We start from the raw sequence: 57,210 nt of genomic DNA, 5'->3' as shown, positions 1-57,210 counted from the left end.
GGGCGCCGCGTATCAGTTCGGTGGCGTTCGAAAACTTCTGTATTGATGGTTTGCACTTTGTTGATGATGGGCTGGGAAACAACGACCCGGAAAATACCTATACGAACGGCAAAACCGGCATTTATATCGCCAGCGCGCAGGACGCTTTCCGCATTACCGGGATGGGATTTATCTATCTGGAGCATGGCCTCACCACGTACAATAGCGATGCAATGGCGATCCATAATAACTTTATCGCCGAATGCGGTAACTGTATCGAGCTGCGTGGCGCCGGGCAGGCTTCAAAAATAACCGATAACCTGATTGGCGCGGGCTATAAAGGCTATTCTATTTACGCGCAAAACTTCGGGGGGTTATTGATTTCTACCAACAATATTTTTCCCCGTGGTGCGAGCAGCGTGCACTTATCGGGCGTGGTCCGCTCTAGCATCACCAGCAATCGATTCCATTCATTTTATCCGGGAATGCTCGTTCTCGAGAACAACTGCGCGGAGAATCTGATCTCGGCAAACCATTTCTTGCGCGATCGTGAACCCTGGCCGCCGATGCAGGCCTATGACAACGGCCTGGATGACGCCTATGGCTTGCTGCATATAAACGGCAGTAATAATTCGGTTATTGCCAATCATATTTCCGAAACGATTGATGTCCAGTATCTCAAGCCGCTGGGAATAAAACCGGTCATCATCCGCCTTGTTTCCGGCAAAGGGAATTATATTGTGAATAACCATATCGTGGCGACCACGGAGACGTCAGCGGCGCAGGCGCAGCCCTCTGAAGAGGATGCCTGCTTTGCGGCGCAGGTCAGCGCTTTGCTGACGACGGCGAGGTTAAAAGAACTCGATGCGGTCGCCGTACAGGTAGAAAAAGAATCCGCGCAAAACACGATACTTGATAGCGGCAGTGACGCACAGGTGGTCATAGACAGAGCGCGTAATGCCTTCAGGGCGACACCGGTTGCTGGAAATTAATATTCACTCTGTTTGTTAATCCGTATAGCGAATGACGTTATTTAAGGAGGCAGATTACACGTTATTTCATTCATTCTTCTGCTAAATAAAAATCAAAATATAAAAGGTGAATATTTTTATTCACCTTATCCCACCTTTTACCTCTGGGAAAATAAAAATGAATAAAACAACATTATCAATAGCGCTAGGCTTGTGTTTAATGACGGGATCGGCGGTCGGAAAAAATAATCAACTGACGCTGGAACAACGAATGGAACAGCTTGAAGCGCGGCTAGCCGCCGCGGAAAGCCGGGCGACGGTAGCGGAAGGCCAGGTGCGGGATTTGCAGGCGAAGCAGAATGCCGCGATTCAGGCGGCGCAAACTCGTGTGCCGGTAAACAGCGCGGCAGCAACCGCGGAGAGTAAAAAGAATCTTAGCGTCCCGGAGCTGAAATTATCCGGCTATGGCGATCTGAAAATCTACGGCGACGTGGAGTTCAACATGGACGCGGAAAGCAAACACGGTCTGCTGGCGATGACCAACGCCGATGTCGGCAGCGATCCCACCTACGATAAGTGGGATTTAAACGGCCGTATCCTGCTCGGCTTCGACGGTATCCGCAAAACGGATAACGGCTATTTTGCCGGTTTCTCTGTCCAGCCGCTGGCGGATATGACCGGCTCGATGAACCTCGACGACGCGGTTTTCTTCTTTGGTCAGGAGAACGACTGGAAGGTGAAAGTGGGGCGCTTTGAAGCGTACGATATGTTCCCGCTGAACCAGGACACCTTCGTCGAGCACTCCGGTAATACCGCCAACGACCTCTACAGCGACGGCCATGGCTATATCTATATGATGAAAGAGGGGCGCGGCCGCTCTGACGCAGGCGGCAACTTTCTGCTGAGCAAGCAGCTTGATAACTGGTATTTTGAGCTCAACACCCTGCTGGAAGACGGTACGTCGCTGTACGACAACGATGGCTACCATGGTCGAGATATGGAGCAGAAAAAGAACGTCGCCTATTTGCGTCCGGTGGTGTCATGGGCGAAAGACGAATTTTCCGTTGCCGCGGCCATGGAAGCGAACGTGGTGCAGAACGCCTACGGCTATAAAGATGCCCAGGGCAACTTTATCGATCAGTCGGGGCGCACCGGCTATGGCCTGACCATGACCTGGAACGGCCTGAAGCGCGACCCGGAGGACGGGGTGGTGGTGAATCTGAACACCGCTTATATGGACGCCAGCAACGAACAGGATTTGACCGCCGGGGTGAACGCGCTGTGGCGGCGCTTCGAGCTGGGATATATCTACGCGCATAACAAAATCAGCGATTATGCCGGGGTGATTTGCGATAACGATTGCTGGATTAAGGATGAAGGCACCTACAATATTCATACCTTCCACGCGTCGTATCAAATTCCGAACGTGATGAATATGCAGAACTTTAATATCTATCTCGGCGCCTATTACTCCATTCTGGATAGCGACAATAAGCTGAGCCAGAGCGATGACGACGATCGCTACGGCGCGCGAGTGCGTTTTAAGTACTTCTTCTAAGAGCTTGAAACAGCTGCCCCGCTCAGCACAGCGGGGCAACCGTGGGTTCACGCCAGATAAAACACTTCTTTGAGCTCCGCGCTCAGCGGGCTGTTGTCCGGGTTGCTGGGCATCACCTCGCGCATGTATTTCCACCAGCGCTGGCACACTTCCGTGCTGGCGACCGCCTCCCAGCGGGCTTCAGACTCAATCTCCACCGTGGCGAACAGCAGGTGGCGTTCTTTATCGAGATAGATGGCGTAGTGGTGCGCGCCGTGCGCTTTCAGCGTAGCCTCCAGCTCCGGCCAGATGGGGTTATGACGACGCTGGTACTCCTCGTGCGCGTCCGGGTTCACCTGCATGACAAAGGCTTTACGGATCATAATGCCTCCAGATAGAGCTCGCGGACCTCATCGCGGCTGGCGGGGCGCGGGTTACATGGCGCGCACGGGTCGGCCAGCGCTTTGTCCAGCCAGCCTTCAATATCGGCTTTGCTGACGCCAAGCTGGCTGAAGCCCTGGGGGATCCCCACGCGTTTGCTCAGCGCGCGAATGGCGTTGATGGCCTCCATGCTGGCGGCTTCATCGCTCATGCCGCGGGTATCGACACCCATCGCCTGCGCCACGCGGGCGAAGCGCGCCACGGCGTTCGGGCGGTTAAAGTTTTCGATGATCGGCAGCAGGATGGCGTTGCACACCCCGTGCGGCAGGTTGTGGGTGGCGCCAGGCTGATGGGCCAGGGCGTGTACCAGCCCGAGGCCGGCGCTGTTGAACGCCATGCCCGCCAGGTACTGGCCAAACGCCATCTGCTCGCGGGCCTGCAGATCGTGTCCATCGTCTACCGCTTTCGGCAGCCACAGGTTGATCAGGCGGATGGCCTCGAGGGCGTTGGCGTCGGTCAGGGGATGGGCGCCAACGGAGACAAAGGCCTCGATGGCGTGGGTCAGGGCGTCCATGCCGGTGGCGGCGGTAACGGTTGGCGGGATGTCGAGCATCACGCTGGCGTCGTCGACGGCGATATCCGGGATCAGGTTCGGGTCGATAATCACCTCTTTTACCTGACGCTCGCTATCGATAATCACTGCGTTGCTGGTCATCTCCGCCGCCGTGCCGGCAGTGGTGTTGATGGCCACCAGCGGCACGCCAGCGTTTTTCACTTTGCCGACGCCGGAATAGGCTGTGGAGGGGCCAGGGTTGGCGGTGAGGATTTTTATCGCCTTGGCGGTATCAATCGGGCTGCCGCCGCCGAAGGCGATCAGGTAATCGCAGCGGGCCGCCTGGTACGCCGCATAGCCTTGCTGCACCAACGCTTCGGTAGGGTTGGGGAACACGTCGTCAAACAGCTGATATGCCATCTGCTGTTCATCCAGCGCGGAAAACAGACTGTCCAGCAGGCCCAGCTTCACCAGCTGCCCGTCGGTGACGATCAGCGCCTTGCCCCACTGTTTACCCGCTACCAGCTTGACCATATCGCCGATAGCGCCTGCGCCGTGGAGGCTGATTTTAGGTAGTGCCAACATAAAACTCATGATAATTCTCCTTAATGTTGATTTTGGGAAATCCGTTTCCCTTCACCCACTCCCGGGTCGCGGCTGGCGCCTTACCCGGGCTACAGGTTCACTGGCGTCTGCAGGCCGGTAGCCAGGACAGGTGCGTAGCACCGCCTCCGGGATTTAGGGTGAAGGGGAAATTAACATCGTCTTCGCTGCAGCATCCGCCGGGTCATAATCGGCAGGGAGATAACCACGATCAGCATCGCGCCGATAATCACCGACATCACGATGCCGGGGACGTTGAGCAGGCTCAGGCCGAAGGTAACCAGCCCCATCAGAAAGGCGGCGATGATCACCCCGGGCATGCTGCCGGAGCCGCCGAGAATATTGACGCCGCCGAGCACCGCCATGGTGACAACCGCCAGCTCCCAGCCCATCGCCAGGGTAGGGCGGGTACTGCCGAGCCGTGAGGTCAGCAGGACCGCCGCCAGTCCGGCCATCAGCCCGACCAGCGCGAACAGCGCCAGGTTATGGCGCTTCACGTTGATCCCGGAGTACCAGGCGCCGGTCGGATTATTGCCGATGGCGTAGGTCCGGCGACCAAAGTTGGTTTTATGCAGCAGGAAGGTGAAGGCGGCCGCGAGGAGGATAAACAGCGCAAACTCAAAAGAGAGCGCGCCCCACACGTACCCCTGGCCGAACCAGGCAAAGCTCTCCGGGTAGTGGTTGAGCGCCTGATCGCCCAGCAGGATATAGGTGATGCCGCGATACAGGCTCATGGTGCCGATGGTGATCACGATCGACGACAGGTTAAAACGCGTCACCAGGATACCGTTGAACAGGCCGCACAGCAGACCCACCCCCAGCCCGACCAATACCAGCAGCGGCGTATCCATCCCCGCCGCCGCGCAGAAGCCCATCACCGTTGAGCTGAGCGCCATCGTCGAGGCTACCGACAGATCGATTTCCCGGGCGATAATCAGCATCGCCATCGGCAGGACGACGATCGCTTTCTCGGTAAAGGTGAAGGTGGCGTCCGACAGGTTCCAGATATTAAGGAAATAAGGGGAAGCCAGGGCGTTGCCGATAAATACCGCCAGGGTGACCGCCAGTAAAAACCCTTCCCAGCACAGCAGGCGGCGCAGCGGCGACGGCGCGGCCGGGGCGTTTTTCATCTCTTCAGATACCATCATCTTGCTCATGATTTCACCCCCTGTTTCTGCCGGGCTAGCGCCGCGTTACGCAGGATTAACCGCCCATGACCGCGATTGCCGCGCTCGTTAAGCAGCACCGCCATGACGATCACCGCCCCGGAAATCGCCATTTGCCAGAACGGCGAGATGCCGATCACCGGCAGGGCATTATTGATGACGCCGAGGAACAGCGCGCCGCACAGGCAGCCCAGCACCCGTCCGCTTCCGCCCATGGTGCTGATACCGCCGATCACGCAGGCGGCGACCACCTGCAGTTCAAAGCCGTTCGCCACGTCGACATAGGCGACGGCGAAGCGCGAGATCCACAGATAGCCGCAGAAGCCGGCCAGCGCGCCGGAGAGGCAGAAGCTGACGAACTGCATTTTCCCGGCGTTAATACCGGTGTAGTACGCCGCCGTCGCGTTGCCGCCTGCGGTGTATAAGGCCCGGCCGGTGCGGCTGTAGCGCAGGAAATAACCCACCAGCAGCAGCGCGGCGATGGCGCACCAGCTCAGCAGCGGCAATCCCAGGAGGGCGCTGCGCGGCAGACTGAGGAAATCAGCGCTCATCTGATGTGAGTTAACCCAGCCGCCGTCGGTCAGCAGAAAGATAATGCCGCGATAAATGCTCATGGTGCCCAGGGTCACCACGATGGCGGGAATGCCGAGGCGCCAGACCAGCAGGCCGTTAATCATCCCCATCAGCAGGCCCAGCAGGGTTGCCAGCGCCAGCAGCGCCACCACCGGAATACCCGGATAGTGGGCGTTAAGCAGGGCGACGATCATCCCGGTCAGCGCCAGGTTGGCGGCCATCGACAGATCGATGCCTTTGGTGAGCAGCACCATCATCTGCCCGAGGGCGAGGATGATAAGGATGGCGGTATCGTTAAACATCTCCACCAGATTGCCCGGTGAAACGAACGATGGCGCCCGGCTGCCAATGGCGCCGATCATCAAAATGATGACCACCGCCAGCAGCGCTTCGCGATACTTCAGCCATGCGTGTCCCATCATGCTGCCTCCTGGCCAATGCCGCTGGCGGCGCTAACGATGGTTTCCGCCGTCGCTTCCCCGGCCCGGTACTCGGCGACCATCAGCCCTTCGTGCATCACGATAATCCGGTCGGCCATGCCCATCACTTCCGGCAACTCTGACGAGACCATAATCACCGCCAGCCCCTGGCTGACCAGCTCGGACATAAACTGATGCACGGCGGCTTTAGAGCCGATATCGATGCCTTTGGTCGGCTCGTCGAGGATAATCACCTCGGGATGGGTCGCCAGCCATTTGCCGATCACCACTTTCTGCTGGTTGCCGCCGGAGAGGGTCTCCACCGGCTGCCGCCAGCTGAAGGCTTTAACCTGCAGGCGCGAGGCGTACTCGTCCGCCAGCCGCCATTCCCGGGCGTCGTTCAGGACGCCGTTAGGGTTGAGCTTACTGAGCTGCGGCAGACTGATGTTTTGGGCGATGGGCAGGGCGATGATCGCCCCCTGTTTCTGCCGCTCTTCCGGTACGCAGACGATGCCCGCGCGGATGGCGTCGGCGGGCTGGCGAAAGCGCATGGGGCTGCCGTTCAGCCGGATCTCGCCGGAGGAGGGATGCGTTACGCCGGAGAGCGCCTGCATCAGCTCGGTGCGTCCGGCGCCCACCAGGCCGTAAAAGCCGAGAATTTCTCCCTTGCGCAGGCTGAAGCTGATATGGGCAAACTCGGTGGGGTGACAGAGGTCTTGCACCTCCAGCACCGTTTCCCCTGGGGTACAGTCAACTTTCGGGTAGGTTTGGGTAATCGCGCGGCCCACCATCATCGCCACCATCCGCTCTTCGGTGATGTCGTTTATCGCTCCGGAGCTGACGTACACGCCGTCGCGCAGAATGGTGTAGTAGTCCGCCAGCTCGAAAATCTCATCAAACTTATGCGAGATAAACAGGATCGCTTTGCCGTCCTGCTTCAGACGCTCAACGATCTGATAAAACTCCAGAATTTCATGTTGCGAGAGCGCGGCGGTCGGCTCATCCAGGATCACCACCTGGGCGTCGAAAGCCAGCGCCCGGGCAATCGCCACCATGTGCCGTTGGGCGATGCTGAGCGTTTTCAGCGTGGCGCGCGGGTCGATCAGAACTTCAAGCCGGGCGAGGATCTCGCCAGCCCGGCGATGCATCGCGGGCCAGTCGAGCGTTTTGAACAGCCCCTTATACAGATACTGGCCGACGAAAATGTTTTCGCTGACCGAGAGTTCGTCAAACAGCACGGTTTCCTGGTGAATGGCGGTGATCCCCGCCTTGTGCGCCGATTCCGGCGTCGGCAGATGAATGGGGATCGCTTTATAGAGGATCTCCCCCTCTTCGGGCTGATAAATACCGGTCATGACTTTGACCAGCGTGGATTTCCCCGCGCCGTTTTCGCCGATGAGGGCGGTCACTTTGCCGGGCCAGAGATCAAGCTGTACGTTCTCAAGGGCACGCACACCGGGAAAAATCTTGGTGATCCCCTTCAGCGACAGCAGTGGCGTTGATGCTGACATGATAGTTCTCCGTAAAATCGCCCCTCACCCTAACTCTCTCCCCAAAGGGGAGAGGGAACGGTCCGGCGCCCGCTGGCCGCATCGCGCAGAGGGCCGGGGTGAGGGAACAAGGGTTAGAAAATCTTCGAGAACTTATCGATGTTGCTTGCATCGTAGACAAACGGCTCGGCCATCGCGCCGTTCCCCTCGGCATCCAGCTTCACTTTGCCCAGCTTGCCCATACTGGCTTCGGTTTTGGTCGCGGTGCCTTTGACTAAATCGTCGGCCAGATAGGTGGCGGCGTAGCCCAGGTCAATCGGGTTCCAGATGGCGAAACTTTTGCTGGCGCCAGACTTGATCGCGCCGGCCATTTCCGACGGCAGCCCCAGCCCGGTGACATACACTTTGCCGATTTTGCCCTGGTCCTTCACCGCCTGCGCGGCGGCAACAATCCCCACCGATGACGGCGAAACAATGACTTTCAGGTCCGGATATGATTTCAGCAGGCCCACCGCTTCGCGGTAGCTTTTATCCGACAGATCGTCACCGTAGGCGACCGTGACAAGGTGCACGGACGGATACTGCGGCAGCACCTTTTTCATCTCCTCAATCCAGATATTCTGGTTAGTGGAGGTCGGAGTGGCGCTTAACACTGCCACATCCCCCTTCTCCACGTTCAGCGCCTTCAGCGCATCGGCGGCGAGCTTGACGTTGGTCTCGCCAATTAAGGCGTTATTGGAGGGATTAAGATGGATTTGGCGGCCTGCCGGCGCCACGCCGGAGTCCCACGAGACCACCTTGATGCCGCGCTGCATCGCTTTTTTCAGCACCGGCACCACCGCGTCCGGATCGTTAGCGGAAATGGCGATCGCATCCACCCCCTGGGCGATCAACCCGTTCAGCACGTCGATCTGCGCTTCGGCGGTAGTGGTGGTCGGGCCGGTGTAGATCACTTTGACATCACCTAACTCTTTGGCGGCCTGTTGGGCGCCAACGTTGGCGGCTTCGAAGAAGCCATTTCCCAGCGATTTCGCCACGAGGGCGATTTTGACTTCTGCTAAGGCGGAACCGGACAACGCCAGGGCGGCAACGGTGAGGATCAAGCTTGTCTTTGTTTTCATTGCTTTTACTCCACATGAGTCAGTTTTGTAGGGTTTGCAGGTGAGGCTTCGCCCCGTCTCGGTGAGCGGGGCGCGATGTTGTTATGGATAAAGATCTAACGCGGACTGCAGCGGCTGCACGTTGAAGCGTTTGCCAAGGGCGATAAGCTCTTCGCGAGTGATGGTCTGCTTCATACCGCCCATGGACAAGACTTTCACCAGCACTTCGGCGGACTTCTCGGCGGTGTCGATCAGGCCGAAGGTCTCATCCAGGGTTGGGCCGCTGCCGAAGACGCCGTGGAACGGCCACAGCACCAGCGAGTGTTTTTGCATGGTTTCCGCAGTCGCCTGGCCGATTTCATCGGTGCCTGGCACCATCCACGGCAGAATGCCGACGCCGTCCGGGAAGACCACCAGACATTCGGTGCTGCCTTCCCACAGCTTGCGAGTGAACAGATCGCTGTGGTTCTCCAGGACGTAGGTCAGGGCGATCAGGTTGGTGGCATGACAGTGCATGATCACCCGGTCCTTGCCGTCGGTCAGTTTGATGCGCTCGCTGTGCGACAGGAAGTGTGCCGGCAGCTCGGAGGTCGGCACCGCATCCTCCGTCAGACCCCACAGGATATGGTATCCCGCGCCGTCGCTGTCGACTTTCACCACGCCAAGGTTAGCGGCCGGGTCCAGCTGGACATTACGGAAGAATTTGCCGGAGCCGGTGACGATAAACGGCTGGTTAGCCAGGGTTGGCATCGGCTGGCTGAGGGCGATATAGCGCGGTTTAGCGTGGAAATCCGCCGCGTAAGGTTCGATATCCGCCTCATCCAGACGCAGCGTCAGGTTGCCGCCGTTGCGCTCGTCCCAGCCCTTCAGCCAGGCGTCGGAGGTGGCTTTGATCATGCCCTGGACGAACCAGGCGTCGATAATGTTCTGCATAGTCTTGTCTTTCCTGTTGATTCGGTGAGGGGTTGACCCCCTCACCCTAAATATGTGCGTGCCCCCGGATTGCGCCGTAAACGGCTTATCCGGGCTACCGGTTCGTAGCCCGGGTAAGGCGTCAGCCGCGACCCGGGGAAGCCCGTGCATTACCCGCGCTGGCTCAGAACCGCATTCTCATAAGCCCGCACGTTGTCCAGCCACTGGCTGCCCGCCGGCGTGTCGTGACGCTGGCAGTACATCTCCCAGATGGCCTGCCACGGCAGGGATTTTTGCTCTTCGAGCAGCGCCAGGCGGGCGGTGTAATCGCCGTCGTTCTCCAGCTGGCGCAGCTGATCGGTCGGTTCCAGCAGGGCGCGCAGCAGCGCTTTTTTCATATTGCGGGTACCAATCACCCAGGCCGCGATGCGGTTGATGGAGGCATCGAAGAAGTCGAGGCCGATGTGCACGCGGTCAAACAGGTTATGGCGAATGATTTCGCTGGCGATGGCCTGGGTCTCATCATCCAGCAGCACCACGTGGTCGCTGTCCCAGCGCACCGGGCGGCTGACGTGCAGCAGCAGACGCGGGATGTAGAGCATGGCGGCGGAGATCTTGTCGGAGATGACCTCCGTCGGGTGGAAGTGGCCGGCATCCAGGCACAGCGCCGTCTGGCGGCTGGTGGCGTAGCCCATATAGAACTCGTTGGAGCCGACGGTGTAGCTTTCGGCGCCGATACCGAACAGCTTGCTCTCCACAGCGTCAATGTGATGCGCCGGGTCGAATTTTTCGCTGATGACTTCATCCAGCGCGTTCAGCAGCCGCTGGCGCGGCGCGAAGCGGTCAACGGTAATGTCCTTCATGCCGTCCGGCACCCAGATATTCATCACCGACGGGGTGCCCAGCTGTTCGCCAAAATAAGCGGATACGCGGCGGCTGGCTTTGCAGTGGTCGATCCAGAACTGGCGGATCTCATCGTTGGCATGCGATAGGGTAAAGCCGTCGGCGCTCAGCGGATGCGAGAAGCAGGAGGGGTTGAAATCCAGCCCCAGTTTGTTGGCTTTCGCCCACTCAACCCAGTTTTTAAAGTGCTCCGGCTTAATCTCATTGCGCGCCACCGGCGCGTCGGATTCCAGATAAATAGCGTGCAGGTTGAGACGCTTTGGCCCCGGGATCAGGCTCAGCGCCTGCTCAAGGTCGGCGCGCAGCTCCTGAGCATTGCGCGCTTTGCCCGGGTAGTTGCCGGTGGCCTGGATGCCGCCGGTCAGGCTTCCCGCCGGATTTTCGAACCCGGCGACGTCGTCACCCTGCCAGCAGTGCATGGATACGGGCAGACGGTCCAGCTGGCGCAGGGCCTCCTCGACATCCACGCCGACGGCGGCGTAGCGCTGCTTAGCAATTTCCCAGGCTTGTTCAAGTTGAGTGGTCATGCGCAAAGCTCCTTGGTCTGTTGTGGCTGAAACTGCGCCACGAAACGGGCAATTTCACTATCAGGATTGGGGGTAAAGGTGGTGAGGGACGCGTTGCCGCGCACCACCTGACGAAACTCATCGACGCTGGCCAGCTCGTCGAGGGTCATTAGCTGGATGCCGATATTGCCGAGGGTGGAGGCCTCTGTCGGGCCGGCCACGACGGTGATCCCGCAGGCGTCGGCGCACAGCTGGTTGAGCAGTTCGTTCTGGCAGCCGCCGCCGACGATATGCAGCTGGCTGAAGGGCTGGCCGCGCAGCGCCGCCAGCTCGTTAAGCACCCGGGCGTAGAGCAGCGCCAGGCTGTCGAAAATGCAGCGCGCCAGTTCGGCGTCGCTGTCAGGCACCGGCTGACCGGATCCGCGGCAGGCGGCCTGGATCTCGGCGCTCATACTGGCCGGGTTGATAAAGCGGTCGTCATTGCAGTCAATGATGAAGCGGCACGCCGGCAGCGCGGCGGTGCGGGCGATTAGCCCCTGCAGGTCGCTGACGTTTTGCTCTTTCAGCACCCGCTGCAGCAGCCACAGGCCCATAATATTTTTCAGCACCCGATAGCGGCCTTCGGCCCCGCCTTCGTTGGTGATATTGGCCTGCAGCGCCGCGTCGCAGGTGTACGGGGTCAGGCTTTCAAACCCCATCAGCGACCAGGTCCCGGAGGAGAGATAGGCGGCGTGGCGGTCGGCCAGCGGGGAGGCGATCACCGCGCTGGCGGTGTCGTGGCTGGCGACGGCGACCACCGGGATGTTATTGCCCTGCGGACAAATCCAGTGGCCGATAACGTTGCCGGGATGCGTCGGCGCACCGAACCATTCGCGCGGCGCGCCGGTCCAGTTCAGCAGCGTCTCATCCCAGCTATCGCTGTGGATGTTGACCAATTGGGTAGTGGTGGCGTTGGTATATTCCCAGTTCAGATTGCCGGTCAGGCGGAAGCTGAAATAGTCGGGGATCAGCAGGGCATGGGCGGCCTGACTGACCAGCTCCGGCTGCTGCTCCACCAGGGCGCGCAGCTGATAGAGGGTGTTAAACGGCAGAAACTGAATGCCGCTGCGGCGATAGATCTCCGCCCGGCCCAGCTGTTCTTCAGCGTGACGTAGCAGGCCCTGGGTGCGGTCGTCACGATAGGAGACCGGCAGCCCGACGCGCTGACCCTGCTTATCCAGCAGGACATAATCCACGCCCCAGGTATCGATGCCGATGCTGTCGATCAGGATGCCCTGCTCACACACTTTCTCCAGCCCGCGGCGGATCTCGCCTTCGAGGCTATCGAGATCCCAGCAGTCGAAGCCATCCACCTTCTGCAGGCTGTTGGTGAAGCGATGAATTTCACGCAGCGTCAGGGCGCGCGGCCCGGACTGATAGCTGGCGAGCATGACCCGCCCGCTGGAGGCGCCTAAATCGACGGCGACACAATGACGAATACTCATGGAACGACCCTTCTTAAAATCATTGTCCGCAGTCTAAAAAAGGGCGCTGACTAACACCTTCTCGCTACGGACAGCCGAAACTGGCCGCTGGCAAGAAAGCAAAGGTGACCGTGAGGAAAATCACAAATTGCGGTTTTGGGCGGTGGTGAGGAGGATGTGATGGGGTCCGCAGTTCCGCATCTTTCCGGCTGATTCTTGAAAAAGCGGCAGGATTTACGAATTTCGCGGTCAAAAATTGAAGGCCGGATAGCCAACCCTTCATTACTATCAGCCGGTGACTGATAATTTTTCTCATTACGAGGGTGGCATCATGACCATATTGCACAGTACGGATTTCTTTAAGGCCGGGATCTCGACGGTGGCTATTGAACCCCGCCTCCCTCAGTCGGCCTTTCCGGAGCATCACCATGATTTCCATGAAATTGTCATCGTGGAGCAGGGCACGGGCATTCACGTCTTCAATGGCCAGCCTTATACCATCGGCGGCGGCTCGGTCTGCTTTATTCGCGATCACGACCGGCATCTTTACGAGCACACGGACAATCTGTGTCTGACCAACGTGCTCTATCGCGCGCCGGATGCGTTTCGTTTTCTCGCCGGGGTCAGCCAGCTGCTGCCCCAGGAGCAGGAGGGCAACTACCCATCGCACTGGCGGGTGAACCAGACGGTCCTGCAGCAGGTGCGGCATATCGTGGCGCAGATGGAGGCCATGGGGAGCGAAACGGATACCCATGCCGTCGCCAGCCGTGAGATCCTGTTTATGCAGCTGCTGGTGCTGCTGCGGAAAAGCAGCCTTGCGGAAGAGGCCACCAACAACGATGCGCGGCTGAATCAGCTGCTGGCCTGGCTGGAAGACCATTTTGCGCAGGAGATCTGCTGGGAGGAGGTGGCGGCGCAGTTTTCGCTGTCGCTGCGTACTCTACACCGCCAGCTGAAGCAGCAGACCGGCCTGACGCCGCAGCGCTATCTCAACCGGGTGCGCCTGATGAAAGCCCGCCACCTGCTGCGCCACAGCGATGAAAGCGTGACTGATATCGCCTATCGCTGCGGATTCGGCGACAGTAACCACTTTTCGACGCTTTTTCGCCGCGAGTTTTCCTGGTCGCCGCGCGATATCCGCCAGGGGCGCGACGCTATTCTTCAGTAACGCGAGAGGAGTCAACGTATTGCGGACCAAAAACGCGAATAATGCGCCGTTATCCGCGTTGGGAGTGTGAGCCGTGGCCGGTCTGATTCTACGTAAAGAGGAGTTTTTCCCTTCCGCCACGCAGGCGGTGGCGGTGGCCGACCGCTACCCGCAAAACGTCTTCGCTGAACACACTCATGAGTTCTGCGAGCTGGTGCTGGTGTGGCGGGGCAACGGGCTGCACGTTCTCAACGACCGTCCCTGGCGCATTACCCGTGGCGATCTGTTCTATATTCGCGCCGAAGATAAACACTCCTATGCTTCCGTTAACGATCTGGTTCTGCAGAACATCATCTATTGCCCGGAGCGGCTGCAGCTCAATTTCGACTGGGCGGGGGCGATCCCTGGCCTCTTCGGCACCCCTTGGAAGCCCCACTGGCGCATGGGCAGCACCGGTATGGCGCAGGCGCGCCAGGTAATTAGCCAGCTTGAGCATGAGTGTTCCCGGCACGATGCGCAGGGGAATGCGATGGCCGAGCTGCTGTTTGCTCAGCTGGCGCTGACCCTCCAGCGCCATCGCTACGCAACGGATAATCTGGCGGCAACGCAGCGCGAAGCGCTGTTGGACAAACTGCTGGCCGCGCTGGCGGCCAGCCTGAGCCGACCCTTTGTCCTGGAGCGTTTCTGCGAGCAGGAGGGCGGCAGCGAGCGGGCGCTACGGCAGCAATTTCGCCAGCAAACCGGCATGACCATCAATCACTATTTACGTCAGCTACGGATCTGCCATGCGCAGTATCTGTTGCAGCATACCGAGCGCTTAATCGGCGATATCGCCATGCAGTGCGGCTTTGAGGACAGTAACTACTTTTCGGTGGTGTTCAGCCGGGAAATCGGCATGTCGCCGGGGCAGTGGCGGCAGCGCAGTCGCGCCGCCGCCTGAAGAGCGTCTTTGTCAGGCAGATGATCCGGTGCTTAACTGGCCATTCCCAGACCGACGATGTTGGCGGCGATGATGATCACCACGCAGCCGAGGCTCAGGACGCTCACCGGACGACGACCGGCGTTGTTCCACTCTTTCAGCACCAGACCCACCAGACCGCCGCACAGTACGTAGAAACTCATGTGCAGCATCCAGCTCATATAGTCATACTGCGCCGGAATGCTGGCGTGGCCCCAGGCATAGAAGAAGAACTGGAGATACCACATCAGGCCGCCGAGGGCGGAAAGCAGCAGGTTGCTGATGATGAGCGGTTTGGCCAGTGAGAAATCGGCTTTGACTGACAGAGTCTTCACTTTCGCCAGACGAATAAAGCAGAAGCCAAGGTTGACCAGCGCCCCGCCGCCCATAATCACCACGTAGCTTGGCAGCGCCGCATATAACGGGTCGACGCCGAGCGCCGCGGCGGCATCATGCATCGGTTTGGCGGCGTTCATCGCGAACGACATCCCTGCCGAGAAGATACCGCACATCACCGCCAGCAGAAGCCCTTTCTTCAGATTGAACTCTTCGGCTTTGATGCCCATTTTGCGCTCTTTCAGCTGGCCCGCACGGGTGACGATGCCAACGCCAACCACCGCCACCAGCACGCCGAGCAGCGTCATTTGACCGCCCTGGGTGTGCATCAGCACCGAAAACTGACCGTTAATAATCGGCGTCATCAGCGTACCGACAATCAGCGTGATGCCAATGGCGATGCCAATCCCCATCGACATGCCGAGATAGCGCATGGTCAGGCCATAGTTGATATTACCGATGCCCCACATGGCGCCGAACAGAAAGACCGGCAGCAGCGTGGAGGCGTTAAAGGAGCGGTAGTAGGCCCAGAAATCGGGTAACAGGGTGGCGCTGATGGCCCAGGGCAGGATCAGCCAGGAGACGATCCCCCCGACCGACCACATGGTTTCCCACGACCAGTGTTTTACTTTCTTGAACGGGGCATAGAAACAGGCGGCACTGGCGGCCCCTATCAAATGCCAAAAAATACCCATCGTAATCGCGTGGTTCATTGATTTTATCCTCATCTTTTTTTATCGGAGACGGCGGCTTCCGATGCGATGAGTGTAAAAATTAGCCGCTTTGGCCGCCTTCAGGACGTTGCCACAGGATGGCGAACTCTGGCAACCATGGGCTTAATTAGTTGTTCTACATCACAAAACGACGGGTATTTCTTCTGGTTATATCCATATGAAAAATACGGCATTGATAAGCATTTTCAATACCATTTAATTAACTATAATGGACAAACTGCTTACGCGGCGTTAACACTTGAGCCGCTCGACAATAATGGAGATGATTATGAGCTATACCCTGCCATCCCTGCCGTACGCTTACGATGCTCTGGAACCGCACTTCGACAAGCAGACGATGGAGATCCATCACACCAAACACCACCAGACCTACGTGAACAATGCCAACGCCGCGCTGGAAAGCCTACCGGAGTTCGCTAACCTGTCCGCTGAAGAGCTGATCACCAAGCTGGATCAGCTGCCGGCTGACAAAAAAACCGTACTGCGTAACAACGCCGGCGGCCACGCGAACCACAGCCTGTTCTGGAAAGGCCTGAAAACCGGTACCACCCTGCAGGGCGACCTGAAAGCGGCTATCGAGCGCGATTTCGGCTCTGTGGACAACTTCAAAGCGGAATTCGAAAAAGCCGCTGCGACCCGTTTCGGTTCCGGCTGGGCGTGGCTGGTCCTGAAAGGTGACAAACTGGCCGTTGTCTCCACCGCAAACCAGGATTCCCCGCTGATGGGCGAAGCCATTTCCGGCGCTTCCGGCTTCCCAATCCTGGGTCTGGACGTGTGGGAACACGCTTACTACCTGAAATTCCAGAACCGTCGCCCGGACTACATCAAAGCCTTCTGGGACGTGGTGAACTGGGACGAAGCTGCAGCGCGTTTTGCCGCCAAAAAATAAGGTTGCAATGTGCTAAGAGAGAAGCGAGTCTGATGGCTCGCTTTTTTTATATCGGTAGCAAGGAGAGCAGACATGCATTATCCGGTGAATGTCTTTGTCGGCAAAATCAGGGACTACACGGGCAGTCGTCCCAGCGCGATCGGCAAAATCCAGGTTGACGGCGAGTTGCAGCTCGGCGATCTCGGTCTCGAAGGGGATGAGCAGGCGGAGAAGAAAATACACGGCGGGCCGGACCGCGCGCTGTGTCACTATCCGCGCGAACACTATGCCGACTGGATCCGTGAATTCCCCCAGCAGGCCGATCGGTTCTGCGCCCCGGCGTTCGGTGAAAACCTCTCCACCACCGGCCTCACCGAACAAAACGTCTACATTGGCGATATCTTTCGCTGGGGCGAGGCGCTGATCCAGGTCACCCAGCCGCGCTCTCCGTGCTTCAAGCTCAACTTTCATTTTGCGATCGGTGATATGGCGCAGCTGATGCAAAACAGCGGGAAGACCGGCTGGTTGTACCGGGTGATCGCCGGGGGGCAAGTCTCCAGCGATGCGCCGCTCGAACTGGTCTCTCGCCTGAGCGATGTCAGCGTCCATGAGGCCGGGGCGATTGCCTGGCATATGCCGTTTGATGACGATCAGTACCACCGCTTATTGTCGGCAGCGGGCCTGTCGGTGAGCTGGAGCCGAACCATGCAGAAGCGGCGTTTAAGCGGCAAGATCGAGGATAATTCACGGCGATTGTGGGGGAAATAATTCCCCCATATTGGCGCTTTCCGCAGCGTCTCCCGGGCAGTGGCGCAAGCGCCTTACCCGGGCGACCTGACCGTTCCTGGCGGTAACCCGGCGCAGCGCAGGCCGGGTCAGCGTCAGGTCCGCTTATACAGCGGTAGCCAGAGGGTTAAGCGCAGACCGCCCAGCGGGCTGTCGTCGGCCTTCACCCAGCCACGGTGCTGCTGAATAGCGGTTTCGACAATCGCCAGCCCCAGGCCGGTGCCGCCGGACTCGCGGTCGCGCGCCTCGTCGGTCCGGTAGAATGGCCGGAAAATCTGCTCGCGATCCTCCGGGCTGACTCCCGGGCCGTCGTCATCGACGTTAACCGTAATCCCGTCTTTATCCACTGAGAAGCTGACGGAAATCTTGGTGTGCGAGTAGCGCAGGGCGTTGCGGACGATATTCTCCAGCGCGCTTTCCAGCGCATTGGGGTTACCGTACAGCGGCCACGGACCCGGCGGATACTCAACGGTGAACGATTTACCCATCTGCTCGGCTTCAAACGCCGCGTTGTCCAGCACTTCGCCCCACAGCTGATTGGCTTTGACCGTCTCGCTCACCAGGGCGTTTTTCGCCTGATTGCGCGACATCACCAGCAGGTCGTTGATCATGCTGTCCAGTCGGTGCGCTTCAGTTTCGATACGCTCCAGCTCTTTGCTCTCACCGCTGCGGCGGCGCAGCAGGGCGGTACCCAGCTGCAGGCGCGTGAGCGGCGTGCGCAGCTCGTGCGAGATATCGGACAGCAGCCGTTGCTGGCTGGTCATCATCCGCTCCAGGGCCGTCACCATCTGGTTAAAGCTGGCGCCGGCGGCTAAAAACTCCTGCGGTCCGGCTTCCAGCTCCGGATGCTGCCGCAGGTTGCCCTGGGCGACCTCGTCAGCGGCATTTTTCAGCTTACGCGCCGGTTTCGCCAGGCTCCACGCCAGCCACAGCAGCAGCGGGGCGCTAACCAGCATTGTGACGATCAGCAGCAGCAGCGGCCGGTCAAACAGCAGGTTGATAAAGTCGGATTGTGAGGTGCTGGCGGGACGGATCAGATACAGCTGATAGTTATCCTCCCCATCCCTGACGGAGAACGGGCCCACCATTTCCAGGCGGCCATAGCGTTTTTTCTGCGGATGATCGGCGTTATCGGCCTGGCCGATAAAGTTGCGAATGATCTGCATCTCGTTGCGTTCTGCGCCGATCACGCGGCCTTCGCTGGTCACCAGCAGCAGGCGCTGACCCGGAGGCGCCCATTTATCGATGGCGCGAAACAGACGACGCCACCACATCAGGTCGTTTGGCGGATCGTTGGCCAGCTCGGCCTCGACGTGCTGTTCGATCATGATGCCTTGACGCTGCTCGCTTTCCAGCAGCTCGGTCATCTGCCGGGAGTCCAGTTTGGGCAGCATCAGCACCAGCATCAACACCAGCGCCAGCGTGAGCCAGAAGATGGCGAAGATGCGTGCGGTCAAACTTCCAATCATGAAGCGGAAACCATCAGATACCCGCGGCCACGCAGCGTTTTAAACCACGGATGGCCATCTTTGCGCTCCGGCAGCTTACGCCGCAGGTTGGAAATATGCATATCGATGGCGCGGTCGAACGGCGTCAGGCGCTTGCCTAACACTTCCTGGCTTAAATGTTCGCGTGACACCACCTGGCCGAGATGCTGCGCTAACAGATAGAGCAGGGTGAACTCGGTGCCGGTGAGCTCCAGCGTCTGGCCATCGAAATTGGCTTCCTGACGGCCCGGATTGAGGCTTAAGGCATCCACTTCCAGGGTCGGCGAGCCGGCTTCGGTCGTCTGCTGCTGTTCGCTCCAGTGGGAACGGCGCAGAATCGCGCGTATACGCGCCACCAGTTCGCGATCGTTGAACGGCTTAGGCAAATAGTCATCTGCGCCCAGCTCGAGGCCGAGAACGCGATCCAGCTCGCTCCCGCGCGCTGTTAGCATGATAACCGGAGTCTGGTGTGTCTGACGCAGCTCTTTAAGCGTATCGATACCGTTTTTCTTCGGCATCATTACGTCGAGCAGCAATAAATCAATGCTGTCGTCCAGAAGGGCCAGCGCCTGTTCCCCATCATGGGCCACCAGCACGTTAAAACCTTCCATATCGAGCAGCTCTTTTAACAGGGAGGTGAGCTCCCGGTCATCATCAACTAACAGGATTTTATTCATTGTTTAAATACCTCCGAGGCAGAAATTACGTCATCAAGGCCCGCTAATCCATGACTTTACGTTGTTTTACACCCCCTGACGCATGTTTGCAGCCTGAATCGTAGACTGTCTCTCGTTGAATCGCGACACAAACGTTTTGGGAGTATGTGATGCGCAATGTTATCGCTGCCGTCATGGCCTCAACGCTGGCGCTAAGTGCATATAGCCAGGCCGCTGAAGTCGTTACCAGCGTTAACTGGCTCCCCGGAGACGAAGGGGGACAGCGCGGTAGCCAGAGCCATATGTTTGACGGCATAAGTTTAACCGAGCAGCAACGTCAGCAGTTACGGGATCTTATGCAACGGGCACGCCACGACAGGCTCCCCGTTAATGTTAGCGAAATGGAGACAATGCATCGCCTTGTCACCGCAGAAAATTTTGATGAAAACGCTGTGCGCGCTCAGGCAGAAAAGATGGCGCAGGAACAGGTTGCCCGCCAGGTCGAGATGGCTAAGGTCCGCAACCAGATGTACCACCTGCTTACGCCAGAGCAGCAAGCGGTTTTAAATGCTAAGCACCAGCAACGTATGGATCAGTTGCGTGAGGTTGCAAGGACGCAGAAAGGCTCAGCGATGATGCTTTCGAGTAGTAGCAACACCCTGCAACCCCAGTAACAAACCCTGTTTTCCTTGCCATAGACACCATCCCTGTCTTCCCCCACATGATGTGGGGGTTTTTTTTGTCCTTTTTTCGGCAAATCAACTTCTTCGCCTATCCCGTGAGCGTCACCAGTTCAGGTTATACTAAGCGCAGTACAGGAGAAGGAGCCTATATGAATCAATCTTATGGCCGGTTGGTCAGCCGCGCCGCTATCGCTGCGACGGCGATGGCCTCCGCGTTACTTTTGATCAAAATTTTTGCGTGGTGGTATACCGGTTCAGTCAGTATTCTGGCCGCGCTGGTGGATTCGCTGGTGGATATTGCCGCCTCGCTGACCAACCTGCTGGTGGTGCGCTATTCGCTGCAGCCTGCTGATGAAGAACATACCTTTGGCCACGGCAAAGCGGAGTCGCTGGCGGCGCTGGCGCAAAGCATGTTTATCTCCGGCTCGGCGCTGTTTCTGTTTCTTACCGGTATTCAGCACCTGGTGCGTCCGGAGCCGCTACAGGCCGCCGGCGTCGGGGTTGTCGTCACGTTGATTGCCCTGTTCAGCACGCTGGCGCTGGTGACCTTCCAGCGCTGGGTGGTGCGAAAAACCCAAAGCCAGGCGGTGCGGGCGGATATGCTTCATTATCAGTCTGATGTTATGATGAACGGCGCCATTCTGGTGGCGCTGGGCCTCTCCTGGTACGGCTGGCATCGCGCCGATGCGTTGTTTGCCTTAGGAATTGGCATCTATATTTTATATAGCGCGCTGCGGATGGGCTATGAGGCGGTTCAGTCGTTACTCGACCGCGCTTTGCCTGACGAGGAGCGTCAGGACATTATCACCATCGTGACCGCATGGCCCGGCATCCGCGGGGCGCACGATCTACGAACGCGGCAGTCAGGGCCGACCCGCTTTATTCAGATTCATTTGGAAATGGAAGATAACCTCCCGCTGGTGCAAGCCCACGTGATTGCAGACCAGGTGGAGCAGGCGATTCTGCGCCGTTTCCCGGGTTCCGATGTCATTATCCATCAGGATCCCAGTTCTGTGGTGCCGGCGGCGCAGCAGGGCTTTTTTGAGCGTTAGGTTATAGTCTGTAAACTCGATGTAAAAATGTGGGTCAGCTCGGCATTTTTTGTATAAATTACCGCCGTTTGGTCTGACCTGAATCAATTCAGCTTGAGGCGTTTGATATACTATTGTCATTAGCGTCGTGCACTCCTGGTGAGGGAGCGCTTCAGGCAACAGAATTATTTTTTGCTTCCTAAGTTCAGAGGTAGTCATGATTAAGAAAATCGGTGTGTTGACAAGTGGCGGTGATGCGCCGGGCATGAACGCAGCAATTCGTGGCGTTGTGCGCGCGGCATTAACGGAAGGTCTGGAAGTTTTTGGAATCTATGACGGTTACCTCGGCTTGTACGAAGACCGTATGGTTCAGCTCGACCGTTACAGCGTTTCCGACATGATCAACCGCGGCGGCACCTTCCTGGGCTCCGCTCGCTTCCCGGAATTCCGCGAAGAACACATCCGCGCAGTGGCTATCGAAAACATGAAGAAGCGTGGCCTGGACGCGCTGGTAGTTATCGGTGGTGACGGGTCCTATATGGGGGCGATGCGCCTGACCGAGATGGGCTTCCCGTGCATCGGCCTGCCGGGCACCATCGACAACGATATCAAAGGCACTGACTACACCATCGGCTTCTTCACCGCTCTGAGCACCGTGGTGGAAGCGATTGACCGTCTGCGCGACACCTCCTCTTCGCACCAGCGTATCTCCGTGGTGGAAGTGATGGGCCGTTACTGTGGCGACCTGACTCTGGCGGCGGCGATTGCCGGCGGCTGTGAGTTCATCATGGTGCCGGAAGTAGAATATACCCGTGACGATCTGGTAGCGGAAATCAAAGCCGGCATCGCGAAAGGGAAGAAACACGCTATCGTGGCGATCACCGAGCACATGTGCGACGTTGACGAGCTGGCAAGCTACATCGAGAAAGAGACCGGCCGTGAAACCCGCGCTACCGTCCTCGGCCACATTCAGCGCGGCGGTTCCCCGGTTCCTTACGACCGTATCCTGGCTTCCCGCATGGGCGCCTATGCGATTGAGCTGCTGCTGCAGGGCCATGGCGGCCGTTGCGTCGGCATCCAGAACGAGAAGCTGGTGCACCACGACATCATCGATGCCATCGAGAACATGAAGCGTCCGTTCAAGAACGACTGGCTGGATTGCGCGAAGAAACTGTACTAAGTTACGCGCCGGATAAACAAAAGGCCTTCTCATGGAGAAGGCCTTTTTTATGGCGCAAGGTTTATTCGATATCCAGCGGGTCTTCCGACAGAATCATCCCGGTGTTATCGGCATACAGATGGTCGCCGCTGAAGAAGGTCACGCCGCCGAAATTGACGCGCACGTCGCTTTCGCCGATGCCTTCGCCAGCCGCGCCGACCGGAATGGCCGCCAGCGCCTGGATGCCGATATCCAGTTCCTCAAGGTCGTCAACCTGGCGCACCGCGCCATAGACCACCAACCCTTCCCATTCATTCTGTACGGCCAGACGCGCCAGGTCAGCGTCAATTAACGCGCGTCGTACTGAGCCGCCGCCGTCGATCAGGAGAATATGACCACGGCCATTCTGCTCGAGCAGATCGTAGAGCAACCCGTTATCCTCGAAACATTTTACCGTAATGATCTGTCCACCAAACGACGACCGTCCTCCAAAGTTAGAGAACAGCGGTTCCACGACGTTGACATCTTCCTGGTAGATGTCACAAAGCTCGGAAGTATCGTATTTCATAGGCTTAACGTTCAGTTGCTGCGAGAGTTTTTAGTATATCCCGCGAATCGCATTGTTGGCAAAATCATCAATTGTTAATTGATATTTGTCAGTTAAGCCGCCAGCTTACTGGCAATAATCCCGATAACAAACAGCAGGTTGGTCAGTAAAGCCCCTTTGACCGTCTTTTCGAGCATCGGCCGCATCGCCAGCGGATCGGATTCGCGCAGGACGTAACGCGCCTGTTTGACCAGCAGCGGCGTGGCGAGAATAAACAGCCAGCCCCAGGCAGAATGCAGCGCCAGCAGGTTAAACAGCGCCAGACACAGCAGGGCGCCGAGCAGCAGGCAGGCATGATAGCGGCGGGCATTGACCGGCCCCAGGCGCACGGCGAGGGTGTTCTTCCCGTTCTGCCGGTCGCTGTCGATATCACGCAGGTTATTGATGTTCAGTACGGCGGTCGCCAGCAGACCGCAGGCCGTTGCCGGCAGAAAAATGGCCGCTTCCACATTGTGGGCTTGCAGATACCAGCTGCCGAGGACGCTCAGCCAGCCGAAGAAAACGAGTACCGAAATATCACCGAGGCCAATATAACCATACGGGCGGGTGCCCACTGTGTAGGTGATGGCGGCCACGATCGACAGGCCACCCAGCGCGAGGAAACCGATGAAATCGCCGACGCTCTGCCAGGCGACGCACAGTAGCGCCAGACCAAACAGACAGATCAGCGCGACGGTGACAATCAAGGCGCGCTTCATCTGCTGGGGGGTAATCACCCCTTTCTGCATCCCGCGCAGCGGCCCGATGCGGTCCGGTTTATCGCTCCCCTTGACCGCGTCGCCGTAGTCATTGGCGAGGTTGGAAAGAATTTGCAGCAAGCCGGCGGTGATCAGCGCCAGCAGGGCGACCCAGGGATCAAAATGCCCCTGCTCCCAGGCAAGGACGGTGCCAACAATAATCGCGGCAAACGCCAGCGGTAACGTTTTAGGACGCAGGCTTTCCAGCCACGCCTGAGAACGGCTGATATCAGTCATAGTTATTTTAGCCAATAAAAATGGGGGCGATAGCCCCCATCAACAGTGATGAAAATGCATTGCACCGGATTATAGGATAAAACGGCTTAGATCTTCATCTGCCACCAGAACATCCAGGTGCTTACTCACATATTCGGCATCGATAGTGACGGTCTGGCCGTTCATCTCGCTGGCATCATAGGAGATATCTTCCACCAGGCGCTCCAGCACGGTGTGCAGACGGCGCGCGCCGATGTTCTCGGTGGTTTCGTTTACCTGCCATGCGGCCTGAGCGATACGCTTGATACCGTCTTCGGTGAATTCGATATTCACCCCTTCGGTCGCCATCAGCGCCTTGTACTGCACGGTGATGGAGGCGTTCGGTTCGGTCAGGATGCGCTCGAAGTCATGGGTGGTCAGCGCCTTCAGCTCAACGCGGATCGGCAGACGCCCCTGCAGTTCCGGGATCAGATCGGACGGGCTGGCCACCTGGAACGCGCCGGAGGCGATAAACAGGATGTGGTCGGTCTTGACCATCCCGTGCTTGGTGGAGACGGTGCAGCCTTCCACCAGCGGCAGCAGGTCGCGCTGTACGCCTTCACGGGAGACGTCCGGGCCGGAGGTGTTGCCGCCGCGCTTACAGATTTTGTCGATTTCGTCGATAAAGACGATACCGTGCTGCTCAACAGCGTCGATGGCTTCCTGCTTCAGCTCTTCCGGATTGACCAGTTTGGCCGCTTCTTCTTCAATCAGCAGCTTCATCGCGTCTTTGATTTTCAGCTTACGCGGTTTCTGCTTCTGGCCGCCGAGGTTCTGGAACATGGACTGCAGCTGGCTGGTCATCTCTTCCATGCCCGGAGGGGACATGATTTCAACGCCCATCGGCGCCGCAGCGAGATCGATTTCAATCTCTTTATCGTCCAGCTGGCCTTCGCGCAGTTTCTTACGGAACGCCTGGCGCGCCGCAGACGGTTCCTGCGACGGCTCAGTCTGGCCCCAGTTGTTCTTCGCCGGTGGGATCAGCACGTCAAGCACGCGCTCTTCCGCCAGCTCTTCCGCGCGGTAACGGTTCTTATCGATGGACTGCATACGAACCATTTTGATCGCCGCATCGGTCAGATCGCGGATGATAGAGTCCACTTCTTTACCGACATAGCCCACTTCGGTGAACTTCGTCGCTTCAACTTTAATAAACGGCGCGTTGGCCAGTTTCGCCAGACGACGAGCGATTTCGGTTTTACCGACGCCGGTTGGGCCGATCATCAGAATGTTTTTCGGCGTGACTTCATGACGCAGCTCTTCGTTAAGCTGCATCCGGCGCCAGCGGTTACGCAGGGCGATAGCAACAGAACGCTTGGCGGCGTCCTGGCCGATAATGTGTTTGTCCAGTTCGCTGACAATTTCGCGTGGGGTCATTTCAGACATGGGAGATCCTTACGCTTTAGAAGGTAATTCTTCGATGGTGTGGAAATGGTTGGTATAGATGCAGATATCACCTGCAATATCCAACGCTTTCTCGGCGATATCGCGCGCGCCCATATCGGTGTTTTCCAGCAGCGCGCGGGCCGCGGCCTGGGCGTAAGGACCGCCGGAGCCGATAGCAATCAAATCGTTTTCCGGCTGTACCACGTCACCGTTACCGGTGATGATAAGCGACGCGTTTTCGTCCGCGACGGCCAGCAGCGCTTCCAGCTTGCGCAACATCCGATCGGTTCGCCAGTCTTTAGCCAGCTCAACGGCGGCCTTCACCAGATGGCCCTGGTGCATTTCCAGTTTGCGTTCAAACAGTTCGAACAGCGTGAAGGCGTCGGCGGTGCCGCCAGCGAAACCGGCAATCACTTTGTCGTTGTACAGACGACGCACTTTTTTCACGTTGCCCTTCATTACGGTGTTGCCCAGCGTGGCCTGGCCATCACCGGCAATAACAACATGGCCGTTACGGCGAACACTTACAATTGTAGTCACGAGCAGACCCCTTGGTTGCAAAAGCGGAACAGGGGCCCCGCGCTGTCCGCGGGGCCGAATGCAATTATAGATGGGGGGGATTTTGAGGGTTTCAACCCCTGGCGGCGAGACGAATGCAGTTCGCGTGTCCAGCCATCTTCAGGCGGGTGATCATCTCGTTGGCGCTTTCTTTGCCTTTCAGCGGGCCAATGACCACGCGGTTCCAGCCGTTGTTGGTGGTGATGTGCGAGGCAAACCCTTCGAAAGCCAGCTGAGCGCGGACGGTTTCGGCCTGCTCGGCGCCTTTAAAGGAGCCGCACTGGATCATCCAGCTACGATCGTCTTTTTTCTCGGCGGTCGTTTTCGGCGCTTCCTCCACTCGAGTCACCGGCGCGGCGGCCTGCGCGCGCGGCTGCGTAGTCGTAGTGTGCGCCGGCGTCTGCAGCAGATCCTGGTACGGCTGCTGGTTTGACGCGGTCTGCTTCGGCTGTTGCTGCTGGACCGGCTTCGGCTGCTGAACGCGCGGCGGCTGCTGCACGGTCTGCTGCTGAGTTTGCGCCCACTGTTGCTGTTGCGCCTGCTGCTGTTGCTGCGCTAAACGCTGACGCTGCAGCGTCTGCTGGCGCTGGGCCGGCGTTTGTTCGTTCCACGGCACTTCGGTCAGCTGAGTCGGCTGTTGACGCATATCGGCCTGCATCTGGGCCAGCAGCTGACGCTGTTCGTCGGTCAGTTGCTCCGGTTTCATCACTTCGCCGCCGGCGGTCGGTTCGGTCGGCGCGCGAACGCCCGGCTGGCGGCTTTCCAGCTCTTTAATATAGCGCCAGCGCTCTTCCGGTTTTGGCGGCAAGCCGTTGCCGGCGGCCTGGCGATTTTGCATCGCTTCCGCTTCTTCTTTCTTATGGTGCGTAATGAAATAGAGTCCACCGATAAAGGCCACCAGCACAGCCGCCGCGATCGCCACCATAGCCGGTGAAATTGCCGGGAGGCTGCTTTGCTTATTCCTTGAGCTTCGGGTAGTGCTCTTTTTGCGCCGCGAAGAAGCCGGTTGGCTGCGGCGTACATAATCTCGTTGTGCCACTATCGTTTCGCTGTCTTATATTCGTTCGTCAGCCCGCCATGTTACTTAAGCGGCGGGCCTTTGACCAGAAGAGCAGGCCCGAAAGCCTGATGGTTATCGTCTGATTTTTTGCGTACTGCCGCGAACAATCAGTTCGCAATCGAGCAGGCGCGAGCCGCTGTTCACGTTATGACCCTGCATTTGCTCAAGTAATAGCAGCATTCCTTCACGGCCGATATCAAAACGCGGCTGTGACACGGTGGTCAATGGCGGATCGCAAAATTCAGACAACGCGATGTTATCGAAGCCGACAATCGACAGGTCGTCCGGCACTTTCAGACCGCGGCGTTTCGCCAGCGATAAGGCGCCCAGCGCCATCACATCGCTATGGCAAAAGACCGCGGTGGGCGGTACCGGCTGCGACAGCAGCTGCTCCAGCGCATTGGCGCCAGCTTCGAAGGTAAAGTTGCCGCGAGCGATATAGTGCGGATCAACGGTGATACCGCTGCGGCGCAGCGCCTGCACGTAACCCTGCAGGCGATAATGGCACAGCGGCATATCTTCCGGGCCGGCGATGCAGGCGATACGCTGGTGTCCCAGCTCGTGAAGATAGTTTACCGCGTTAAAAGCCGCCGTCAGGTTATCGATGTGGACGGTGGGCAGCTCCAGCTCCGGCGCGAACTCGTTCGACATGACCATCGGCGGCAAATTGCGCTGCTCTTCCACGCTGGCGTCAAACGGCAGGCGCGAGCTGAGCAGCACCATGCCGTCAATCTGCTTGGTGATGATAAGGTCGATAAAGGTTTTTTCTTTCTGATTCTGGTGGGCGCAATCGCCGATTAACACCAGATATCCGTGCTCGGCGGCAGTGACTTCAATACCGCGGATCACTTCGCTAAAAAAGGGATCGCAGATATCCGGGACGATCACGAGGATCGTCCGCGATTCGTTGCGCTTCATATTGCGTCCGAGCGACTGCGGTAAATAGCCGACTTCCAGCGCCGCCTGCTCGACCCGGTTACGGGTGGCTTGCGACACCTTATCAGGGTTCATCAACGCTCGGGACACGGTTGCCGTGGAAACGTTTGCCTTTAAGGCGACGTCTTTCATGGTGGCGGCAACCACTTGTTTTTTGGGCTTCACCTGGTTTCTCCTCGCTGAATGGCGCTGGCATTTCCCTTGCGCGCTAACTGCTGCATCATTTTTATCAGATAGTCGCGGCAGTGAGTTACAGAATTTTCATGAAAAACGTGATGCTTGTTAAATTTTTCGATCCGGCTCGCAAGAGAAGGCTTACCCTTCAATAGGATCGACATCCAGCACCCACTTCACTTTTTTCGCCTCCGGCAGCGTATTGATCAGCGCCAGCGTACCGCTGACGATATGCTGCAGGCGTACCCGCGAAGGATGCTGCAGCAATATCTGCCACCGCCAGCGGCCGCCGCGCTTCGGCGCCAGCGCCGGAACCGGACCGAGCACCCATAGCTTGTCGTCGGCCAGCGGACTGGCCTGCAGCAGATTGCGCAGCTGTTGTAAAAACAGCGGCGCCTGCTGGTTGTTATGGTCTTCCGCACGAATCAGCACATGGCTGGTCCACGGCGGTAGCTGCATTGTCTGCCGCTCTGCCAGCGCCTGTTCGGCGAAGGCGTCGTAGCCTTTATACAGCAGGGTCTGCAGCAGAGGGTGTTCAGGATGGTGGGTTTGCAGGATCACTTCGCCCTGTTTACCTGCCCGTCCCGCTCGCCCGGAGACCTGGGTATAGAGCTGAGCGAAACGCTCGGCGGAGCGGAAATCCGCGGAAAACAGCGCCCCGTCGACGTCCAGCAGGGAGACGAGGGTGACGTCCGGGAAGTGGTGGCCTTTGGCCAGCATCTGGGTGCCAATTAAAATACGCGCCCCGCCGCGATGGACGGCGGCGAGATGCTCCTCCAGCGCCCCTTTACGGCTGGTGGTATCGCGGTCGATACGCGAGATAGGCACGTCAGGGAACAGCGGCGCCAGGGCCTGCTCCAGCTGTTCGGTGCCGATACCCACCGGCACCAGGTGCGTGGAGCCGCAGGAGGGACATTGGCGCGGGATAGGGCGCTGACTGTCGCAATGGTGGCAGCGCAGATGGTGCTGCGCCTGGTGCAACGTGTAGTAGCTGTCGCAGCGCGGACATTCCGCTATCCAGCCGCAGTCGTGGCACAGCAGCGCTGGCGCAAAGCCGCGGCGGTTAAGAAACAGGATCACCTGGTTATCCGCCTGCAGATGCTGGCGCATACGGTTAATCAGCGCGGGAGACAGACCCGCCTGCAGCGGTTGCCCTTTGAGATCGAGCACGTGCTGCTGGGCAGGGCGCGCATTGCCCGCACGTTTGCTTAAGGTTAACTGGCGGTATTTGCCCTGGCGGACGTTATGCAGGGTCTCCAGCGCCGGCGTCGCCGAGCCGAGAATAATCGGGATCTGTTCGCTGTGGGCGCGCCATACCGCCAGGTCGCGGGCATGGTAGCGCCAGCCCTCCTGCTGCTTGTAGGAGCTGTCATGCTCTTCGTCGATAACGATGACGCCGAGGTCTTTAAACGGGGTAAACAGCGAGGAGCGGGTGCCGATCACAATGGCCGCTTCGCCGTTTTTCGCCTTCAGCCAGGCCGAAAGACGTTCGCTGTCATTGAGTCCGGAGTGCAGCACTTCCACCGGCGCGTTAAAGCGCTGGCGGAAGCGGGCGATGGTCTGCGGCGTCAGACCGATCTCCGGCACCATCACCAGCGCCTGGCGCCCCTGCGCCAGCACGTTCTCCAGCACGCTCAAATAGACTTCCGTTTTCCCTGAGCCGGTAATACCCGCCAGCAGCCAGGCGGAGAAGCGATCGGCGGCGCTGTGGATCGCCCCGACGGCGGTGGCTTGCTCGGTATTAAGACGCAGGCGTTCGCCGGCAACCGAATACGCGCTGCGCCAGTCGATGAGGGCGGGCGCTTCGCAGGCCAGCTCCGCCAGCCCTTTGCCGCGCAGCGCCTGCAGCGCCGCTTCATTAAATTCCAGTTCACCAACCTGATGACGCCAGATTTTTCCCTGGCGCAGCGCCGCCAGCGCCTGCTGCTGCTTCGGCGAGCGTTTCAGACCGTTAAGGTCGACGGCCTGCCCCTGCTCGGTGGCGAACCAGTACCACAGCGGCGTCGCGCTGGCGGGTTTGCCCTGGCGCAGCAGAATGGGCAGCGCATGGAACAGCACATCGCCAATCGGATGATGGTAATACTCAGCCGCCCACATCAGCAGCCGCCAGACGGTACCGGAGAAGACCGGTTCGTCGTCCAGCGCTTCCGCGACCGGTTTTAGCTCGTCCAGCGGCAGCTCGCTGCGTTCGCTGACCGCCGCGACAATACCGATCCGCTCCTGTTTGCCGAACGGCACCCGCACCCGACAGCCCGCTTTGACCGCCATGCCTTCAGGCAGCAGATAGTCAAAAGTGCGCGGTAGCGGAACGGGTAGGGCAACGTGGGCGACGGGCATGTCATCTTCCTGACTTGAAATCTGGCGGGATAGTATACACATTACGATAAGGCGGCGCGGATCAGTTTGCATATGCTGGTCAAATTCTGTATGATTCGCCGCCTTTGATGCGCTTTATATCGCATTGAAGATTGACCATTACCGCGTGCTTCACGCTGTCAACAGCGTAGAGGGCGACGGGAAATTACTAATATCGCGTGGTGTCTGGCGTTAGGGCTGGAAGAGCGACGCGGCCTTAACTGAGGTTCTCCCATGAAAAAAGGTATTCACCCAAATTACGACGAAATTACTGCTACCTGTTCTTGCGGTAATGTCATGAAAATCCGCTCCACCGTAGGTCACGACCTGAACCTCGACGTGTGCGGCAAATGCCACCCGTTCTTCACCGGCAAACAGCGTGATGTTGCTACCGGTGGCCGTGTTGACCGCTTCAACAAGCGCTTCAGCATCCCGGGCAGCAAGTAAGTTGCCAGAAGAAGCCGCCTCAGGGCGGCTTTTTTGTGTCTCTCGCCTGCCTGGGCGGGAAAGAAAAAGGGCGGAAGCGTGCTTCCGCCCTTTTTATCGTCTCAGTATTCCCACGTATCCGGGTCGATACCCAGTTCACGCATAATCGCTTTCGCCGCTTCCGGGATCTCATCGCTGCGCTCTTTACGCAGGTCTTCATCGTTAGGCAACGGTTGTCCGGTAAAGGCATGCAGGAACGCTTCGCACAGCAGTTCGCTGTTGGTCGCGTGACGCAGGTTATTCACCTGACGACGCGTGCGTTCATCGGTGAGGATTTTTAACACCTTCAGAGGAATGGAAACCGTAATTTTCTTTACTTGCTCACTCTTCTTACCGTGCTCAGCGTATGGGCTGATATATTCGCCGCTCCATTCAGCCATGAGATACCTTAATCCTCTGTTTATTAGTGAAGGGCCAGAATATTCCGCCCGGGCTATAATCGCGCGTAGTTTACCGTATGCGCGGGCTTTCTGACATGAGATAAGCCGCCGCCGACGTGCGCTAATGCATATAATTTTAACGGCTATTTGCACTTTGCTCAATCTATACGCAAAGAAGTTTAGATGTCCAGATGTATTGACGTCTATTGTGACAATGTTTACTCTGGAGCCTGACTTTTCACCGATTCAGCCCAGGAACTTCCCAACATGACGCGTAAACAGGCCACCATCGCAGTGCGTAGCGGTTTAAATGACGACGAGCAGTACGGTTGCGTTGTCCCGCCGATCCACCTCTCCAGTACCTATAACTTCACCGACTTTAATGAACCTCGCGCTCACGACTATTCCCGCCGCGGCAACCCGACGCGTGATGTGGTGCAGCGCGCTTTAGCGGAGCTGGAGGGCGGCGCTGGCGCGGTGCTGACCAATACCGGTATGTCGGCGATCCTGCTGGTGACGACGGTGTTCCTTAAGCCTGGCGATCTGCTGGTGGCGCCGCACGACTGCTACGGCGGCAGCTACCGTCTGTTCGATAGCCTGGCGAAGCGCGGCTGCTATCGCGTTCAGTTCGTCGATCAAAACGATGAGCAGGCGCTGCGGGCGGCGCTGGCGGAAAAACCGAAGCTGGTGCTGGTCGAAAGCCCAAGTAATCCATTGCTGCGGGTGGTGGATATTGCGAAAATCTGTGGTCTGGCGCGCGAAGCCGGGGCGATCAGCGTGGTCGATAACACCTTCCTGAGTCCGGCGCTGCAAAACCCGCTGGCGCTGGGCGCCGATCTGGTGTTGCACTCCTGTACTAAATACCTTAATGGTCACTCTGATGTGGTGGCCGGGGTGGTGATTGCCAACGATCCGGCGACTGTCACCGAACTGGCATGGTGGGCGAATAACATTGGCGTCACCGGCAGCGCCTTCGACAGCTATCTGCTGTTGCGCGGGCTGCGGACGCTTTCTCCACGCATGGAAGTGGCGCAACGTAATGCCCTGGCGATCGTCGAGTATCTGAAAACCCAGCCGCTGGTGAAAAAGCTGTATCATCCGTCGCTGCCGGAAAACCAGGGGCATGAAATTGCGGCGCGTCAGCAAAAAGGTTTTGGCGCAATGTTAAGCTTCGAGCTGGATGGTGACGAGCAGACGCTGCGCCGCTTCCTGAGCGGGCTGTCGCTGTTTACACTGGCGGAATCGCTGGGGGGCGTTGAAAGCCTGATTTCCCATGCGGCAACGATGACGCATGCCGGCATGGCGCCTGAAGCGCGTGCCGCCGCCGGAATTTCAGAAACGCTCCTGCGTATTTCGACCGGTATCGAAGATGGTGAAGATTTAATTGCCGACCTGGAAAATGGCTTCCGGGCAGCAAACGAGGAATAAAGATGAGTGTGATTGCGCAGGCAGGGGCGAAGGGTCGTCAGCTGCACAAATTTGGTGGGAGTAGTTTAGCGGATGCGAAATGTTACCTGCGCGTCGCGGGGATCATGAAGGAGTATTCGCAGGCGGGGGACATGATGGTCGTCTCCGCCGCTGGCAGCACCACCAACCAGCTGATCAGCTGGCTTAAGCTTAGCCAGAGCGATCGCCTTGCTGCGCATCAGGTTCAGCAGTCGCTTCGCCGCTATCACACCGAGCTGATTGGCGGTCTGGTGGAGCCTGCGGCGGCGGATACGTTGATCGCCGCCTTTATCCACGACCTTGAGCGTCTGGCTGGTCTGCTGGACGGTGGGGTTTCCGAAGCGGTTTATGCGGAAGTGGTCGGCCATGGGGAAGTGTGGTCCGCGCGCCTGATGGCGGCGGTTCTCAACCAGCTGGGAATGGAAGCCGCCTGGCTGGACGCGCGCGCGTTCCTGCGCGCGGAACGCGCCGCGCAGCCGCAGGTGGATGAAGGATTATCCTATCCACTGCTGCAGCAGCTGATGGCGCAGCATCCTAACAAGCGTCTGGTGGTGACCGGCTTTATCTCCCGCAACCAGGCCGGTGAAACCGTCCTGCTGGGCCGTAACGGGTCTGACTACTCTGCCACCCAGATCGGCGCGCTGGCGGGCGCTTCCCGCGTCACTATCTGGAGCGACGTCGCCGGGGTGTACAGCGCGGATCCGCGCAAGGTGAAAGACGCCTGTCTGCTGCCGCTGCTGCGTCTGGACGAAGCCAGCGAGCTGGCGCGTCTGGCCGCGCCGGTGCTCCATGCCCGCACGCTACAGCCGGTTTCCGCCAGCGATATCGATCTGCAGTTACGCTGCAGCTATACGCCGGAACAGGGTTCCACGCGCATTGAGCGCGTGCTGGCCTCCGGTACTGGCGCCCGGATTGTCACCAGCCATGACGATGTCTGCCTGGTGGAGTTCCAGGTGCCGGCCGGTCACGATTTCAAACTGGCGCATAAAGAGCTGGACGCCCTGCTCAAACGCGCCCAGCTGCGCCCGTTAGCCGTTGGCGTCCATGCCGACCGCAAACTGCTGCAGTTCTGCTATACCTCCGAGGTGGCCGACAGCGCGCTGAAGCTGCTCGATGAGGCAGGTCTGCCGGGTGAGCTGCGTCTGCGTCAGAAGCTGGCGCTGGTGGCGATGGTGGGCGCGGGCGTCACCCGCAACCCACTGCACTGCCACCGTTTCTGGCAGCAGCTGAAAGGGCAGCCGGTGGAGTTCACCTGGCAGTCGGAAGAGGGGATCAGCCTGGTGGCCGTCCTGCGCGCCGGGCCGACGGAAAGCCTGATCCAGGGGCTGCACCAGTCCTTGTTTCGTGCCGAAAAGCGTATCGGCCTGATGCTGTTCGGCAAAGGGAACATCGGTTCCCGCTGGCTGGAGCTGTTCGCCCGTGAACAAACCACGCTCTCGGCGCGGACCGGCTTTGAGTTTGTGCTCGCCGGCGTGGTCGACAGTAAACGCAGTCTGCTGAACTACGACGGGCTGGACGCCAGCCGGGCGCTGGCTTTCTTCAACGATGAAGCGGTGGAGCAGGACGAAGAGTCGCTGTTCCTGTGGATGCGCGCGCACCCGTATGATGATTTAGTGGTGCTGGACGTCACCGCCAGCGAGCAGCTGGCCGACCAGTATCTTGATTTCGCCAGCCATGGCTTCCACGTGATCAGCGCCAACAAGCTGGCGGGGGCCAGCAGCAGCGATAAGTATCGCCAGATCCACGACGCGTTTGAGAAGACAGGGCGCCACTGGCTGTATAACGCCACCGTGGGCGCCGGCTTGCCGGTGAACCATACGGTGCGCGATCTGATCGACAGCGGCGATACCATCCTCGGCCTGAGCGGTATCTTCTCGGGAACGCTCTCCTGGCTGTTCCTGCAGTTTGATGGCACCGTGCCGTTCACCGATCTGGTGGATCAGGCGTGGCAGCAGGGTCTGACCGAGCCGGATCCGCGCGTCGATCTGTCCGGTAAAGATGTGATGCGCAAGCTGGTGATCCTCGCGCGGGAAGCGGGTTACGACATCGAGCCGGATCAGGTGCGCGTGGAATCACTGGTCCCGGCGCACTGTGAAGAGGGTTCGGTCGATCACTTCTTTGAGAATGGCGAAGAGCTGAACGAGCAGATGCTGCAGCGCCTGGAGGCGGCCCGCGAGATGGGGCTGGTGCTCCGCTACGTGGCGCGTTTTGATGCCAACGGCAAAGCACGCGTCGGCGTGGAAGCGGTACGCGAAGAGCACCCGCTGGCGGCGCTGCTGCCGTGCGATAACGTGTTCGCTATCGAAAGCCGCTGGTATCGCGATAATCCGCTGGTGATCCGCGGGCCCGGCGCCGGGCGCGATGTGACCGCCGGGGCGATCCAGTCGGATATTAACCGTCTGGCGCAGCTGCTGTAGTCCCGGGAAAAAGACCAGGCGCGGCCTGGTCTTTTTTGTTAGTGCGCCGCAAAAACTGCTTTAGCGGCAAACAGGCCGTTTAGCGCCGCCGGGAATCCGGCGTAGACCGCCATCTGCATGATCACTTCCGTAATTTCCTCTTGCGTCAGACCGACATTTAATCCCGCGGTAATATGCACTTTCAGCTGCGGCTCGGCGTTACCCAGCGCGGTGAGCGCGGCGATGGTGGCGATTTCCCGGCTACGCAAATCAAGCCCTGGCCGGGCGTAAATATCGCCGAAGGGGAACTCAATCAGATAGCGGGCGAAGTCGGGGGCGATATCCCGCAGGCTGTTAACGACGGCCTCCCCGCCGCTACCGTCCACGCGCTGAAGCATTTCCTGACCGGTGGTATAACGTTCGCTGGACATCGTTTTTTCCTCTCTGTGATGATGCGTTGAGAGGAAGGGTAGGGAAGTTTACCGGACTTGAGTAATACCCTTTTCGTGATACCTTTTCAGTATGACAACTTCGCGATTACATTCTCTTGATATCCGCCTGCTGCGTGCCTTTGCCGTGGTGGCGGAGGAACATAACATCAGCCGGGCGGCGCAGCGGTTATTTATCTCGCAGCCGCCGCTGAGTCGCCATATGCGCTATCTGGAAGCGCAGCTGGGGGTGACGCTGTTTCAGCGCCATAGCAAAGGCCTGATCCTTACCGACGCGGGCAGAGAGGTGCTGGCGATCATTCGGCCCATGCTGGCGCTCCAGGAACGCACGCTGGCGGCATTGAGTGAGCTCTCCGTTCACTCGCCGCCGTCTCTGCGTCTGGGCGTGACCACCGCCTTCGAACAAGGCATTTTCGCTGCTGTTGAATCTGCGCTGAGCGAACATACCCGCGGGTTGCATATCACCCGCCACGCCTCACCGGCGCTGGCGCAGCAGGTGCGCAAAGGCAAACTCGATGCGGCGCTGGTCGCGCTGCCGCTCAATACTGAAGGGCTGCACCTGCATCCATTGCCGTACCAGGAGCCGCTCATCGCGGCAGTGCCAGCCTCCTGGCCGGAAGCCGTCATACCAGCGTTAACGCTAAGCGCGCTCAATCATCGGCCGCTGTTCTGGTTTAAACGCGAGCGTAACCCCGATTTCTTTGACTACACGCGGCGCATTTTCGACCGGGCTGGCTATACCCCCGCTTATGTGGAAGAGCCTGCCGAACATGATGTGCTGCTGGCGCGAATCGCGCGTGGGGAAGGCATGATCCTCCTGCCGGCGTCCTTTTCCGCGATCCAGCGTCAGGGGGTAGTGTTCTGTCCTGTCGCTGAAGGCGACAGCATGCCGTTAAGCCTTGGGGTGATCTATGCGCCTCACCAGGCAGGAGCCGTGCAGCAATGGCTCTCACTGCTGGATGATCGCCTGACGACTCGCTCGTCCCATGCTGAACATCGTCCTACCCCATGTTGACCGCAGAGCGGGCTCTTTCGGCTGGCAAAGCGCCGGTAGATGAAGTTTTTTCATGTTGGCAGCCTTTTCCTCACTCTTTACGCAGATTTTTCTATTGACGCCCGGGCGCTTTTCCGTCATTTTTACATCTGGACGTCTAAACGTATAGAAGTTCGCAACACAACAGCCATTACATGCGATTGATGAGGTAAGGTATGAGCTTTTTTCACGCCAATCAGCGGGAAGCCCTGAATCAGAGCCTGGCGGAAGTCCAGGGCCAGATTAATGTGTCCTTTGAATTCTTTCCGCCGCGCACCAGTGAAATGGAGCAAACCCTGTGGAAATCCATCGATCGCCTGAGCAGTCTGAAACCGAAGTTTGTCTCGGTGACCTATGGCGCGAACTCCGGCGAGCGCGATCGCACCCACAGCATCATCAAAGGTATTAAAGAGCGAACCGGTCTGGAAGCGGCGCCGCACCTGACCTGTATCGATGCTACTCGCGATGAGCTGCGCACTATCGCCCAGGATTACTGGAACAACGGCATCCGCCATATCGTCGCTCTGCGCGGCGACCTGCCGCCGGGCAGCGGTAAACCGGAGATGTACGCCGCCGATCTGGTCACTCTGCTGAAAGAGGTGGGGGATTTTGATATCTCCGTCGCCGCGTATCCGGAAGTGCATCCGGAAGCGAAAAGCGCGCAGGCGGATTTGCTCAACCTGAAACGCAAAGTCGAGGCAGGCGCCAACCGCGCGATCACCCAGTTCTTCTTCGATGTGGAAAGCTACCTGCGTTTTCGCGATCGCTGCGTCTCGGCGGGCATCGATGTGGAAATTATTCCGGGTATCCTGCCGGTTTCCAACTTTAAACAGGCGAAAAAGTTTGCGGATATGACCAACGTTCGTATCCCGGTGTGGATGTCGAAAATGTTCGAAGGGTTGGATAATGACGCCGAAACCCGTCAGCTGGTGGGGGCGAATATCGCCATGGACATGGTGAAGATCTTAAGTCGGGAAGGGGTAAAAGATTTCCACTTCTACACCCTTAACCGCGCCGAAATGAGCTACGCCATCTGTCATACGCTGGGCGTGCGTCCGGCCTGAGTGTTTGCCGTTTCCGCCGTCAGTGGGCGACGCGTCCGGCTGATAAACATAAAAAAACACCCGGCTGACGCCGGGTGTTTTGTTTTGCTCTGGATTATTCCCATTCCTGCAGGAAGCGCTGGCCATATTGGTCGGCGACCAGCAGCGCGGCGTAGACCTGGTCGGCGTCGACGCCGCCCGGCATATTGTGGATGGTTTCGCCTTCAGCGCAGGCGGCTTCCGCCACCAGGCGCATTTTGGTCGGGATGTCGCCTTTGATATCCAGCTGCGCCAGCGTGATCGGCAGCCCAACGCTGTGGCACAGCGCGGCGACAGTCTCGATCTCTTCCACCGGCGCGTTTTCCAGCACCAACTGCGTCAGGGTGCCGAACGCCACTTTTTCACCGTGATAATAGTGGTGGGCGTCAGGGATGGCCGTCATGCCGTTATGAATCGCGTGGGCTGCCGCCAGGCCACCGCTTTCAAAACCGACGCCGCTCAGATAGGTGTTGGCTTCCACCACCCGCTCCAGCGCCGGAGTGACCACGTGCTGTTCGGCGGCCAGCATCGCTTTTTCACCCTCTTCGAGTAAGGTGTTGTAGCACAGCTCGGCCAGCGCCAGCGCCGCCTGGGTGCATTTCCCGCCCGCCATGGTGGTGGCGCCGCTGCGTGAGCAGGCGCGGGCTTCGAACCAGGTGGCCAGCGCATCGCCAATCCCGGCGGCCAGCAGGCGAGCCGGCGCGCCGGCAACGATCTGCGTATCGACAATGACCATGTTAGGGTTGTGCGGCAGCATCAGATAGCTGTCGAACTCGCCTTCGTCGGTGTAAATCACCGACAGCGCGCTGCACGGCGCATCGGTGGAGGCGATGGTGGGGGCGATCGCCACCGGCACCTTCATAAAATGGGCCAGCGCTTTCGCGGTATCCAGGGTTTTACCACCGCCGATCCCCAGCACGGCGGTGCATTTCGCACTGCCGGCGATATCGCGCAGGCGATTGATTTCATTATGCGAACATTCACCGCCAAACGGCGCGATTTCCGCCGCCAGGCCGGCGTCAGCCAGGCTTTTGCGTAGCATCTCTTCCGCGAATCCCAGCACGAATTTATCGCCAACGACCAGCCAGCGTTCGGCCAGCGGTTTCAGGTAGTCGCCAAGGCGCTTGATGGCGCCTGCGCCCTGGATGTATTTGCCTGGTGATTGAATAATGCGATCCATTTCGATTCCTCCTCGATGACCGTGATGCCGCCCGCAGGCGGCGCGCGGGTCCGGTTACAGGTTCAGCGTGCCAAAGGCGTTATTCCAGTCCTGTTCAAACTTCTCTATAGCTGACTCTACCGCAGGGGTGCCGAGCATTTGTTGCGCTACATCTAGTGGAAGGGTGATTGCTTCGCAGCCAGCCAGCAGGCAATCCAGCGCCTGACGGGGCGTTTTGAAGCTTGCCGCCAGCACTTTGCTTTCGGGCGCATGCATTTCCAGCAGGGATTGCAGTTCCTGCACCATGCGGATGCCGTCTCCGCCCTGAGCGTCGACGCGGTTAACGTAAGGCGCGACGTACTTTGCGCCGGCCAGCGCGGCCAGCAGACCCTGTGAAGCGCTGTAGACGGCGGTGCCAAGGGTCGGGATGCCTTCTTTCTTCAGCATCTTGATAGCGGCGAGGCCTTCGGCGGTGACCGGGATTTTGACCACGATGCCCGGCACGGCGTTGCTCAGGCGTTTGGCTTCTGCCACCATGCCCTGCGCATCGCGGCTCATGGTCTGCGCGAACAGAATCCCTTCCGGGCCAACGGCTTTTTGCAGGCGCGGCAGTACATCCCAGACCGGGGTTTTACCGGCGGCGATAATGCTCGGGTTGGTGGTCACCCCGGCCAGCGGGTAGATGCGGGCCAGGCGTTCCACTTCGGCGACGTTGGCGGTATCCAGATAGAGTTCCATAGCGTTTTCCTCAATGCTTAATTCGGTGCTGTCGTTGAGGTAAGCATACGGCTTTCGTTCGAAGGATCGCCAGATGACAAATTTGCCAAAAACTAGATAAATGTACGCATCGCGATTAAGGATGATTTAGATCACATTTATCGACGCTGGCTGGGATGGCAGGAAACTATAGCGCGCACAAAAGTCAGGTTTAACACACAAAAATCTAGTTTTTTGCCGCGGACGATTTTTCCGTCAGCTGGCTATGGTACTGGCGGCGGTATTCAGACGGCGAGCGTTCCGTGGTTTTGCGGAACAGGCGGCAGAAGTAGTTGCTGTCGGCGAAGCCGCAGGCGTGGGCGATGTCTTTCACTTTCATATCGTGGCCCTTCAGCAGCATACGGGCCTGTTCGAGACGAATGTGGTTTAGATATTCATTGAAGCCCATTGGCCCACATTTCTGGAACAGATGGGAAAGATAGTTGGGAGAGAGATAGAACGCCTGGGCGACCGATTCCCGGCTCAGCGGCTCCGCGTAATGGACCTCGATGTACTGACGGATTGCCTCGAACAGCGCCTGGCTGCGCGAGGAGGTTTGCGCCTGGCTGCCGAGAAGATCATGGCAGTGGCTGAGCAGGCTGATGACGATGCTGCGGGCGGTTTGCTGCTCCTGCGGCTGCATCCGGATCTCGTTGAGCGCCTGCAGCAGGAAGGAACCGACGCGCGGCCCGCGACGCAGCGCCTGTAGCTTTTCAACAACGGCGATCGTCTTGCCATTCCAGCGCTGCAGCGAGCACTCCAGCTGCTGCTTAGCGAACAGGATGCTTAACAGCAGGCAGGGCGCCTGCCACTGTGGGCAGTTCCAGCTATCGCCAGGAATATAGAGCACGTCATGGGCCTCCAGGAGCGGGGCGTTATCGCCGAGCGCCTGGTCGCGCAGCTGCCCATCGAGGAGGATATTCAGACGGGGAAAATCAACCTGCACCACCGGTTCAGCAGGCGAGCGCGTCTCGCCGGCGAAATAAACCCGTCCGAGGCTGGTCTGCTTTTTTAGCAATGCATCAATAAGTTGATTGATATCGTTGTCCATCATTGTTCCGCCCCGCGCATCACCCTTTTCATCATACCGGACATTATTCCAGCGGTAAAAGCGCCAGCCTGTCGCTATTGCGTCTCAGCTGAGATATGTTATATCGTAACAATTTGTCGCCATTGATAGCAAACTCAGGAGAGAGTAATGACCAGAATGATCCCCCTGCTGGCCTTGGGACTCGGCATGGCGCTAGCCAGCGCCCAGGCGTTCGCCCACGGCAACCATAGCCATGGGCCGGCGCTAACCGAAGTGGAGCGTCAGGCCAGCGAAGGCATTTTTGCGGATAAAGATGTGCAGGACCGCGCGCTGAGCGACTGGGAGGGCGTCTGGCAGTCGGTGAACCCGTATCTGCTCAACGGCGATCTCGATCCGGTGCTGGAGCAGAAGGCGAAAAAGCCCGGCGGCAAGAGCGTGGAGGAGTATCGCGCCTATTATAAGAAGGGCTACGCCACCGATGTGGAACAGATTGGCATTGAAGATGACGTGATTGAGTTCCACATTGGCGAGACCGTCAACAGCTGCAAATACCGCTATTCAGGCTACAAAATCCTGCATTACGCCTCCGGTAAGAAGGGCGTACGTTATCTGTTCGAGTGCCAGCAGGGCGATGCCAGCGCGCCAAAATATGTCCAGTTCAGCGACCACATCATTGGCCCGCGTAAATCGCAGCATTTCCATATTTTCATGGGCAATGAATCACAGGAAGCGTTGCTGAAAGAGATGGATAACTGGCCGACCTATTATCCGTATGCGCTGCATAAAGAGCAGATCGTTGATGAGATGCTGCACCACTAGAACGGGTGAAAAATCCCCCGGCCGGGCGGCCGGGGGAAAGACAGCGATTAACCGGTGTTACGCATACCGGCGGCGACGCCGGCGATGGTGACCATCAGCGCTTGTTCAACGCGCGGATCCGGGTCTTTGCCCTCTTCTTCAGCCTGGCGCGAACGGTGCAGCAGTTCCGCCTGCAGGACGTTCAGCGGGTCGGTATAGATATTACGCAGCTGGATAGACTCGGCGATCCACGGCAGGTCAGCCATCAGATGGGAGTCGTTGGCGATGGCCAGCACGACGTTGATATCGGCAGCCAGCAGCTTGCGCAGCTCGGTACCCAGCGCCCACAGCTCTGGTTTCACCAGGCGCTGATCGTAGTACTCCGCCAGCCACAGGTCAGCCTTCGAGTAAACCATCTCCAGCATGCCGAGACGGGTGGAGAAGAACGGCCAGTCGCGACACATCGCTTCCAGTTCACTCTGTTTTCCGCCTTCAACCACCTTCTGCAGCGCAGCGCCAGCGCCCAGCCAGGCTGGAAGCATCAGGCGGTTCTGGGTCCAGGCGAAGATCCACGGAATGGCGCGTAGCGACTCGACGCCGCCGGTTGGACGACGTTTTGCCGGACGCGAACCCAGCGGCAGTTTGCCCAGCTCCTGCTCCGGAGTGGCGGAGCGGAAATAAGGCACGAAATCTTTGTTTTCACGCACGTAGCCGCGATACATCTTGCACGACACGTCGGACAGCTCGGCCATGATGTCGCGCCACTGCGGTTTTGGTTCCGGCGGCGGCAGCAGGTTGGCTTCGAGGATCGCGCTGGTATAGAGCGACAGGCTGCTGATGGTGACTTCCGGCAGGCCGTACTTAAAGCGGATCATCTCACCCTGCTCGGTAACGCGCAGGCCGCCCTTCAGGCTTCCCGGCGGCTGTGAGAGGAGCGCGGCGTGGGCCGGCGCGCCGCCGCGGCCAATGGAGCCGCCGCGACCGTGGAACAGCGTCAGTTCGATCCCGGCTTTCTCACAGGTTTTGATCAACGCGTCCTGCGCCTGGTACTGCGCCCAGGAGGCGGCCATCACGCCGGCGTCTTTCGCGGAATCAGAGTAGCCGATCATGACCATCTGTTTGCCCTGGATAAAGCCGCGGTACCAGTCGATATTCAGCAGCTGGGTCATGACGTCGTTGGCGTTGTTCAGGTCATCCAGCGTTTCGAACAGCGGGGCCACCGGCAGGGCAAAGCCAATCCCGGCCTCCTTCAGCAGCAGATGAACCGCCAGCACGTCGGACGGCGTTTTGGCCATCGAGATCACGTAGGCGGCGATCGATCCGCGCGGCGCCTCGGCGATCACTCTACAGGTGTCGAGAACTTCGCGGGTCTCTTCGCTTGGCTCCCACTGGCGCGGCAGCAGCGGACGTTTGGAATTCAGTTCGCGGATCAGGAAAGCCTGTTTGTCGGCTTCTGACCAGCTTTCGTAATCGCCGATCCCGAGGTAACGGGTCATTTCGCCCAGCGCTTCGGTGTGGCGGGTGCTTTCCTGACGGATATCAATACGCACCAGCGGTACGCCGAAAGACTTCACGCGGCGCAGGGTGTCGAGCAGCTCGCCGTTGGCGATAATGCCCATGCCGCAGGCCTGCAGCGATTTATAACAGGCGTATAGCGGCTCCCACAGCTGCTCGTTCTGAGTGATCAGTCCCGCCGGTTTCGGCAGCTTCTGACCTTTCAGACGCGCTTCCAGCCAGGCCTGGGTTTCCATCAGCTGAGTGCGCAGTTTTTTCATCAGGTAACGGTACGGTTCCTGAGCGCCCTCGGCGCCGGCCAGGGCGCGCAATTCGTCAGTACACTCCACCATCGACAGCTCGGAGATCAGCACCTGCACATCTTTGAGGAACAGATCGGTCGCTTTCCAGCGGCTGAGCAGCAGCACGTGGCGGGTGATATCGGCGGTCACGTTCGGGTTGCCGTCGCGGTCGCCGCCCATCCACGAAGTGAAACGCACCGGGACAAAGTCCACCGGCAGCTGATAGCCGAGGTTGGCTTCCAGCTGTTCGTTCAGCTCGCGCAGGTAGTTAGGCACCCCTTCCCACAGGCTATTTTCCACCACCGCGAAGCCCCATTTGGCTTCATCGACCGGGGAAGGGCGGTGCTTACGAATTTCATCGGTATGCCAGGACTGGGCGATCAGCTGGCGCAGGCGGCGCATCAGCTGGTGGTGCTCGTAGTCCGCAATATCTTTGTTATCCAGCTGCTTGAGGCAGTTGTTCACTTCCACCATTTTATGGATCAGCGTCCGGCGGGTGATCTCGGTCGGGTGGGCGGTTAACACCAGCTCCAGGGACAGAGATTCCACCGCTTTTTTGATGGTGTCTTCGTTGAGATTGGGTTGGTCTTTGAGCTTTCTCAGGGTGCGCGCAATGACTTCCGGATTGCTGGCCGCTTCGCCATTCGGCGAAATGCTGTGGTACTGCTCAGCGGTGTTGGCCAGATTCAGGAACTGGCTGAAGGCACGGGCCACCGGCAGCAGTTCGTCGTTAGACAAATTCTGCAGCGTGGTCAGCAGCTCCTGGCGGTTAGCTTCGTTGCCGGCGCGTGAAGATTTGGACAACTTACGGATAGTTTCGACACGATCAAGAATATTTTCTCCCAATGCATCCTTGATGGTATCGCCCAGCACCTTGCCGAGCATACTGACATTACTACGCAATGCGGAATATTGTTCGTTCATGTTACCCCAGACACCCCATCTCATTTTATTTTGTTATATCCGCTGCGCTGGAACGTGAGCAACGGATAAGCAACCCGTCTTTTATAAAGCCACGTAAATACCCCCACGTCAATTACTGCGAAATCGCTTCAGCAAACGAGTAAATACCCGTAATTTGCGAAATTTAACTCAGGGGGCGCTGGATAAGCATCGCTTATGGAAATGTGACGATCGTCACCGTTCCGCCCCGGGAGAGCGGGGCGGAAAAAGAGGGCGATTTTAGTGCCAGCAGAAGTGGTGAACCACCTGGCTAATCAGCTCCCGCGTCGGCTTGATAAAGCGCGTCTCCAGAAACTCGTCAGGCTGATGGGCCTGATTGATCGAGCCCGGGCCGAGAACCAGCGTTGGGCACAGCGTCTGGATAAACGGCGCTTCGGTACAGTAGTTCACCACGTCGGTTTGGGCGCCAAGCAGTTTCTCAACCACCTGCACCAGCTTATGATCCGGCGGGCACTCGTAGCCGGGGATCGGCGGATGCAGCTCCGAGACCGTCAGGCGGCCCGGCCAGCGTTCGCTGACCGGGGCCAGCGCCTCGTCCAGCAGACCATTGAGGTCGTTGAGGGTCATCCCCGGCAACGGGCGGATGTCCATATGCAGTTCACAGCAGGCGCAGATACGGTTTGAGGCATCGCCGCCATGGATGGCGCCGAGGTTGAGGGTCGGGTAAGGGACCGTGAACGCCTCGAAGTGGTAGCGCTCTTTTAGCAAATCGCGCAGCTGCATAATCCGACCGATGGCGTCGTGCATCAGCTCGATCGCGTTGACCCCGCGCGCCGGATCGCTGGAGTGGCCGGACTGGCCCTGAATACGGATCGCGTTGGACATATGTCCTTTATGGGCGCGGATCGGCTGCAGGGAGGTGGGCTCGCCGATGATGGCGCAGTCGGGGCGCAGCCGGGTGGTTTCGGCAAAATAGCGCGCGCCGGCCATGCTGGTCTCTTCGTCGGCGGTGGCCAGAATATACAGCGGTTTTTTCAGCGTGGTGACGTCGACATCGCGCAGGGCGTCGAGAATAAAGGCGAAGAAGCCTTTCATATCGGCCGTGCCGAGGCCGTAGAGCTTGTTATCGTGTTCGGTAAGGGTGAACGGATCGCGCGTCCAGCGGCCATCATCGAACGGCACGGTATCGGTATGCCCGGCGAGCAGCAGGCCGCCGGCGCCGTGTCCGGTGCTGGCCAGCAGGTTGAATTTATGGCGCGTATCCGGCACCGGCTGTACCTCGACATTAAAGCCGAGATCGCGGAACCAGCCGGCCAGCAAATTGATTAAAGACTCATTGCTCTGATCGAGAGCCTCTTCGGTCGCGCTGATGGACGGTGTGGCGATCAACGCGCGGTAAATCTCGATAAAGGGCGGTAAATTGTTTTTCATTGTTGACACACCTTGGGTCGTGATAGTATCAATATTCATGCATTTATTGTGAATAAAAATACAATATCGTTGAGCGTAAGAAAACCCATCGAATGTAAGGAGATGCGCTTCCAATGTTAAATACGCTGATTGTGGGTGCCAGTGGTTATGCCGGCGCAGAGCTGGTGACCTATATCAATCGTCATCCGCATATGAACATAACCGCTTTGACGGTCTCCGCGCAAAGCAATGATGCGGGAAAATTAATTTCCGACCTGCATCCGCAGCTCAAAGGCATTGTCGATATGCCGCTGCAGCCGATGTCCGATATCAGCGAATTCAGCGCTGGCGTGGACGTGGTGTTTCTCGCCACCGCGCACGAAGTGAGTCACGATCTGGCGCCGCAGTTCCTTGCCGCCGGCTGCGTGGTGTTCGATCTCTCCGGTGCCTTCCGCGTTAACGATGGGGCGTTCTACGAAAAATATTATGGTTTCACTCATCAGCATCCCGACCTGCTCAAACAGGCGGTGTATGGTCTGGCGGAGTGGAGCGCGGATGCGCTTAAAGAAGCGCAGTTAATCGCGGTGCCTGGCTGCTACCCGACGGCGGCGCAGCTGTCGCTGAAGCCGCTGATTGATGCCAGTCTGCTGGATCTCAACCAGTGGCCAGTGATCAACGCCACCAGCGGGGTGAGCGGCGCGGGACGCAAAGCCGCGATCGGCAACAGCTTCTGTGAAGTCAGCCTGAAGCCATACGGCATATTTAACCATCGTCATCAGCCGGAGATTGCCAGCCACCTCGGAGCGAAGGTGATTTTTACCCCGCATCTGGGTAATTTTAAGCGCGGTATTCTGGAAACCATTACCTGCCGCCTGAAGCCGGGCGTTGGCCATGCGCAGATCGCGGCGGTTTACCAGCAGGCTTACGCCGATAAACCGCTGGTACGTTTATATGATAAAGGCGTGCCCGCATTGAAAAGCGTCGAAGGTCTGCCATTCTGTGATATCGGTTTTGCCGTGCAGGACGACCATCTCATCGTCGTCGCGGCAGAAGATAACCTGCTGAAAGGCGCCGCAGCGCAGGCGGTGCAGTGCGCGAATATTCGTTTCGGCTTCGCTGAGACGCAGTCTCTTATTTAAGGTGTGATGATGAACCCATTAATTATCAAACTCGGCGGCGTATTACTCGATAGCGAAGAAGCGCTGGAGCGTCTGTTTACCGCGCTGGTCAATTACCGTGAAGCGCACCAGCGTCCGCTGATTATCGTCCATGGCGGCGGCTGCGTGGTGGATGAGCTGATGAAGCAGCTCAACCTGCCGGTGCAGAAGAAAAATGGTCTGCGGGTGACGCCGGCTGAGCAAATCGACATCATCACCGGCGCGCTGGCGGGAACCGCCAACAAGACGCTGCTGGCGTGGGCGAAAAAGCACGGTCTGGCCTCTGTCGGCCTGTTCCTCGGCGATGGCGATAGCGTGAAGGTGACACAGCTGGATGCTGAGCTGGGCCATGTCGGGCTGGCGCAGCCGGGCTCTCCGACGCTGATCAACACCCTGCTGGCGGGCGGTTACCTGCCGGTGGTGAGCTCTATCGGCGTGACCGACGAGGGCCAGCTAATGAACGTCAATGCTGACCAGGCGGCGACGGCGCTGGCGGCTACCCTGGGGGCGGATCTGATCCTGCTGTCTGACGTCAGCGGTATCCTCGACGGTAAAGGGCAGCGTATTGCCGAGATGACCGCCGAGAAAGCGGAGCAGCTGATCGAGCAGGGGATTATCACTGACGGCATGATTGTCAAAGTGAATGCGGCCCTCGACGCGGCGCGTGCTCTGGGCCGTCCGGTGGATATCGCCTCCTGGCGTCACGCCGAGCAGCTGCCGGCGTTGTTTAACGGCACACCTATCGGCACACGTATTCTGGCTTAAGATTTCATGCCCGGCGGCGCGTTGTCTGCCGGGCTTACAAGACCGTAGGCCGGGGAGGCACAACGCCACCGGCGGAACTAACGAATAAAGGAAGCATGTTATGGCACTTTGGGGCGGGCGTTTTACACAGGCAGCAGATCAACGGTTCAAACAGTTCAACGACTCGTTGCGCTTCGACTATCGTCTGGCGGAGCAGGATATCGTTGGCTCTGTCGCCTGGTCGAAAGCGCTGGTAACGGTCGGCGTTCTGAGTGCCGATGAACAACAGCAGCTGGAAGAAGCGCTGAACGTGCTACTGGAAGAGGTGCGCGCCAATCCGCAGCAAATCCTCGCCAGCGATGCTGAAGATATTCACAGCTGGGTGGAAGGCAAACTGATCGACAAAGTGGGCCAGTTGGGCAAGAAACTGCATACCGGCCGCAGCCGTAACGACCAGGTCGCTACCGATCTTAAACTGTGGTGCAAAGATACCGTTGTCGAACTGCTGTCGGCGAACCGCCAGCTGCAGAGCGCGCTGGTGGAGACGGCCCAGCAGAACCAGGACGCGGTGATGCCGGGGTACACCCACCTGCAGCGCGCCCAACCGGTGACGTTCGCGCACTGGTGTCTGGCCTATGTCGAAATGCTGGCGCGCGATGAAAGCCGCCTGCAGGACGCGCTGAAGCGCCTCGACGTTAGCCCGCTGGGCTGCGGCGCGCTGGCGGGGACGGCGTATGAAATCGACCGCGAGCAGCTGGCCGGCTGGCTGGGCTTTGCCTCCGCCACCCGCAACAGCCTCGACAGCGTGTCCGACCGCGACCATGTTCTGGAGCTACTTTCCGATGCCTCTATCGGCATGGTCCATCTGTCGCGCTTTGCGGAAGATCTGATTTTCTTTAACTCCGGCGAAGCGAATTTCGTCGAGCTTTCCGACCGCGTAACCTCAGGCTCCTCGCTGATGCCGCAGAAGAAAAACCCGGACGCCCTGGAGCTTATCCGTGGCAAATGCGGCCGCGTGCAGGGCGCGCTGACCGGCATGATGATGACCCTGAAAGGGCTGCCGCTGGCCTACAACAAAGATATGCAGGAAGATAAAGAGGGACTTTTCGACGCTCTGGATACCTGGCTCGACTGCCTGCATATGGCGACCCTGGTGCTGGATGGTATCCAGGTGAAACGTCCGCGCTGTGCGGAAGCGGCGCAGCAGGGCTATGCCAACGCCACTGAGCTGGCGGATTATCTGGTGGCGAAAGGCGTACCGTTCCGCGAGGCGCACCATATTGTCGGTGAAGCGGTGGTGGAAGCCATTGCGCAAGGGAAACCGCTGGAAGCGCTGGCCCTGGCCGACCTGCAGAAATTCAGCCCGGTGATTGCGGACGATGTTTATCCGATTCTGTCGCTGCAGTCCTGCCTTGATAAACGCGCGGCAAAAGGCGGCGTCTCGCCGCAGCAGGTGGCGCAGGCTATCGACGAGGCGAAGGCCCGTCTGAGCTAATCCACAGATATCTGCCTTCCCTGACCCGGCCGAGCCCAGCGACGCCGGGTTTTTTATGCAAAAAAAAAGCGGACGCAAGGTCCGCAAAAGTTCACGTTGGCTTTAGTTGTTCGGGTAGAGAAACAGTGTGACGGGTCAGTGGTTTTCACAGGTTCACCGTCTTTATGGGCGTATTATTGAACAGAAAACTTGATAGGGATAATCGTTCGTTGCTATGCTATCTATCGCCATGGACTATCGTGGCGATGGAGGATGAATAATGAATATTCGCGATCTTGAATACCTGGTAGCGCTCGCCGAACACCGCCACTTCCGGCGGGCGGCTGACTCATGCCATGTGAGCCAACCGACGCTCAGCGGACAGATCCGCAAGCTGGAGGATGAGCTTGGCGTCATGCTGCTGGAGCGCACCAGCCGTAAGGTTCTGTTTACCCAGGCGGGGCTGTTGCTGGTGGATCAGGCGCGTACCGTGTTACGCGAAGTAAAAGTGCTCAAGGAGATGGCAAGCCAACAAGGGGAAACCATGTCCGGGCCGCTGCATATCGGCTTGATCCCGACAATTGGCCCGTACCTGCTACCGCACATCATTCCGATGCTGCATCAGACCTTCCCGAAGCTGGAAATGTATCTGCACGAAGCGCAGACCCATCAGCTGCTGGCTCAGCTCGACAGCGGTAAGCTCGACTGCGCCATCCTGGCGCTGGTCAAAGAGAGCGAGGCCTTTATCGAGGTGCCGCTGTTCGATGAGCCGATGATGCTGGCTATCTATGAAGATCATCCGTGGGCAAACCGCGACCGGGTGCCGATGTCGGATCTGGCCGGTGAAAAGCTGCTGATGCTGGAGGATGGCCACTGCCTGCGCGATCAGGCGATGGGCTTCTGCTTTGAAGCGGGGGCGGATGAGGATACCCACTTCCGCGCGACCAGCCTGGAAACGCTGCGCAATATGGTGGCGGCAGGCAGCGGTATTACCCTGCTGCCTGCGCTGGCAGTGCCGCAGGAAAGAAAACGCGATGGCGTGGTCTACCTGCCGTGCATTAAGCCAGAGCCAAGACGCACCATCGGTCTGGTTTACCGTCCGGGCTCACCGCTGCGCAGCCGCTATGAACATCTGGCTGAGGCCATCCGCGGCACGATGGATGGCCATTTCGACAAGGCGTTAAAACAGGCGGTTTAAGCCGTTCAGCGCGGCAACCCGGTACGCTTCCGCCATGGTCGGGTAGTTAAAGGTGGTGTTGACGAAGTACTCAATGGTGTTACCACCACCTTTCTGCTCCATGATCGCCTGGCCGATGTGAATGATTTCGGCTGCGCGTTCGCCAAAGCAGTGAATGCCGAGGATCTCCTTGGTCTCCCGGTGGAACAGGATCTTCAGGGTTCCCACGCTCATGCCAACGATTTGCGCCCGCGCCAGGTGTTTAAACTGAGCGCGACCCACCTCATACGGCACTTTCATCGCCGTCAGCTGCTGCTCGGTTTTCCCGACGGAGCTGATTTCCGGAATGGTGTAGATCCCGGTCGGGATATCTTCAATCAGATGCGCTGAGGCTTCGCCTTTCACCAGCGCCTGGGCGGCAATGCGTCCTTGATCGTACGCCGCGGAGGCGAGGCTCGGATAGCCGATGACATCCCCAACCGCATAGATGTGCGGAAGGGCGGTCTGGTACATGCTGTTGACCTTCAGCTGGCCGCGACTGTCGGTCTGCAGACCGATGTTTTCCAGCGCCAGAGTGTCGGTATTGCCGGTGCGGCCGTTGGCGTACAGCAGGCAGTCCGCTTTGAGCTTTTTGCCGGATTTCAGATGCATGATGACGCCGTCATCAACGCCTTCAATCTTTTCGTACTCCTCGTTGTGGCGAATGACCACGCCGCTGTTCCAGAAGTGATAGGAGAGTGAATCTGACATCTCCTGATCGAGGAAGGCCAGCAGACGATCGCGGGTGTTGATCAGATCGACCTTCACCTCCATGCCGCGGAAGATCGACGCATATTCACAACCGATTACCCCGGCGCCGTAAATGATCACATGGCGCGGCTCATGCTGCAGGCTGAGAATCGAATCGCTGTCATAGATGCGCGGGTGGTGGAAATCGACATCCGCCGGATGATAGGGGCGAGATCCGCAGGCGATAACGAATTTCTCCGCGGTCACCGTCTCGACCGTGCCGTCATGGCACTCCAGCGCCAGAGTATGCTCATCAACGAAGTGGGCATTGCCCTGCAGAATTTCACAGTGGTTGCGCTCATAGAATCCCTGGCGCATATGAGTCTGCTGGTTGATGACGCTGTCGGCATGGTTAAGGATGTCGGCGAAAGAAGAGCGAAGAAGGCGGGAGTGGTCGCTGTAGAGGGGGTTTTGGTTAAACTCGATAATACGGCTGACGGCATGGCGGAGGGCTTTCGACGGGATGGTGCCCCAGTGGGTGCAACCGCCGCCGACATTATGGTAGCGCTCGATGACGGCAACGCGTGCTCCCTGTTTCACCAGTCCCATGGCGGCGCCTTCGCCGCCAGGACCGGAACCAATCACTATTGCATCATAATCCCAAGAGTGTGACATGGCATTACTCACCTGTTTTATACATAAAATAAACACGATGATAACATTCGCTGCGCTTTAACCCAATTATCGTTGTGCTTTTTTGCGGCATAAAAGCAGAAACGGCTCGTAAACAATCATTCACAATCCAGGGCAAACCGATTAGTTTTAATCTCTGGTATAGTGCCAGCAGGGCTATTGGAAGGATTCATACATCGTGATGGGCGTAAGAGCACAACAAAAAGAAAAAACCCGCCGTTCGCTGGTGGAAGCGGCATTCAGCCAACTTAGCGCTGAGCGGAGTTTCGCCAGCCTGAGCTTGCGTGAAGTGGCGCGGGAAGCAGGGATCGCGCCGACGTCCTTCTATCGTCATTTTCGCGATGTCGATGAGTTAGGCCTGACGATGGTCGATGAGAGCGGACTGATGCTGCGCCAGCTGATGCGCCAGGCGCGCCAGCGGATTGCCAAAGGCGGCAGCGTGATCCGCACCTCGGTCTCGACCTTTATGGAGTTTATCGGTAACAACCCGAACGCTTTCCGCCTGCTGCTGCGCGAGCGCTCGGGAACGTCTGCGGCGTTTCGCGCCGCCGTCGCACGCGAAATCCAGCATTTTATTGCGGAACTCGCCGACTATTTAGAACTCGAAAACCATATGCCGCGCGCCTTTACCGAAGCGCAGGCTGAAGCTATGGTCACCATCGTTTTTAGCGCTGGCGCGGAAGCGCTGGATGTCGGCCCTGAACAGCGCCGACAGCTGGAAGAACGGTTGGTACTGCAGCTCAGAATGATCTCTAAAGGCGCGTATTACTGGTATCGCCGTGAACAAGAAAAAATGTCACATCATTCCGAATAACGTGAAGGACGAGCAATGAAACACTCAGTTCAAGATAAAGGTACGCTGCTGCTGGCGCTGATTGCCGGGTTATCTATTAATGGCGCCTTTGCGGCGCTGTTCAGTTCGATAGTTCCGTTTTCCGTCTTCCCCATCTTATCCCTGCTGCTGACGGTCTACTGTCTGCATCAGCGCTATCAGAATCGCAGTATGCCCGTCGGGCTACCGGGCCTGGCCGCCGCCTTTTTTATTCTCGGGGTGCTGTTGTACAGCACCGTCGTGCGTGCGGAGTACCCGGATATCGGCTCTAACTTCTTCCCGGCCGTTCTGTCCGTCGCGATGGTCTTCTGGATTGGCTACAAGATGCGTAACCGCAAAAATACCGCAGCCGAATAAGCCGCCAGTGATAAAAAACCGGCAATATGACGTTGCCGGTTTTTTTTGGCCTATTTCCGGGTCAGCAGAACGCCGCACTCCATGTGATGGGTATACGGGAACTGGTCGAACAGCGCCAGCCGGGTAACGTTGTGCGTCTGGCTTAGCGTTTCCAGATTACGGCACAGCGTTTCCGGGTTGCACGAAATGTACAGTATGCGCGGATAGGCCTGCACCATTTTCTCCGTTTCACTGTCCAGCCCGCTACGCGGCGGATCGACGAAAATAGTCTCGCACTGATAGCTTTGCAGATCGATACCCTGCAGCCGGTTGAACTCACGCACGCCGTTCATCGCCTGAGTAAACTCTTCAGCCGCCATGCGGATAATCTGCACGTTGTCGATATGGTTGGCGGCGATGTTGTACTGCGCCGCCGCCACCGACGGTTTGGCGATTTCAGTGGCCAGTACGCGATCGAAATTACGCGCCAGCGCCAGCGAGAAGTTACCGTTGCCGCAGTACAATTCCAGCAGGTCGCCGGTCGCCCCTTTGGTGACATCCAGCGCCCACTCCAGCATCTGAATGTTCATGGCCGCGTTCGGTTGGGTAAAGCTGTTTTCCACCTGACGGTAGATCATCTCCCGACCGCCAACCGGCAGGCGTTCATCTATATAATCCTGATCGAGCTCGATTTTAGTTTTAGTCGCCCGACCAATCAGATGCACATTGAGCCCCTGGGCTCGCAGGGCGTCACGCAGCGCCTCCGCTTGCTCACGCCAGGCATCATCGAGCTTTTTATGATACAGCAGCGAGACGACCGCCTGGTTGCTGAGGGTGGTCAGATAGTCAATCTGAAACAGCTTATGGCGCAGCACGGGATTGTTGCGCACGCCCTCCAGCATGGCGGTCATCAGCTGATTGATGAGCGCGCTGGCGGCCGGGAAGCTGTCAACGCGAATCCGCGACCGGGTCTGCTGATCGAAAATAATATGGTACAGGTCGTCGCCATCGTGCCACAGACGGAACTCGGCGCGCATACGGTAGTGGCTGACCGGCGAACGAAACACTTCCGGAACCGGCGCGGCGAAAGGCGCCATCATGGTTTGCAAACGGACGACTTTTTCTGCCAGCTGCGCTTCGTATTGTTCGGTAGGAAGGTGTTCGGGGGTCATGATGTATCCTGAATAAAATAAGTACGCGGGGATTGTAGGGAAAGCGCCGGGGATGTCCAGCCTCGAATGCCGCGGGAAATATAATTAGCAGTCTGGACATCTATATGTTTCTGATTGTAGCATTCGCCTACCGGTCCTGTGAGTTAAAAGGGAACCCAGTGGAAATCTGGGGCTGACGCGCAGCGGTAAGGAAGGTGAGAAATGAGCGCACTCGGTGCAGACACTGCGGTTAGCCGTGGGAAGTCATTATTTCTTGAAACAGCCTCCAAGCCCGAAGACCTGCCGGAATACGTCGCACTGGGTTTTATCGTCGCGAGCAACTGATAAAACCTGCGGCATCCTTTTTCTGTTTCGGATGCTTTTACAATGATTAAAAAAGCTTCGCTGATGACGGCCTTATCCGTCACGGCATTTTCCGGCTGGGCGCAGGACAGCAATTCAGACACGTTGGTGGTGACAGCAAACCGTTTTCAACAGCCGGTCAATACCGTGCTGGCGCCGACCGATATAGTGACGCGCGATGACATCGACCGCTGGCAGTCCAAAGATTTAAACGATGTCATGCGTCGTCTTCCCGGCGTCGATATTGCCCGCAACGGCGGCATGGGGCAGAGCGCTTCGCTGTATGTTCGGGGGACAGAGGCTCGCCACGTGCTGGTGCTGATCGACGGTGTGCCGATGGCGCGTCCGGGGATCTCCAACGGCGTGGATATCAGTCAGATCCCTATCTCTCTGGTCCAGCGGGTGGAATACATCCGCGGCCCGCGCTCCGCGGTGTACGGCTCCGGGGCGATCGGCGGGGTGGTGAACATCATCACCATGACCGATGCTGAGCGTTCGCAGATCAACGCCGGCGCGGGAACGAACGGCTATCAGTCCTACGATGGCGCCTTTAACAAGCGGTTTGGCGATACGCTGGTTACCGCTGCCGGCGCCTATCAGACCACCAAAGGGTTTAACGTCCAGCCGAACTCCTCTTATAGCGGCGACAGCGATCGCGACGGCTACCGCAATAAAATGCTATGGGGCGGGGTACAGCATCAGTTCGATGACAACTTCTCGGGGTTCTTCCGCGGCTATGGTTATTCCGCCAATGCTGACTATGACCAGGGTAACTGGGGCTACGCAGGTGGAAACGATGAAGATCAGTCCTATACCCAATCCTGGGACACCGGTCTGCACTACCATTCCGGAATTTACTCCTCCCAGCTGATTGCGAACTATCAGCGTATTAAAGATTACAACTACAGCAGCGACGCTGGCCGCTATGCCGCGGGCACCACCCTGGATGATATGGAACAACGCTATATCCAATGGGGAAATAATGTTGTGGTGGGCCATGGCGCAGTGAGCGGTGGCGTAGACTGGAAACAGGAGAAGCTGAAATCCAGCGGAACGACCAGTACCGACGTGTATAAGCGCGATACCACCGGTCTTTATCTGACGGGCCAGCAGCAGATTGACAGCGTGACGCTGGAAGCTTCCGGCCGTGAGGATCATGACGAGCAGTTTGGCTGGCACGGTACCTGGCAGACGGCGGCAGGCTGGGAATTTATCGAGGGTTATCGGACAACGCTCTCGTACGGTACAGGATTCCTCGCCCCCTCCCTCGGACAGCAGTACGGCGCAGAACGTTTTGGCATCGCCTCTAACCCGAACCTGAAGCCAGAGGAGTCGAAACAGTGGGAAGCGGGCCTCGAAGGGTTGACGGGGCCGGTCGACTGGCGTCTCTCCGCGTATCGCTATGAGATTCAAAACCTCATCGATTACGACAACAACGCCTATTACAACGTCAAGTCTGCGACGATCAAGGGGCTGGAGTGGACGGGGAATGTCACCACAGGGCCGGTGGAGCACCATCTGACGCTGCAGTATGTTGACCCTCGCGATGATGAAACTAACAAGATCCTCTATCGCCGGGCGAAGCAGCAGGTGAAATACGAGCTGAACGGCCAGGTCTACGATCTGGGGTGGGATGTGACGTATCACTACATCGGCAAGCGCTACGATTATGATTATGACAACTCGCGTACCGTCAATATGGGTGGGTTGAGCCTCTGGGATGTCGGTTTATCGTATCCCGTCACCTCACACCTGACAGTTCGTGGTAAAATAGCCAACCTGTTCGATAAAGATTACGAGACAGTTTATGGCTACCAATCTGCAGGACGGGAATACACCTTGTCTGGCAGCTACACCTTCTGATCCACGTCCCACCGTGCTGGTGTTTGATTCCGGCGTCGGTGGGTTGTCGGTTTATAATGAGATTCGGCAGCTGCTGCCGAATCTGCATTACATCTATGCTTTCGATAACGTTGCCTTCCCCTATGGCGAGAAGAGCGAGGCGTTTATCGTTGAGCGCGTTGTGGAAATCGTCACCGCTGTCCAGCAGCGTTATCCCCTGGCGCTGGCGGTGATCGCCTGCAATACCGCCAGTACCGTCTCCCTGCCTGCTCTGCGTGAAAAGTTCGCCTTCCCCGTTGTCGGCGTGGTGCCGGCGATCAAGCCCGCCGCCCGCTTAACGGCGAACGGCATTGTCGGCCTGCTGGCGACGCGCGGCACCGTAAAGCGTCCTTATACCCGTGAGCTGATCGACCGCTTTGCCAATGAATGTCGGATTGAAATGCTGGGGTCGGCGGAGCTGGTGGAGCTGGCGGAAGCGAAGCTGCACGGCGAGCCTGTGCCGTTAGAAGAACTGCGCCGTATCCTGCGCCCGTGGCTGCGGATGCAGGAGCCGCCGGATACGGTGGTGCTGGGCTGCACCCACTTTCCTCTTTTACAGGAGGAGCTGCAGCGCGTTCTGCCCGAGGGCACGCGGCTGATCGATTCCGGCGCGGCGATTGCCCGTCGCACCGCCTGGCTGTTAGAGCATGAAGCGCCGGATGCGAAGTCCAGCGACGAGAATAAAGCATTCTGCATGGCGTTGACGGCAGAAACGGAACAACTTTTACCCGTTTTGCATCGCTATGGCTTCTCGACGCTGGAAAAATTACCGCTTTAACGGCGTTTTGCACAAAAAAGAGACGGTTGAATAATTTTTTGAAAACAGGGCTTGTCAACGTCTCAGAACTCCCTATAATGCGCCTCCACTGACACGGAACAACGGCAAGCAAGCCGCCGGGTCAGCAGGGTTTCGGCGATGAAGTTCAGCGCTGAAAACCGACAGAGAAAAGCAAAATAAGGGCTTGACTCTGAATGAGGAAAACGTATTATACGGGACCTCGCAACGGTGAGCTGAAAGCCGCGTTGCAACTGCTCTTTAACAATTTATCAGACAATCTGTGTGGGCACTCAAAGTGACAT

Annotated in this window: 51 protein-coding genes and 1 riboswitch (1 of these 52 only partly in view); of the genes, 23 read left to right on the top strand and 28 right to left on the bottom strand. The window is 58.4% G+C overall.

Annotated features, from left to right (window positions below; all coding sequences use genetic code 11):
- Together ABLV52_RS24900 and ABLV52_RS24895 are read left to right on the top strand one after the other, a co-directional pair.
- On the top strand, window positions 1-971 hold the 3' portion of the coding sequence (locus ABLV52_RS24900; RefSeq protein WP_023291513.1) for a NosD domain-containing protein. Its footprint begins 391 nt before the window's first position; 971 of the gene's 1,362 nt are visible here — the last part of the coding sequence; its start codon lies off the left edge, out of view; it ends in the stop codon at window positions 969-971.
- A 157-nt stretch (window positions 972-1,128) separates the two neighbouring features.
- A complete protein-coding gene (locus ABLV52_RS24895) occupies window positions 1,129-2,508 on the top strand; it encodes a carbohydrate porin (protein ID WP_032429039.1) in 1,380 nt (459 codons plus the stop codon).
- Between the two features lie 47 nt (window positions 2,509-2,555).
- Here the strand turns inward: ABLV52_RS24895 and rhaM are convergent, their stop codons facing one another.
- From rhaM to rhaB, 9 genes are all read right to left on the bottom strand, one after another.
- Window positions 2,556-2,870, bottom strand: a complete 315-nt coding sequence (gene rhaM, locus ABLV52_RS24890) for an L-rhamnose mutarotase (protein ID WP_025710935.1) — start codon at window positions 2,868-2,870, stop codon at window positions 2,556-2,558.
- A complete protein-coding gene (gene fucO, locus ABLV52_RS24885; protein WP_348891042.1) occupies window positions 2,867-4,015 on the bottom strand; it encodes a lactaldehyde reductase in 1,149 nt (382 codons plus the stop codon). Before fucO ends, rhaM begins: the two co-directional genes overlap by 4 nt.
- A gap of 161 nt (window positions 4,016-4,176) precedes the next feature.
- Window positions 4,177-5,181, bottom strand: a complete 1,005-nt coding sequence (locus ABLV52_RS24880) for an ABC transporter permease (RefSeq protein WP_032454468.1) — start codon at window positions 5,179-5,181, stop codon at window positions 4,177-4,179.
- Window positions 5,178-6,185, bottom strand: coding sequence for an ABC transporter permease (locus tag ABLV52_RS24875; protein WP_348891041.1), 1,008 nt, complete (start codon window positions 6,183-6,185; stop codon window positions 5,178-5,180). The genes ABLV52_RS24880 and ABLV52_RS24875 overlap by 4 nt, the downstream gene beginning before the upstream one ends.
- Entirely contained in the window at window positions 6,182-7,693 is a 1,512-nt protein-coding gene (locus ABLV52_RS24870; protein ID WP_348891040.1) for a sugar ABC transporter ATP-binding protein, read from the bottom strand. Before ABLV52_RS24870 ends, ABLV52_RS24875 begins: the two co-directional genes overlap by 4 nt.
- A gap of 113 nt (window positions 7,694-7,806) precedes the next feature.
- Window positions 7,807-8,793 carry a rhamnose ABC transporter substrate-binding protein gene (gene rhaS / locus ABLV52_RS24865; RefSeq protein WP_023291520.1) on the bottom strand — a complete coding sequence of 329 codons (987 nt, stop codon included), beginning with the start codon at window positions 8,791-8,793 and terminating at the stop codon, window positions 7,807-7,809.
- A gap of 81 nt (window positions 8,794-8,874) precedes the next feature.
- Window positions 8,875-9,705, bottom strand: a complete 831-nt coding sequence (gene rhaD / locus ABLV52_RS24860) for a rhamnulose-1-phosphate aldolase (protein WP_232712404.1) — start codon at window positions 9,703-9,705, stop codon at window positions 8,875-8,877.
- A 149-nt stretch (window positions 9,706-9,854) separates the two neighbouring features.
- Window positions 9,855-11,114: an L-rhamnose isomerase gene (locus ABLV52_RS24855; protein WP_032454470.1), complete on the bottom strand. Its 1,260-nt coding sequence runs from the start codon at window positions 11,112-11,114 to the stop codon at window positions 9,855-9,857.
- On the bottom strand, window positions 11,111-12,577 hold the full coding sequence (gene rhaB, locus ABLV52_RS24850; RefSeq protein WP_048336610.1) for a rhamnulokinase: 1,467 nt from the start codon (window positions 12,575-12,577) through the stop codon (window positions 11,111-11,113). The genes ABLV52_RS24855 and rhaB overlap by 4 nt, the downstream gene beginning before the upstream one ends.
- Before the next feature lie 310 nt (window positions 12,578-12,887).
- On the opposite strand from rhaB, the gene rhaS (ABLV52_RS24845) reads away from it, so the two are divergent.
- Both rhaS (ABLV52_RS24845) and rhaR read left to right on the top strand, forming a co-directional pair.
- Window positions 12,888-13,724 carry an HTH-type transcriptional activator RhaS gene (rhaS, locus tag ABLV52_RS24845; protein WP_004203665.1) on the top strand — a complete coding sequence of 279 codons (837 nt, stop codon included), beginning with the start codon at window positions 12,888-12,890 and terminating at the stop codon, window positions 13,722-13,724.
- A 73-nt stretch (window positions 13,725-13,797) separates the two neighbouring features.
- Complete coding sequence (gene rhaR / locus ABLV52_RS24840; RefSeq protein WP_004203666.1) at window positions 13,798-14,643, top strand: HTH-type transcriptional activator RhaR; 846 nt, start codon at window positions 13,798-13,800, stop codon at window positions 14,641-14,643.
- 32 nt (window positions 14,644-14,675) lie between these two features.
- Here rhaR and rhaT read toward each other — a convergent pair whose 3' ends face one another.
- Window positions 14,676-15,710, bottom strand: a complete 1,035-nt coding sequence (gene rhaT / locus ABLV52_RS24835; protein ID WP_023291524.1) for an L-rhamnose/proton symporter RhaT — start codon at window positions 15,708-15,710, stop codon at window positions 14,676-14,678.
- Between the two features lie 289 nt (window positions 15,711-15,999).
- On the opposite strand from rhaT, the gene sodA reads away from it, so the two are divergent.
- Together sodA and yiiM are read left to right on the top strand one after the other, a co-directional pair.
- Window positions 16,000-16,620, top strand: a complete 621-nt coding sequence (gene sodA, locus ABLV52_RS24830; RefSeq protein WP_004203668.1) for a superoxide dismutase [Mn] — start codon at window positions 16,000-16,002, stop codon at window positions 16,618-16,620.
- A gap of 72 nt (window positions 16,621-16,692) precedes the next feature.
- On the top strand, window positions 16,693-17,367 hold the full coding sequence (yiiM, locus tag ABLV52_RS24825) for a 6-hydroxyaminopurine reductase (protein ID WP_064158482.1): 675 nt from the start codon (window positions 16,693-16,695) through the stop codon (window positions 17,365-17,367).
- Between the two features lie 113 nt (window positions 17,368-17,480).
- Here yiiM and cpxA read toward each other — a convergent pair whose 3' ends face one another.
- The gene (gene cpxA, locus ABLV52_RS24820) at window positions 17,481-18,854 is read right to left on the bottom strand and encodes an envelope stress sensor histidine kinase CpxA (protein WP_008807874.1); all 1,374 of its coding nucleotides are present in this window, start codon (window positions 18,852-18,854) and stop codon (window positions 17,481-17,483) included.
- Window positions 18,851-19,549 carry an envelope stress response regulator transcription factor CpxR gene (gene cpxR / locus ABLV52_RS24815; RefSeq protein ID WP_004203671.1) on the bottom strand — a complete coding sequence of 233 codons (699 nt, stop codon included), beginning with the start codon at window positions 19,547-19,549 and terminating at the stop codon, window positions 18,851-18,853. The genes cpxA and cpxR overlap by 4 nt, the downstream gene beginning before the upstream one ends.
- A 149-nt stretch (window positions 19,550-19,698) precedes the next feature.
- On the opposite strand from cpxR, the gene cpxP reads away from it, so the two are divergent.
- The 3 genes from cpxP (at window position 19,699) to pfkA (ending at window position 22,422) form a co-directional block, all read left to right on the top strand.
- Complete coding sequence (gene cpxP, locus ABLV52_RS24810; protein WP_023291526.1) at window positions 19,699-20,202, top strand: cell-envelope stress modulator CpxP; 504 nt, start codon at window positions 19,699-19,701, stop codon at window positions 20,200-20,202.
- A 158-nt stretch (window positions 20,203-20,360) separates the two neighbouring features.
- Complete coding sequence (fieF, locus tag ABLV52_RS24805) at window positions 20,361-21,263, top strand: CDF family cation-efflux transporter FieF (protein WP_008807873.1); 903 nt, start codon at window positions 20,361-20,363, stop codon at window positions 21,261-21,263.
- A 196-nt stretch (window positions 21,264-21,459) separates the two neighbouring features.
- Window positions 21,460-22,422: a 6-phosphofructokinase gene (gene pfkA, locus ABLV52_RS24800; RefSeq protein WP_002882911.1), complete on the top strand. Its 963-nt coding sequence runs from the start codon at window positions 21,460-21,462 to the stop codon at window positions 22,420-22,422.
- Between the two features lie 61 nt (window positions 22,423-22,483).
- Here pfkA and rraA read toward each other — a convergent pair whose 3' ends face one another.
- From rraA to priA, 7 genes are all read right to left on the bottom strand, one after another.
- On the bottom strand, window positions 22,484-22,969 hold the full coding sequence (rraA, locus tag ABLV52_RS24795) for a ribonuclease E activity regulator RraA (protein ID WP_002882913.1): 486 nt from the start codon (window positions 22,967-22,969) through the stop codon (window positions 22,484-22,486).
- Window positions 22,970-23,061: 92 nt separating this feature from the next.
- The gene (gene menA / locus ABLV52_RS24790; protein ID WP_004203673.1) at window positions 23,062-23,982 is read right to left on the bottom strand and encodes a 1,4-dihydroxy-2-naphthoate polyprenyltransferase; all 921 of its coding nucleotides are present in this window, start codon (window positions 23,980-23,982) and stop codon (window positions 23,062-23,064) included.
- Window positions 23,983-24,051: 69 nt separating this feature from the next.
- Window positions 24,052-25,386: an HslU--HslV peptidase ATPase subunit gene (gene hslU, locus ABLV52_RS24785; RefSeq protein WP_002882917.1), complete on the bottom strand. Its 1,335-nt coding sequence runs from the start codon at window positions 25,384-25,386 to the stop codon at window positions 24,052-24,054.
- A 9-nt stretch (window positions 25,387-25,395) separates the two neighbouring features.
- Window positions 25,396-25,926 carry an ATP-dependent protease subunit HslV gene (hslV, locus tag ABLV52_RS24780; RefSeq protein ID WP_002882918.1) on the bottom strand — a complete coding sequence of 177 codons (531 nt, stop codon included), beginning with the start codon at window positions 25,924-25,926 and terminating at the stop codon, window positions 25,396-25,398.
- A 91-nt stretch (window positions 25,927-26,017) separates the two neighbouring features.
- On the bottom strand, window positions 26,018-26,983 hold the full coding sequence (gene ftsN / locus ABLV52_RS24775; protein WP_071997579.1) for a cell division protein FtsN: 966 nt from the start codon (window positions 26,981-26,983) through the stop codon (window positions 26,018-26,020).
- A 93-nt stretch (window positions 26,984-27,076) separates the two neighbouring features.
- Entirely contained in the window at window positions 27,077-28,105 is a 1,029-nt protein-coding gene (gene cytR, locus ABLV52_RS24770; protein ID WP_348891039.1) for a DNA-binding transcriptional regulator CytR, read from the bottom strand.
- A gap of 150 nt (window positions 28,106-28,255) precedes the next feature.
- Entirely contained in the window at window positions 28,256-30,451 is a 2,196-nt protein-coding gene (priA, locus tag ABLV52_RS24765) for a primosomal protein N' (protein WP_044520924.1), read from the bottom strand.
- A gap of 252 nt (window positions 30,452-30,703) precedes the next feature.
- Here priA and rpmE point away from each other — a divergent pair, with 252 nt between their 5' ends.
- Window positions 30,704-30,916 carry a 50S ribosomal protein L31 gene (gene rpmE, locus ABLV52_RS24760; protein WP_002882922.1) on the top strand — a complete coding sequence of 71 codons (213 nt, stop codon included), beginning with the start codon at window positions 30,704-30,706 and terminating at the stop codon, window positions 30,914-30,916.
- A 101-nt stretch (window positions 30,917-31,017) separates the two neighbouring features.
- Here rpmE and metJ read toward each other — a convergent pair whose 3' ends face one another.
- Window positions 31,018-31,335 carry a met regulon transcriptional regulator MetJ gene (metJ, locus tag ABLV52_RS24755; protein WP_002882924.1) on the bottom strand — a complete coding sequence of 106 codons (318 nt, stop codon included), beginning with the start codon at window positions 31,333-31,335 and terminating at the stop codon, window positions 31,018-31,020.
- Window positions 31,336-31,602: 267 nt separating this feature from the next.
- Here metJ and metB point away from each other — a divergent pair, with 267 nt between their 5' ends.
- A complete protein-coding gene (gene metB, locus ABLV52_RS24750; RefSeq protein WP_004203678.1) occupies window positions 31,603-32,763 on the top strand; it encodes a cystathionine gamma-synthase in 1,161 nt (386 codons plus the stop codon).
- A gap of 2 nt (window positions 32,764-32,765) precedes the next feature.
- A complete protein-coding gene (locus ABLV52_RS24745; RefSeq protein ID WP_023291529.1) occupies window positions 32,766-35,198 on the top strand; it encodes a bifunctional aspartate kinase/homoserine dehydrogenase II in 2,433 nt (810 codons plus the stop codon).
- 38 nt (window positions 35,199-35,236) lie between these two features.
- Here the strand turns inward: ABLV52_RS24745 and ABLV52_RS24740 are convergent, their stop codons facing one another.
- Window positions 35,237-35,608 carry a carboxymuconolactone decarboxylase family protein gene (locus tag ABLV52_RS24740; RefSeq protein ID WP_348891038.1) on the bottom strand — a complete coding sequence of 124 codons (372 nt, stop codon included), beginning with the start codon at window positions 35,606-35,608 and terminating at the stop codon, window positions 35,237-35,239.
- 91 nt (window positions 35,609-35,699) lie between these two features.
- On the opposite strand from ABLV52_RS24740, the gene ABLV52_RS24735 reads away from it, so the two are divergent.
- Window positions 35,700-36,641, top strand: coding sequence for a LysR family transcriptional regulator (locus ABLV52_RS24735; protein WP_348891037.1), 942 nt, complete (start codon window positions 35,700-35,702; stop codon window positions 36,639-36,641).
- Window positions 36,642-36,835: 194 nt separating this feature from the next.
- On the top strand, window positions 36,836-37,723 hold the full coding sequence (gene metF / locus ABLV52_RS24730; protein ID WP_023291532.1) for a methylenetetrahydrofolate reductase: 888 nt from the start codon (window positions 36,836-36,838) through the stop codon (window positions 37,721-37,723).
- A gap of 94 nt (window positions 37,724-37,817) precedes the next feature.
- Here the strand turns inward: metF and ABLV52_RS24725 are convergent, their stop codons facing one another.
- The 3 genes from ABLV52_RS24725 to ABLV52_RS24715 form a co-directional block, all read right to left on the bottom strand.
- Window positions 37,818-38,921 (bottom strand): glycerol dehydrogenase, encoded by a 1,104-nt coding sequence (locus ABLV52_RS24725; RefSeq protein ID WP_032454483.1) that lies wholly within the window; start codon window positions 38,919-38,921, stop codon window positions 37,818-37,820.
- Window positions 38,922-38,975: 54 nt separating this feature from the next.
- Entirely contained in the window at window positions 38,976-39,638 is a 663-nt protein-coding gene (gene fsa / locus ABLV52_RS24720; protein ID WP_044520931.1) for a fructose-6-phosphate aldolase, read from the bottom strand.
- A 205-nt stretch (window positions 39,639-39,843) separates the two neighbouring features.
- Window positions 39,844-40,785, bottom strand: a complete 942-nt coding sequence (locus ABLV52_RS24715; protein ID WP_224256479.1) for an AraC family transcriptional regulator — start codon at window positions 40,783-40,785, stop codon at window positions 39,844-39,846.
- A 69-nt stretch (window positions 40,786-40,854) separates the two neighbouring features.
- Here ABLV52_RS24715 and zinT point away from each other — a divergent pair, with 69 nt between their 5' ends.
- A complete protein-coding gene (zinT, locus tag ABLV52_RS24710; RefSeq protein ID WP_348891036.1) occupies window positions 40,855-41,505 on the top strand; it encodes a metal-binding protein ZinT in 651 nt (216 codons plus the stop codon).
- A gap of 47 nt (window positions 41,506-41,552) precedes the next feature.
- Here the strand turns inward: zinT and ppc are convergent, their stop codons facing one another.
- Together ppc and argE are read right to left on the bottom strand one after the other, a co-directional pair.
- Complete coding sequence (gene ppc / locus ABLV52_RS24705) at window positions 41,553-44,204, bottom strand: phosphoenolpyruvate carboxylase (protein ID WP_023291536.1); 2,652 nt, start codon at window positions 44,202-44,204, stop codon at window positions 41,553-41,555.
- A 258-nt stretch (window positions 44,205-44,462) separates the two neighbouring features.
- Window positions 44,463-45,614: an acetylornithine deacetylase gene (gene argE, locus ABLV52_RS24700; RefSeq protein ID WP_023291537.1), complete on the bottom strand. Its 1,152-nt coding sequence runs from the start codon at window positions 45,612-45,614 to the stop codon at window positions 44,463-44,465.
- A 113-nt stretch (window positions 45,615-45,727) separates the two neighbouring features.
- Between argE and argC the strand changes: the two genes are divergently transcribed.
- The 4 genes from argC to oxyR all read left to right on the top strand — a co-directional run bounded on the left by argC (window position 45,728) and on the right by oxyR (window position 50,166).
- The gene (argC, locus tag ABLV52_RS24695; protein WP_348891035.1) at window positions 45,728-46,732 is read left to right on the top strand and encodes an N-acetyl-gamma-glutamyl-phosphate reductase; all 1,005 of its coding nucleotides are present in this window, start codon (window positions 45,728-45,730) and stop codon (window positions 46,730-46,732) included.
- Window positions 46,733-46,738: 6 nt separating this feature from the next.
- Complete coding sequence (gene argB, locus ABLV52_RS24690) at window positions 46,739-47,515, top strand: acetylglutamate kinase (protein WP_085955164.1); 777 nt, start codon at window positions 46,739-46,741, stop codon at window positions 47,513-47,515.
- 100 nt (window positions 47,516-47,615) lie between these two features.
- Window positions 47,616-48,989: an argininosuccinate lyase gene (argH, locus tag ABLV52_RS24685; RefSeq protein WP_044520936.1), complete on the top strand. Its 1,374-nt coding sequence runs from the start codon at window positions 47,616-47,618 to the stop codon at window positions 48,987-48,989.
- Between the two features lie 259 nt (window positions 48,990-49,248).
- The gene (gene oxyR, locus ABLV52_RS24680) at window positions 49,249-50,166 is read left to right on the top strand and encodes a DNA-binding transcriptional regulator OxyR (RefSeq protein ID WP_002883015.1); all 918 of its coding nucleotides are present in this window, start codon (window positions 49,249-49,251) and stop codon (window positions 50,164-50,166) included.
- Here oxyR and sthA read toward each other — a convergent pair.
- Entirely contained in the window at window positions 50,149-51,549 is a 1,401-nt protein-coding gene (gene sthA / locus ABLV52_RS24675; RefSeq protein WP_002883016.1) for a Si-specific NAD(P)(+) transhydrogenase, read from the bottom strand. The two genes, oxyR and sthA, sit on opposite strands and share 18 nt — an antisense overlap.
- A 196-nt stretch (window positions 51,550-51,745) precedes the next feature.
- Here sthA and fabR point away from each other — a divergent pair, with 196 nt between their 5' ends.
- Together fabR and ABLV52_RS24665 are read left to right on the top strand one after the other, a co-directional pair.
- Window positions 51,746-52,381 (top strand): HTH-type transcriptional repressor FabR, encoded by a 636-nt coding sequence (gene fabR, locus ABLV52_RS24670; RefSeq protein WP_004151856.1) that lies wholly within the window; start codon window positions 51,746-51,748, stop codon window positions 52,379-52,381.
- A gap of 15 nt (window positions 52,382-52,396) precedes the next feature.
- Window positions 52,397-52,756, top strand: coding sequence for a YijD family membrane protein (locus ABLV52_RS24665; protein WP_004203691.1), 360 nt, complete (start codon window positions 52,397-52,399; stop codon window positions 52,754-52,756).
- 50 nt (window positions 52,757-52,806) lie between these two features.
- Here the strand turns inward: ABLV52_RS24665 and trmA are convergent, their stop codons facing one another.
- Complete coding sequence (trmA, locus tag ABLV52_RS24660) at window positions 52,807-53,907, bottom strand: tRNA (uridine(54)-C5)-methyltransferase TrmA (protein ID WP_004203692.1); 1,101 nt, start codon at window positions 53,905-53,907, stop codon at window positions 52,807-52,809.
- Window positions 53,908-54,021: 114 nt separating this feature from the next.
- Window positions 54,022-54,209, top strand: a riboswitch (cobalamin riboswitch).
- Between the two features lie 64 nt (window positions 54,210-54,273).
- Between trmA and btuB the strand changes: the two genes are divergently transcribed.
- Together btuB and murI are read left to right on the top strand one after the other, a co-directional pair.
- Window positions 54,274-56,112, top strand: coding sequence for a TonB-dependent vitamin B12 receptor BtuB (gene btuB / locus ABLV52_RS24655; RefSeq protein WP_032454489.1), 1,839 nt, complete (start codon window positions 54,274-54,276; stop codon window positions 56,110-56,112).
- A complete protein-coding gene (murI, locus tag ABLV52_RS24650; RefSeq protein WP_044520945.1) occupies window positions 56,057-56,908 on the top strand; it encodes a glutamate racemase in 852 nt (283 codons plus the stop codon). Before btuB ends, murI begins: the two co-directional genes overlap by 56 nt.
- The last annotated feature ends 302 nt before the right edge of the window (window positions 56,909-57,210 follow it).

The organism is Klebsiella sp. GB_Kp056, assembly GCF_040064755.1.
In the GTDB taxonomy this organism is placed as follows: domain Bacteria; phylum Pseudomonadota; class Gammaproteobacteria; order Enterobacterales; family Enterobacteriaceae; genus Klebsiella; species Klebsiella quasipneumoniae.
The sequence above is the reverse complement of the archived record's forward strand: the minus strand, read 5'-3'. Positions and strand labels throughout refer to the sequence as shown.

Excerpts from the sequence above, each read along its gene's own strand:
- ABLV52_RS24895 (WP_032429039.1), top strand. The coding sequence starts at position 1,129 with ATGAATAAAACAACATTATCAATAGCGCTAGGCTTGTGTTTAATGACG.
- rhaM (WP_025710935.1), bottom strand. The coding sequence starts at position 2,870 with ATGATCCGTAAAGCCTTTGTCATGCAGGTGAACCCGGACGCGCACGAG.
- fucO (WP_348891042.1), bottom strand. The coding sequence starts at position 4,015 with ATGAGTTTTATGTTGGCACTACCTAAAATCAGCCTCCACGGCGCAGGC.
- ABLV52_RS24880 (WP_032454468.1), bottom strand. The coding sequence starts at position 5,181 with ATGAGCAAGATGATGGTATCTGAAGAGATGAAAAACGCCCCGGCCGCG.
- ABLV52_RS24875 (WP_348891041.1), bottom strand. The coding sequence starts at position 6,185 with ATGATGGGACACGCATGGCTGAAGTATCGCGAAGCGCTGCTGGCGGTG.
- ABLV52_RS24870 (WP_348891040.1), bottom strand. The coding sequence starts at position 7,693 with ATGTCAGCATCAACGCCACTGCTGTCGCTGAAGGGGATCACCAAGATT.
- rhaS (WP_023291520.1), bottom strand. The coding sequence starts at position 8,793 with ATGAAAACAAAGACAAGCTTGATCCTCACCGTTGCCGCCCTGGCGTTG.
- rhaD (WP_232712404.1), bottom strand. The coding sequence starts at position 9,705 with ATGCAGAACATTATCGACGCCTGGTTCGTCCAGGGCATGATCAAAGCC.
- ABLV52_RS24855 (WP_032454470.1), bottom strand. The coding sequence starts at position 11,114 with ATGACCACTCAACTTGAACAAGCCTGGGAAATTGCTAAGCAGCGCTAC.
- rhaB (WP_048336610.1), bottom strand. The coding sequence starts at position 12,577 with ATGAGTATTCGTCATTGTGTCGCCGTCGATTTAGGCGCCTCCAGCGGG.
- rhaS (WP_004203665.1), top strand. The coding sequence starts at position 12,888 with ATGACCATATTGCACAGTACGGATTTCTTTAAGGCCGGGATCTCGACG.
- rhaT (WP_023291524.1), bottom strand. The coding sequence starts at position 15,710 with ATGAACCACGCGATTACGATGGGTATTTTTTGGCATTTGATAGGGGCC.
- sodA (WP_004203668.1), top strand. The coding sequence starts at position 16,000 with ATGAGCTATACCCTGCCATCCCTGCCGTACGCTTACGATGCTCTGGAA.
- yiiM (WP_064158482.1), top strand. The coding sequence starts at position 16,693 with ATGCATTATCCGGTGAATGTCTTTGTCGGCAAAATCAGGGACTACACG.
- cpxA (WP_008807874.1), bottom strand. The coding sequence starts at position 18,854 with ATGATTGGAAGTTTGACCGCACGCATCTTCGCCATCTTCTGGCTCACG.
- cpxR (WP_004203671.1), bottom strand. The coding sequence starts at position 19,549 with ATGAATAAAATCCTGTTAGTTGATGATGACCGGGAGCTCACCTCCCTG.
- cpxP (WP_023291526.1), top strand. The coding sequence starts at position 19,699 with ATGCGCAATGTTATCGCTGCCGTCATGGCCTCAACGCTGGCGCTAAGT.
- fieF (WP_008807873.1), top strand. The coding sequence starts at position 20,361 with ATGAATCAATCTTATGGCCGGTTGGTCAGCCGCGCCGCTATCGCTGCG.
- pfkA (WP_002882911.1), top strand. The coding sequence starts at position 21,460 with ATGATTAAGAAAATCGGTGTGTTGACAAGTGGCGGTGATGCGCCGGGC.
- rraA (WP_002882913.1), bottom strand. The coding sequence starts at position 22,969 with ATGAAATACGATACTTCCGAGCTTTGTGACATCTACCAGGAAGATGTC.
- menA (WP_004203673.1), bottom strand. The coding sequence starts at position 23,982 with ATGACTGATATCAGCCGTTCTCAGGCGTGGCTGGAAAGCCTGCGTCCT.
- hslU (WP_002882917.1), bottom strand. The coding sequence starts at position 25,386 with ATGTCTGAAATGACCCCACGCGAAATTGTCAGCGAACTGGACAAACAC.
- priA (WP_044520924.1), bottom strand. The coding sequence starts at position 30,451 with ATGCCCGTCGCCCACGTTGCCCTACCCGTTCCGCTACCGCGCACTTTT.
- rpmE (WP_002882922.1), top strand. The coding sequence starts at position 30,704 with ATGAAAAAAGGTATTCACCCAAATTACGACGAAATTACTGCTACCTGT.
- metJ (WP_002882924.1), bottom strand. The coding sequence starts at position 31,335 with ATGGCTGAATGGAGCGGCGAATATATCAGCCCATACGCTGAGCACGGT.
- metB (WP_004203678.1), top strand. The coding sequence starts at position 31,603 with ATGACGCGTAAACAGGCCACCATCGCAGTGCGTAGCGGTTTAAATGAC.
- ABLV52_RS24745 (WP_023291529.1), top strand. The coding sequence starts at position 32,766 with ATGAGTGTGATTGCGCAGGCAGGGGCGAAGGGTCGTCAGCTGCACAAA.
- ABLV52_RS24740 (WP_348891038.1), bottom strand. The coding sequence starts at position 35,608 with ATGTCCAGCGAACGTTATACCACCGGTCAGGAAATGCTTCAGCGCGTG.
- ABLV52_RS24735 (WP_348891037.1), top strand. The coding sequence starts at position 35,700 with ATGACAACTTCGCGATTACATTCTCTTGATATCCGCCTGCTGCGTGCC.
- metF (WP_023291532.1), top strand. The coding sequence starts at position 36,836 with ATGAGCTTTTTTCACGCCAATCAGCGGGAAGCCCTGAATCAGAGCCTG.
- ABLV52_RS24725 (WP_032454483.1), bottom strand. The coding sequence starts at position 38,921 with ATGGATCGCATTATTCAATCACCAGGCAAATACATCCAGGGCGCAGGC.
- fsa (WP_044520931.1), bottom strand. The coding sequence starts at position 39,638 with ATGGAACTCTATCTGGATACCGCCAACGTCGCCGAAGTGGAACGCCTG.
- zinT (WP_348891036.1), top strand. The coding sequence starts at position 40,855 with ATGACCAGAATGATCCCCCTGCTGGCCTTGGGACTCGGCATGGCGCTA.
- ppc (WP_023291536.1), bottom strand. The coding sequence starts at position 44,204 with ATGAACGAACAATATTCCGCATTGCGTAGTAATGTCAGTATGCTCGGC.
- argE (WP_023291537.1), bottom strand. The coding sequence starts at position 45,614 with ATGAAAAACAATTTACCGCCCTTTATCGAGATTTACCGCGCGTTGATC.
- argC (WP_348891035.1), top strand. The coding sequence starts at position 45,728 with ATGTTAAATACGCTGATTGTGGGTGCCAGTGGTTATGCCGGCGCAGAG.
- argB (WP_085955164.1), top strand. The coding sequence starts at position 46,739 with ATGATGAACCCATTAATTATCAAACTCGGCGGCGTATTACTCGATAGC.
- argH (WP_044520936.1), top strand. The coding sequence starts at position 47,616 with ATGGCACTTTGGGGCGGGCGTTTTACACAGGCAGCAGATCAACGGTTC.
- oxyR (WP_002883015.1), top strand. The coding sequence starts at position 49,249 with ATGAATATTCGCGATCTTGAATACCTGGTAGCGCTCGCCGAACACCGC.
- sthA (WP_002883016.1), bottom strand. The coding sequence starts at position 51,549 with ATGTCACACTCTTGGGATTATGATGCAATAGTGATTGGTTCCGGTCCT.
- ABLV52_RS24665 (WP_004203691.1), top strand. The coding sequence starts at position 52,397 with ATGAAACACTCAGTTCAAGATAAAGGTACGCTGCTGCTGGCGCTGATT.
- trmA (WP_004203692.1), bottom strand. The coding sequence starts at position 53,907 with ATGACCCCCGAACACCTTCCTACCGAACAATACGAAGCGCAGCTGGCA.
- btuB (WP_032454489.1), top strand. The coding sequence starts at position 54,274 with ATGATTAAAAAAGCTTCGCTGATGACGGCCTTATCCGTCACGGCATTT.
- murI (WP_044520945.1), top strand. The coding sequence starts at position 56,057 with ATGGCTACCAATCTGCAGGACGGGAATACACCTTGTCTGGCAGCTACA.